Source organism: Flavobacterium sp. PL02 (genome assembly GCF_035013205.1).
Lineage (GTDB): Bacteria > Bacteroidota > Bacteroidia > Flavobacteriales > Flavobacteriaceae > Flavobacterium.
The window spans coordinates 57672-115342 of sequence record NZ_JAYGJP010000012.1; the positions used below are offsets into that span (position 1 = coordinate 57672).

Sequence of the window (57671 nt, forward strand, 5' to 3'; positions counted from 1 at the left end):
GTGGCTTTAATAAGTCGATTTCATCATCAACCCAAAGTATTTTTATCTTATCCATAATTATATAGCTTGTTCAAAATTGTTAAATCTAAGTGGCAATTTACTTCTTTTTAAAACGGCTATTTATTAATATTATGATAATTTTATTATGAAAAAAATAAAAACCACTGAATATAAAAAATATCCAGTGGTTTAAATATGAAAATTAATAAGTAACCTAATTATGAAATCTTATTGCCATCCACCTCCAAGGGCTCTGTATAATTGAATAATGGCATTATATTGTGAAAATTTGTTTTCGATTAAAGTTAATTCTGCATTTAAGGCATCGTCTTTTGCAGTAAGAACTTCTAAATAATTCACTAAACCATATTTTAATAATTCATCTGAATATCCTGTAGCAACTTTTAATGCTTCTACTTGTTTCTCGCGAATTGCAATTTTTTTGGTTTCATTGTTATATTGCGCTAAGGCATCAGAAACTTCTTTTCCTGCAGTAAGCAATGATTGCTCAAATTGTAGGTATGCTTTTTCCTGATTTGCTTTAGCTATTTCAAAATTTGTTTTAATCTGGCGTTGATTAAAAATTGGCTGTGTTAATCCTGTTACAACATTTGCAAAAAATGAATTTGCACTAAACCATTCTTTTAAATCAATACTTTGAAGTCCGCCAGTTGCTGTAATTTTAAGTGTTGGATAAAAATTACTTCTTGCAACATTGGTTCTTTCAAAATTTGAAATCAAATTATATTCTGCAGCAATTACATCTGGTCTGTTTCTTAATAAAGTTGCAGGTACACCAAGCGTAATTTCTGGTTGCATTTTCTGCACTTCAAAACTACTTCTCTCTACTTTAGTAGAAGATTCTCCTAAAAGAATGCTCATTTTGTTTTCATAAAGAATCGTGCTTACTTTTAAATCAGCAATGATAATTTCTGTAGCATATTTTTGAGCTTCTGTTTGCTTAACTCCAACTTCGGTAACGTTTCCTGCATCTTTTAAAGCAATAATCGTTTCTACACTTTCTGTTCTGTTAATCAAAGTCTCTTCAGTTAACTTAATTTGCTCATCTATTGCAATCAATTGATAGTATGTAGAAGCAATATCTGCAATTAATTGAGTTTTTACAGCTTGATTTGCAGCAGTAGTTTGTAAATAAACAGCATTTGTTGCACGTTTATTACTTCTAATTTTACCCCAAATATCAGCTTCCCAACCTAGAGTTCCAGCAAGCTGGTATTGATCGGTACTGCGATTTTGAAGTAATGCTCCAAACTGGCTGTTTTTTGATAACTGCTGGTGTGTCCAATCTGCACCTACAGAAAGAGTAGGGAAGTACCCTGATTTTCCTTGTTTCATTGATGCTTCGGCAGCAGCAATGTTTTGCATTGCAATTCGGATATCCAAGTTGTTTTCTAATCCTTTTTTGATGTAACCTTGCAAAATTGGATCTGTGAAAACTTTGTCCCAAGAAAGATTTGCCATCGAAGTACTGTCTTTAGAAACCACTTCGGTTCTATATAAGTTTTCGGTTTTAATATCCTTTGGTCTTTCGTATTCTTTTGCAACGAAGCAGGATTGCATAACAGTTGCCGTGATGACAACTGTTACTATTTTATTTATATTATTTTTCATTTTCTTCGTCTAAAAGTATAACATCTGATTCTTTCTCTGTAAATGGTTTTCCAGAGATTCTTTCTTGTAAGCTTTGGAAAATAATAAACAAGATTGGAATTACAAATACTCCAAAAATTGTTCCTATCAACATTCCACCTACAGCTCCCATACCGATTGAACGGTTACCTACAGCACCAACTCCTGAAGCTAAAGCCAATGGCATTAAACCAAAGATAAAAGCAAGAGAGGTCATTAAAATAGGACGTAAACGTGCTTTTGCACCTTCTATCGCAGCTTGTGTCAAGTCCATTCCGTGTCGTCGCCTTTGTATGGCAAACTCGACTATCAGAATGGCATTCTTCGCTAGTAGTCCTATAAGCATTATCAGGGCTACCTGGAAATAAATGTTATTTTCTAATCCAGCTAGTTTCACAAATCCAATTGCTCCGGCAATACCTACAGGTAATGAAAGCAATACTGATAACGGAACTAAATAACTTTCGTATTGTGCACTTAATAAGAAATATACAAATATTAAACTCAATAAGAATACACCAGCAGCCTGACTTCCGGCAAGGATTTCCTCACGTGTCATACCAGAGAATTCATAGCTATAAGTTTTTGGCAAATGCTGAGCTGCTACTTCCTGAATTGCTTTAATAGCATCTCCAGAACTATAACCAGGTTTTGCTTTACCATTAACGTTCACGGCTTTTAGCATGTTGAAACGTGCAACTGCTTCTGGTCCATAAATTCTTTTAAAATCAACAAACTGACTTATAGCTACTTGCTGTCCTGCAGCATTTTTAACATAAATCGTATTGATTGATTCAAGAGTTGCTCTGTCTGATGGTTTTGCCTGAATCATTACACGGTATTGTTTACCAAATTTATTAAAATCGGTAGTGTACAATCCTCCGTAGTATCCTTGCATTGTATTAAAAATATCAGAAACAGAAACACCTGCATTTTTAGCTCTTTCTACGTTAATATCCATTTGATATTGTGGGAAAGTTGGATTGAAGTTGGTAATTGCGTACTGAATTTCTGGTCTCTTCATTAATTCAGCCAAGAATTCATTACTTACTTTACTTACTGTTGTCCAATCATCATCTCCTTTATCCTGGATTTTTAATTCGAAACCATCTGCAGAACCAAAACCTTGTACACTTGGAGGTGTAAAGAATAATGCTTTGGCATCTTTAAAATGTGCTGTTCTACCAAATAATTCACCTACAACTGCATCTACAGATTGATTGGCTTCTTTACGGTATTTCCAGTCTTTTAATTTAATTACTGTAAATGCATAAGATCCTCCATTTACACTATTTAATAAACTAAAACCAACAACACTCATTCTTGATTCTACAATATCCATTGAGGCCAAAATAGAATCTAATTCATTAACGGCTAATTGTGTTTTTTCCAAAGTTGTTCCTGGAGGAAGCGTTAAATCTGCCATGATGATTCCTCTATCCTCATTAGGAATAAATCCTGATGGTGTAGTTTGGAATAAAAATATAGTGATTGCCGTGAATACTAATAATCCCGAAATTGCAACCCATTTTTTTCTTGCTAAGAATCCAAGAGACTTAACATATTTATTGTTCATTCTATCAAAACTAGTATTGAAAGCAATGAAGAATCTATCTTTGAAATTCTTATCGTGATGATCTGAAGCTTCATGAGGTTTTAAGAACAAAGCACATAATGCCGGACTTAAAGTCAATGCATTAATTGCCGAAATTAAAATTGCAATTGCCAATGTAATTGCAAACTGTTGGTAGAATACTCCCGATGGTCCACTTAAGAATGACACAGGAATAAATACCGCAGACATTACTAATGTGATAGAAATAATCGCTCCTGTAATCTCGCTCATTGCAGAAATTGTAGCTTCTTTTCCTGATTTTGCTCCTTCATCCAGCTTGGCGTGGACTGCCTCGACGACGACAATTGCATCATCGACCACAATACCAATAGCCAGAATCATTGCAAACAATGTTAACATATTGATAGAGAATCCAAATACTTGTAGGAAGAAAAACGTACCAATAATTGCTACAGGAACTGCTATTGCAGGAATTAACGTAGAACGGAAATCTTGCAAGAACAAGAACACAACAATAAATACTAATATAAAAGCTTCAATTAATGTTGAAATTACTTTTTCTATCGAAGCATCTAGGAAGGTTTTAGTATTATAAGGAATTACATAATCTACTCCTTTTGGGAAATCAGGTTTTGCATCGTCTAAAATGTTTACAACTTCGGTTATAATGTCTTGTGCATTTGAACCAGAAGTTTGGAATACCCCAACGGCAACCCCTTGTTTACCCATTGCAATATTTTTGGTTCCATAATTAAAACCACCTAATTCTACCGTTGCAACATCTTTTAAGTGAACAAAGTTTCCGTTACCAGTAGCTTTGATAACAATATCTTCATAATCTTTAATTTCTGAAAGACGACCTTTATATTTAATTACGTATTCGTAAATACCATCGGCATTTTCTCCAAATTTACCAGGAGCTGCCTCAACGTTTTGCTCTTGTAAAGCTGCCTGAATATCTTTTGGTGCTACATTATAAGCAGCCATTTTTTCTGGATTAATCCAGATTCTCATCGAGTAATCCTTAGCTCCAAAAACGTTTACTTGTCCTACACCTTTAACACGTTGCAATTTTGGTACAAGGTTAATTTTGGCATAATTCTGAATATATGTCTCGTCAAAATCGTCGTTGTTCGAATACAAAGCAAAGAACATCAAAGCACTCGTTTGACTTTTTAGGGTAGTAACCCCTGTTTGCACAACTGCTTGTGGCAATTTACTAGTTGCACGAGAAACTCTGTTCTGAACGTTTACTGCAGCAATATCTGGATCAACTCCAAGTTCAAAATAAACAGATATTTTTGCAGAACCATCATTTGCAGCAGAAGAAGTCATGTATGTCATTCCTTCCACACCATTAATTTCTTCTTCTAGAGGAATAACGACACTATTTAATACTGTTTCAGCATTTGCTCCAGTATATGTTGCACTTACCTGAACGGTTGGTGGTGCAATTTCGGGGTATTGTTCTACCGGTAATGACATCAATCCTAAAATACCAAGTATGGTAATTAAGATGGATATTACCGTCGAGAGAACAGGTCTTTCTATAAACGTTTTTAACATCTTGTATATTATTTTTTAGCTGTAGTATTTGTTGTTTCTGTAGCTTTATTAGCTGCATCTTTGGCTTGTTGTGGCGTGATTTCCATGTCATCTTTTAATTTTGACGCTCCTTCTACAACAACAACATCGCCTGCTTTAAGACCTTCTGTTACAATGAAATCTAAATCTGAAGTACCATTTGTTACTACAATTGTAGATTTTACCTTGTTTCCTTTTTCAACAACATAAATCATTTGTTTCCCTTGCACTTCAAAAACTGCATTTTGAGGAACTAGGATCACATTTTTTTGCTCAATAGGTAAACGGATAATTCCTGTACTACCACTTCTTAAAATACCTTGTGGGTTATTAAAATCTGCTCTAAATTGTGTGTTTCCTGTTGCTGCATTAACTAAACCATTCATTGTAGCGATTTTCCCTTTTTGGTCGTACTCTGTATTATCAACCAATAATAATGAAACTGGCGGTGCAGATTTTAATTTTTCGGCAGTAGTTGCTCCTTTAAATGTTTTATTAAAGAATAATAACTGTTTTTCATTCATAGAGAAATAAGCACGAACAATTTTTGTATCAGATACTGTTGTTAAAGGCACTTCGCTAGTTGCACTAACTAAGCTTCCTTCTCTAAAAGGTAAACCACCAATTACTCCACTTACCGGAGAAATGATTGTTCCGTATCCAATATTGGCAGCAATACTTCCATAAGCACTTTTGGCTTGAGCCAACTTAGCTTTTGCAGTTTCTAATTGAACGATACTGATGATTTTTCTATCAACTAGTGGTTTTAATCTGTCAACTTCTACTTGTGCTGCTTGAACAGAAGCTTTTGCTGCAGATGCATCTTGATTTAATGTTTGAGTTTCAAGTTTAAAAAGCAATTGTCCTTTTTTTACAACCTGACCTTCATCAACATAAATCTTTTGGATATATCCATTTACTTTCGGACGAATTTCAACATTTTGCTGACCTTCAAGATTTGCGCTATACTCTTGATATACTACTGCATCTTGTATTGAAATTGTTTTAACTGGGAACGGAGCTGGGCCTTGCGGCGGGGCTTGTTCTTCCTTTTTTTTACATGACGCAAAAACTAGCATGATAGCTATTAGGGAGAATGAAATATTCTTCATTTGTATTAAATTTGATTTATGATTTATTATTAACTTTTTCGATTTCTATAATCTCAGTAATTGTTTCTATAACTAATTCCTCGACTTTTAGGATGTGGCTTTTATATGCTTTTGCATGTTCCATATTCATTCTTTCTTCAGGGGTATTCATTGTTTTCTCTCTGTAAAAAATCATTTTGTCAATTATTTTATTCTCAAACTCAAGAATTTTTAAATAATTAGTAAATCGTTCACTAAACGGTGGCGGTCTGAAATATTTTTTTCGATCACCATGTAAAGTATAATAATCTATCTTTCCTATTTTTAAAAGAAAATTCAAATTTGTAGATACAGAACTTTTACTAGCACCCATTTTTTCTACTATTTGCTCAAAAGTCAGCCCATCTTTAAAAGCTTCAACGATTAATAGTCCAAGAATTCTTGAGCAAAGCGGGGGCAAGTTATATACTGATTCAAAATGAATACCGAATAACTCTATAAGCTCCTCTCTTTCCTTTTGTATGTTAGTATCCATGATTTTTTGGGCAAAGATAAAATTGGTTCGTAATTTACCGAACTAAACGAACTTAAATTTGTGTTAATTGTTTGTTACCAATAAAAAAGCGTAATATTGCCTTTTCGATGCACTAATTTAGATAATTATGATAACATTACATCATAAAAACTTAATTTGTTTGCTTTTTTGCCCAAAATGTAAAACAAAATAAGTAGTAATTTAGTTATATTTGTTGACCTAAAAAATAACCAAATAGTGAACGTTATAAATAAGCTGAAAATTTTCAATGATCCCATATATGGTTTCATTTCCATTCCAAATGCTTTTATATATGATTTAATAGAGCATCCTTATTTTCAGCGTTTACGCCGAATCTCTCAAATGGGACTGTCTTATTTGGTTTATCCTGGAGCTAATCATACTCGGTTTCATCATGCCTTAGGTTGTATGCATTTAATGCAAAAAGCAATCGAAACATTACGCTTTAAAGATGTTACAATTTCCGTCGAAGAAGAAAACGCATTATATATAGCGATTATACTACATGATATAGGTCATGGACCTTTTTCGCATGCAATGGAGAGAAGTATTGTTGAAGATGTAAATCATGAAGCAATCTCGTTATTGTTTATGAATCAATTAAATATTGAGTTTAACAGAAAGCTAAGTTTAGCAATTCAGATATTTAAAGGAGACTATCACAGAAAGTTTATGTTGCAATTGATTTCGAGCCAATTAGATATGGATCGTATGGATTATCTTAAGCGTGATAGTTTTTATACTGGTGTAGCCGAAGGAAATGTCAATTCTGAGCGTTTAATCCAAATGATGAATGTTGTAGATGATGTTTTGGTTATTGAAGAAAAAGGTATTTACTCTGTCGAAAAGTTTTTACTCTCTCGCAGATTAATGTATTGGCAAGCTTATTTACATAAAACGAGCTTGGTTGCAGAGCTTATTTTGACGAAAGTCTTAAAAAGAGCCAAAGAATTAACTCTAAAAGGAATTCATTTGCCTTGCAGCGAACCTTTGATGTTTTTTATGCAAAACAAAATTACCTTGGAAACTTTTACTCCAGAAACATTGGATTTATTCTCTCAACTGGACGATTTTGATATAATTGGCGCTTTAAAAGCATGGCAAAAACATAATGATTTTATATTATCTACTTTAAGTAAAATGATAATAAACAGGGATTTATTAAAAATTAAACTAAGTAGCGAAAAAATTTCATTAGAAGAATTGCAAAGCCTGAAAGAAAAATTTGCATCTCAGAATAATATCTCTGCAATTGATGCAAGTTACTTTATATATAGAGGGAAAATAAAAAATCAAGCATACAGTAAAGAAGCCGAACCTATACGAATATTAAAAAAAGATAAGACAATTGAGGATGTTGTAGAAGCCTCAGACCAGCTGAATTTGAAATCGTTATCTAAATTGGTAACAAAGTATTACCTCTGTTTTCCAAAACAACTGATCTAAAATTAACATTTAAAACCTATTTTTTTATATTTTTGTCGCAATGAAATTTACAGCAGAACAAATAGCAGAAATTTTAGGAGGAGAGGTAGTTGGGAATCCCAATGCAGAAGTTTCTCGCTTATCTAAAATAGAAGAAGGTACAGAAGGATCTCTTACTTTCTTGGCTAACCCTAAATATATCAATCATATATATTCGACAAAAGCATCAGTAACAATTGTTAATGATACTTTTGTACCCGAAACAGAAATTAGCACAACATTAATTAAAGTTGACGATGCTTATGCGTCATTTTCTAAATTATTAGAGTTTTATAATCAAGTAAAATTGAATAAAAACGGAATTGAACCACAATCTTTCTTGTCTGAAAGTGCAAAATATGGCGAAAACCTATACCTAGGTAGCTTTAGTTATGTGGGACAAAACGTAGTTTTAGGAAACGATGTCAAAATTTATCCAAATTCTTTTATTGGAGATAATGTTGTTATTGGCAATAATGTGCATATTTTTGCAGGCGCTAAAATTTATTCCGAAACAATCATAGGAAATAATTGCACAATTCATTCAGGAACAATTATTGGAGCCGACGGTTTTGGTTTTGTACCAAATGAAGAAGGTATATATAGTAAAGTACCACAAATTGGGAATGTAATTATCGAAGATAATGTTGATATTGGTGCAAATACAACTATAGACAGAGCAACTTTAGGATCTACAATTATCCGAAAAGGAGTGAAGTTAGACAATCAGATCCAGATTGCCCATAATGTAGAGATTGGTGAAAACACTGTTATTGCAGCCCAATCTGGCGTTGCTGGCTCTACAAAAATCGGTAAAAATGCAATGATTGGCGGTCAGGTAGGTATTGCAGGACATTTAACTATTGGAAACAATGTTAGATTGCAAGCACAATCTGGGGTTGCCAGAAATATTAAAGATGACGAAATTTTGCAAGGAACACCTTCACTTGGATATACTGATTTTAATAAATCATATGTTCATTTTAAGAATTTGCCTAAAATCGTTGCTGAATTAGAAGAATTAAAAAAACAAATATTAAACCAAAAAAATGGAAATAATGGTTAAACAGAAGACCATCAAGAAGGAAATTTCACTAACAGGAGTTGGACTACACACTGGGAAAGAAGTAACAATGACTTTTAAACCTGCTCCAATAAATAATGGATTTACTTTTGTGAGAGTTGATTTACAAGGACATCCTATTATTGAGGCAGATGCTAATTATGTAGTAAATACACAAAGAGGTACTAACCTTGAGAAATTAGGTGTTAAAATTCAAACGCCAGAGCACGTTTTAGCTGCATTGGTTGGATGTGATCTTGACAATGTTATAATCGAGTTAAATGCATCAGAGCTTCCTATTATGGATGGTTCATCAAAATATTTTGTTGAAGCAATCGAAAATGCAGAAATAGAAGAGCAAGAAGCACAACGTAATATATATGTTGTAAAAGAAGTTATTTCTTTTACAGACGAAGCTACAGGAAGTGAAATTCTTGTTATGCCAAGTGATGATTACCAAGTAACTACTATGGTCGATTTTGGTACTAAAGTTTTAGGTACTCAAAATGCTACTATGAAAAGTATTGCCGACTTTAAAGCTGAAATTTCTAATTCAAGAACATTTAGTTTTTTACATGAACTAGAATCTCTTTTAGAGCACGGATTAATTAAAGGTGGTGATTTAAACAACGCTATTGTATATGTAGATAAAGAAATATCTGACGCTACAATGGAAAATTTAAAGAAAGCTTTTGGTAAAGACAAGATATCTGTTAAACCAAATGGTATTTTAGATAATCTAACTTTGCATTATCCTAATGAAGCTGCAAGACACAAATTACTTGATGTTATTGGAGATTTAGCTTTAACAGGAATAAGAATTCAAGGAAAAATTATTGCTAATAAACCAGGGCATTTTGTAAATACTCAGTTTGCTAAAAAATTAGCTAAGATTATAAAAATAGAACAAAGAAATCATGTTCCGGTTTATGATTTAAATCAAGAACCATTGATGGATATTAATAAAATTATGGCAGTTTTACCTCATAGACCTCCATTTTTATTAATTGATAGAATTATTGAAATGTCTGACAGCCATGTTGTTGGGATGAAGAATGTTACTATGAACGAAAATTTCTTCGTAGGGCATTTTCCAGAAGCACCAGTTATGCCAGGTGTTTTAATCGTAGAAGCTATGGCACAAACAGGAGGAATCTTAGTATTAAGTACTGTTCCTGATCCAGAAAATTACTTGACTTATTTTATGAAAATAGACAATGTTAAGTTCAAACACAAGGTATTACCTGGAGATACGTTAATATTTAAATGTGAATTAATTTCTCCTATCAGAAGAGGAATTTGTCACATGCAAGCAAATGCCTACGCAAATGGTAAATTAGTTACCGAAGCAGAATTGATGGCGCAAATTGCAAGAAAACAATAAAGAAAATAGTTAATTATTTAGATTTATTGTTTCAAAAAAAGACAATTTTAATTTAAAATATAAAAAATACAGATGAATCAACCTTTAGCTTATGTTCATCCTGGCGCCAAAATCGCTAAAAATGTTGTAATTGAGCCTTTTACAACAATTCACAATAATGTAGTTATTGGTGATGGTACTTGGATTGGTTCAAATGTAACCATAATGGAAGGCGCGCGAATAGGGAAAAATTGTAATATTTTTCCAGGAGCGGTAATTTCTGCCGTACCGCAAGATTTAAAGTTTGGAGGAGAAGATTCTTTGGCTATAATAGGGGATAATTGTACAATTAGAGAGTGTGTTACGATTAATCGTGGTACAGTTGCATCAGGGCAAACAATCCTTGGTAACAATTGCTTAATCATGGCTTATGCGCATATTGCTCACGATTGCGAGATTGGGAACAATGCAATTATTGTAAATGGTGTTGCTTTGGCAGGACACGTAGTTGTAGGAAACCATGCCGTAATTGGTGGTTTAGCTGCAATTCACCAATTTATTCATATTGGGGATCACGCAATGATATCTGGAGGTTCTTTGGTAAGAAAAGATGTTCCTCCTTATACAAAAGCGGCAAAAGAGCCTTTATCATATGTAGGAATCAATTCTGTAGGTTTAAGAAGAAGAGGATTTAGCACAGATAAAATTAGAGAAATTCAAGAAATTTATAGAATTTTATATCAAAAAAATTACAATACAACCCAAGCACTTAGCATAATCGAAGGTGAAATGGAGGCAACTCCAGAAAGAGATGAAATTTTAGATTTTATCAGAAACTCATCACGTGGTATTATGAAAGGATACTCAGGAAATTATTAAATAAAAGTTTAATCGTTTATTTGTTTATTCGTTACATCGAAAACAGATAAACGATTTAACGATTAAACAAAATATTAAATAAAACAAGAACAAAATGGCATCAACATCAGATATTAGAAACGGATTATGTATCAAATTCAATCACGATATTTATAAAATCGTAGAATTTCTTCACGTAAAACCAGGAAAAGGTCCAGCTTTCGTAAGAACGAAATTAAGAAGTTTAACTACAGGAAGAGTATTAGATAATACATTTTCTGCAGGACACAAAATTGAAGATGTACGTGTAGAGACACATAATTACCAGTTTTTATATGCTGAAGGAGATGAATTTCATTTTATGAATACTGAATCTTTTGAGCAAATTTCTTTGAATAAAAATATCCTGGATGCACCTGGATTATTAAAAGAAGGAACAAGTGTAATGGTTCAGGTAAATACTGAAACTGATTTACCTTTATCTGTAGATATGCCATCTTCTGTAATCTTAGAAGTTACTTATGCTGAGCCAGGAGTAAAAGGAAATACAGCAACAAATGCTACTAAATCTGCAACTGTTGAAACTGGAGCTACAGTAAACGTGCCTTTGTTTATTAATGAAGGTGATAAAATTAAAATTGATACTGCTTCTGGTTCTTACATGGAGCGTGTAAAAGAGTAGTTTTTCAATAAGATAATTTGTCAATGAGTCAATTAGAAAATTGATACATTAGCAGAAATTAACTAAAAGCTTTTGTTTTTTCTAATTGACACATTTTCTAATTGACACATTCTCTAATTGACAAATTTTCTAATTATAAATTATGAAATTTCAAAAAGTTCACTCTTTACAAGAAATTGCAAATTTGCTTAATTGCGAATTTGTTGGTGATAAAAACTTCCAAGTCCTAGGTATGAATGAAATTCATGTTGTCGAGCCTGGAGACATTGTTTTTGTTGACCATCCAAAATATTACGACAAAGCCTTAAATTCGGCAGCAACAATTGTGTTAATCAATAAAGTTGTTGATTGTCCCGAAGGTAAAGCACTACTAATTTCTGATGATCCTTTCAGAGATTTTAATACCCTAACTAAACATTTTAGACCTTTTCAGGCAACAAATGTATCTATAGCTCTTTCTGCAACTATTGGAGAAGGAACCGTTATTCAGCCTAATTGTTTTATTGGAAACAATGTTACAATAGGAAAGAACTGTCTGATACATCCTAATGTTACTATTTACGATCATACCGTAATTGGTGACAATGTCATGATTCATGCAGGAACAATATTAGGTGCAGATGCTTTTTATTATAAAAAACGCCCGGATGGTTTCGACCAGTTAATTTCTGGCGGAAGAGTAGTAATAAAAGATAATGTTGGCATTGGTGCATTATGTACTATTGATAAAGGAGTTACTGGCGATACAACTATCGGAGAAGGTACTAAACTAGATAATCAGGTTCATGTTGGGCACGATACCGTTATTGGTAAAAAATGCTTAATTGCTTCACAAACTGGTATTGCTGGTTGTGTAATTATCGAAGATGAAGTAACAATTTGGGGACAAGTTGGTACAACAAGTGGTATTACGATAGGAGAGAAAGCTGTAATAATGGGACAAACAGGAGTTACTAAATCTGTAGAAGGAGGGAAGTCTTATTTTGGTACACCAATCGAAGAATCTAGAGAAAAGCTAAAACAATTAGCTAATATCAAGAAAATTCCTGAAATTCTTAATAAATTAAAATAACTATGACTGCTAAAGAATTTGTTCAGAAATTTTATAAATCGGATGCATTGATTGATAGTGAAACTTTCAAATTATATCTGCATCCTGAGGTAATAGTTGATTGGCATAGTACAAAAGGACCTATCCAGTTGAACTACAATGGTGTATTAGATTTATCTAACGAATTAGGCAGAGCTTACGTACGTTCTAAAGTAAGAATTAGTCATATTATAGAAGAAGATGATTTAGTTTCTGTACGATATTCTCATTATGTAAAAACAATAGAAAATCCTAGAGAAGAAATGCTTTTAGCCCATTTTATGGCTATTTGGCAAATAAAAGACAATAAATTATACAGAGGTTATCAAATGAGTCAATTATTATAAGATATTTTGATAATAAAAAGGTTTAAAATAATTTACAAAACCTTACTTTTGCATCACAATTTTAAAAACTACATAAAATATATATCATGAGTGTTTTAGTTAATAAAGATTCCAAAATAATTGTTCAAGGATTTACAGGAAGCGAAGGAACTTTCCATGCTTCTCAAATGATTGAGTACGGTACTAATGTTGTTGGTGGTGTAACTCCAGGAAAAGGAGGAACTACACATTTAGATCGTCCAGTTTTTAATACAGTACAAGATGCTGTAGAGCAAGCTGGAGCAGATACAACTATCATTTTTGTACCACCTGCATTTGCTGCTGATGCTATCATGGAAGCAGCTGACGCTGGAATTAAAGTTATCATCGCTATTACAGAAGGAATTCCTGTAGCAGATATGATTAAAGCTAATAGCTATGTAAAAGAAAGAAACGCTAGATTAATTGGACCTAACTGTCCTGGTATCATTACTCCAGGTGAAGCTAAAGTTGGAATTATGCCAGGTTTCGTTTTCAAAAAAGGTACTGTAGGTATTGTTTCTAAATCAGGAACTTTAACTTATGAAGCTGCTGACCAAGTTGTAAAACAAGGATTAGGAATTACTACAGCAATTGGTATTGGTGGAGATCCAATTATCGGAACTACTACTAAAGAAGCTGTTGAGTTGTTAATGAACGATCCAGAAACAGAATGTATCGTAATGATTGGTGAAATTGGTGGACAATTAGAAGCTGATGCTGCTAAATGGATTAAAGCTGATGGTAACCGTAAACCAGTAGTAGGTTTCATCGCAGGAGTTACTGCTCCAGCAGGACGTACAATGGGTCACGCAGGTGCTATCGTTGGTGGTACTGATGATACAGCTGAAGCTAAAAAACAAATCATGAGAGACAACGGAATTCACGTAGTTGATTCTCCAGCTGAAATTGGTAAAAAAGTAAAAGAAGTATTAGGATAATCTCTAATATTCAAAATAATAAATTCCAAAAAAAAGTCTCAATATCTGTTGAGACTTTTTTACATTTTTAAAATGTATGGAATATAATTTAAAAACGTAGCAACTTAGATACTCCCTTTCTTAGAAGCTTAAAAAAAGAAATATGTATAAAGAATTAGAAAAGTTTACAGTAAAAGGAAATTTTACTTACACACAAGACGATAGCTTAGAAGAAGTTTGTAATGCTTCTGAATCAGGAAGTGGTGTTTTTGTTGTTTACGCTGTTAATGGTGATGACAAAGAATTAATCATGGTAGCTTCTACAGGAACTGTACAAAACGACGGAACTTTAAAAAGCAAAAATGGTGGATTACACGATAAAATCGTAAACGGTCATCAATTTGCAAAAACTGGAAGAAAATATTCTTGGCCAGCTCAAATGAAACTAGAAGGAATCGAAAGATTAGAAGTTTCTTGGTATGAGACTTTTAATGCAGATGTAAAATTAATCCCAACATACATTGAAGGGAAAATATTGCAAGATTTCTTAGATGAAAATGGTAGATTACCAAGATGGAATGTAGCTTTCTAGTCATACTCCTAATAAAAATATAAAAAAGCTTCACTTCGGTGAGGCTTTTTTGTATTACAAATTTTATAAAACGCCTAAATAATCTATATTTGTATTTCAAAAATAAAAAACGAATACCTTAATATGAAATTACTAGAAGGAAAAGTAGCCATCATTACTGGCGCAAGCCGCGGAATAGGAAAAGGAATTGCTGAAGTTTTTGCAAAACACGGTGCAAACGTAGCTTTTACATACAGTGCATCTGTAGAATCGGCTTTGGCTTTAGAAAAAGAATTAAACGCTCTAGGTATTAAAGCAAAAGGATATCAATCGAATGCAGCAGATTTTACTGAAGCTCAAACTTTTGTAGATGCTGTTTTAGCTGATTTCGGAACTGTAGATATCTTAATAAATAATGCAGGTATTACTAAAGACAACCTTTTAATGCGTATGTCTGAGGCTGATTTTGACCAAGTTATTGATGTTAACTTGAAATCAGTTTTTAATATGACAAAAGCTATTCAAAAAACATTTTTGAAACAACGTTCTGGTTCAATCATCAACATGAGTAGTGTTGTTGGAGTAAAAGGAAATGCTGGACAAACAAACTATGCTGCTTCTAAAGCTGGTGTTAACGGATTTACAAAATCAGTAGCATTAGAGTTAGGTTCTCGTAATATTCGTTGTAATGCAATTGCACCAGGATTTATCGAAACAGAAATGACTGCAAAATTAAGCGAAGATGTAGTAAAAGGTTGGAGAGAAGGAATTCCGTTGAAACGTGGAGGAACTACTGAAGATGTTGCAAACGCTTGTCTTTTCTTAGCTTCAGATATGAGCGCTTACGTTACAGGACAAGTTCTTAATGTTTGTGGAGGAATGCTTACTTAGGAAGGTACTGATCCCGAAGTTTCGGGACTGAGTAACAAAGGTTCAAAGGTTTTAGTTGTAAAGATTTAGGTTACTATTGCTCAATAATTTAAAGATTTGAGTAATAACGACTGATTTTGTTTTTTCAATCATTAAATCTTTCAATCATTAAATCTTTTAATAAAAAATTATGACTACAAACACGATTCTATTATTAGTACTTTCATTAGTAATCGCAGGAGGTTTGTCGTTTTTTCAATATTATTATAAAGCCAAAAGCAAATCAAAACTGAATTTGTTTTTGGCTTTTTTACGTTTTCTATCCATTTTTGGAATATTGGTTTTATTGATAAATCCGATAATTACAAAGAACTCGTTAGAAATCATTAAAACTCCATTACCAATTGTAGTGGATAATTCAAGTTCGATAACAGCTTTAAATTCTAAAGAAAAAGTTCTTGAATTATATAAAAAATTAACGTCGAATAAAGATTTACAAGATAAGTACGAAATTCAATCGTATCAATTTGATGCTGACTTTAAACAATCAGAAGAATTTGATTTTAAAGGAACTCAGACTAATCTAGACGAAATTGCTAAGAATTTAAAAAGCATCAATAAGAATGTGGTTTTTCCAACTGTAGTTATTACCGACGGAAACCAGACTACAGGAAATGATTATGTATATCGATTTGATCCAAACAATAAAGTATATCCTGTAATTGTAGGAGATACAACAACTTTTTTGGATTTAAAGGTTAATCAGCTCAACGTAAACAAATACGCATTCTATAAAAATAAATTCCCAGTTGAAGTATTCTTGCAATATTCGGGAACAAAAAATATAAATTCTGATTTATCGATTTCTCAGGGAGGTACAGTTTTAGCCAAAGAGAGGATTTCTTTTTCGCCATCTAAAAAAACTGCTACTTTAAATATATTATTACCTGCAGATAAAGTAGGCGTACAAATTTTTAAAGCAACTATTTCGTCAAGCGAAAAAGAAAAAAACTCCTATAACAATATTAAGAATTTTGCTGTAGAAATTATAGATCAAAAAACAACTGTGGCGATTGTTTCGGCAATAAATCATCCAGATATTGCGGCTTTAAAACGTTCGATAGAATCTAATGCACAACGTAAAGTGGTTTTGGTTAAGCCAAATGAAATCAAATCATTACAAGATTATAATATTTTAATTTTGTATCAACCAACAGCTGCATTCAAATCTGTTTTTGATACCAATAAAGCGGCAGGAATTAATACCTTTATTATAACAGGAAACAATACCGACTTTAATTTTCTGAATCAGCAACAAACAGCTTTCTCATTTAGAATGAGCAGTCAGAAAGAAGATTATTTGGCCGAATTTAATTCGCAATTTAATCTGTTTGCAGCCGAAGAAATTGGATTTGAGAATTTTCCGCCTTTGCAAAATTCATTCGGAACAATTACTACTAATGGAAATGTTTCGGTATTACTTTCGTCAAAAATCAGAAATGTAGCTACCAATGCTCCATTATTGGCATTTACCGAAAATCAAGGAAAAAGAAATGCTTATTTATTAGGAGAGAATACCTGGAAATGGCGCATGCAAAGTCATATCGATAATCAGTCGTTTGCCAAATATGATATTTTTATTGATAAAATCATACAATATTTAGCATCTAATAATACTAAAAAATCATTAGTTGTAAATCACGAAAGCTTTTATAACTCGGGTGATGCGCTAGAAATCAACGCTCAGTATTTTAATAAAAATTATGAATTTGATGAGAAAGCCAATCTTACCATTTCTGTAACTAATACAGAAACCAAGCAAACTAAAAATTACGATTTATTAAAAGGAAATAATTCTTACTCAGTAAACTTAGATGGACTTCCTGCTGGGAAATATTCTTTCTCTGTTAAAGAATTAAATTCAAAGACCACATATTCAAGTCGTTTTGAGATATTAGATTTTGATATCGAAAAACAATTTGTAAATCCAGATGTTCTGAAATTGCAGCAATTGGCATTGCAAACCAATGGAAAAGCTTTTTTTCAAGACCAATCGGATGCATTAATAAAAACACTTTTAGAAAATCCTGAATACAAAGCAATCCAAAAAAATGTGAGTACCAAAACTCCTTTAATTGACTGGGTTTGGTTGTTGGTTTTAATTGCTGCGGCCTTGGCCTCTGAATGGTTTATCAGAAAATATAACGGAATGTTGTGATGAAATATAATCGAATTCCTTCTAGCTTTTTGTAATCTTATGGTTATGAATTAAAAGTCTAAATTATGAAAGTTAAATTTTTGTTTGTTGTAGCAATTTTGATGGTAATTTTTTGTTTTTTTTCATTTTCGAAGACAAATAATACTATTAAAAGTAATCTTTTGGGAAACACGATTCAGCTGCGTTTTCAACTACCTCAGGGATTTGTACGAGAAGAGGAATCTAAAACTTCGTTTGGATTTTTTTTGCGAAATCTTCCATTAAAGCCTTCAGGTTCAAATGTTTTGTATTTTGATGGAAATGTAAAATCAAATCGAAATGTTTATGAAGCGGTTGTGGATTTGCCCATTGGAAAACAGGATTTGCATCAATGTGCTGATGCCGTGATGCGTTTGCGAGCGGATTATTTTTATAGCCAAAAACAGTACGATAAAATACATTTTAATTTCACAAATGGTTTTCGAGTTGATTTTAGTAAATGGGCTGCAGGTTACAGAATTGCAGTTAAAGGAAACAAAACCAGTTGGGTTAAAACTGCAAAACCATCTGACAGTTATCAAACCTATTGGAAATACTTAGAGACGGTTTTTATGTATGCAGGAACAGCTTCGTTAGAAAAAGAACTGAAATCAATTAATGCTTCAGACATAAAAATTGGAGATGTTTTTATAAAAGGTGGCTTTCCAGGTCACGCTGTTATTGTGGTTGATGTGGCTGTGAATCCTAAAAACAATCAAAAAATTATGCTTTTAGCACAAAGCTATATGCCTGCACAGGAAATTCAAATATTGAAAAATCCAAATAATAGTTCATTGAGTCCTTGGTATGCTGTCGATTTTGGAACCTCTCTGAAAACACCTGAATGGACTTTTAGTTCCTCACAATTAAAACGTTTTTAAATGAAACGATTCCTTTTTTTAGTCCTTATATTCCAAAATGTTTTTTCTCAGGAAATCCCATTGAATGTTCAAAAATTAATTAAAGCATACCCAAATCAAGTTGTTGGTTATAAAGATAATAAAGTTATTTTTAGTGATAAATCATATTTGATTTATGATGATTTTAAAAATAAAACGAATCAAGAATTGTTGGAAAATCCAGATATTGAGGATCAATTTAAGTTTGTTTATAATAAAGCAAATAAGAATTTAATTCCAAAGGATGATGCAGGAAGAATTCGAAATGAAGCTTTTTTTAAGAAAATTTATGGAAACTCAAAATCAGAAGTTGAATCAAAAATGACTGAAGTTATTTGGTGTCCAAAATTAGTCAATCAAAAAATAAAAGTAACAACCGTAAATGGAATCGATAAAATAGTAAAAAAACTTTCGGCAGAATTAGATGATAATCCAGAATTTAAAAAATATATTAATGTTATTGGTGGTACATTTAATTGGAGAAAAATTTCAGGAACAAACCGATTGAGTATGCATAGTTATGGAATGACTATAGATATTAATGTCAAAAATTCCAATTATTGGCAATGGGATTGTAAATGTAAAAATGAAGAAGCTGCTCTTTTGTATAGAAATCAAATTCCTCTGAAGCTAGTTTCGATTTTTGAAAAATACGGCTTTATTTGGGGAGGTAATTGGAAACATTATGACACAATGCATTTTGAGTATCGACCTGAACTTTTTTTATAATTTTTTAAATTATTTTATTACAAATGAATGTAGTCAAATAAATTCCAAAAAGAAGATTTAGCAGACATAATATGAAAATTATAAAATTACTATTAATTTTAAACCTCTTTTTTATAAGTTCAATTACAAAAGCACAACTTGCAATTGTATATGATAAAGATGGTTATGTAAATGTTAGAGAGAAACCTGGTCTTAAATCAAAAATAACTGGAAAAATTATTGAAGGACAAGTTTTTTGTATTAACACATTTGATGATGAAAGGAATAATCCCGAATGGTTAAAAATTTGGTATCCGATAAATCCTGATTCAAAGATTAAAGATTTTACCAAATTCAGAGACATAAAAGAGGATGGATACATTCATAAAAGTAGAGTTTTTTATCTAGAAAATTTAAAAGAGATATCTTTTAAAAATGAGAGTTCTAAAAAAATTAGTGTAAAGAATGATACTTTACAAATTTACATTGAGTCAAAACCATTTGAAAAAGAAAAACATCAGATTATTAAAGACAATGATGGAGGACTTATTATCGATAAAGATGCATTTTATTGGGGATTTCTTGGTCAAATCCCAAGAAACGAATTAAAAGCAATAAAAGTTGTAACAAATAATAGTAGTTATAGTTTTCCTAAAGAGGCAATTTCTGGCTTGTATGAACTAAATTTAGAATTTACAAAATTATATATCGGAAATAAAAACGAAATCTATATTAATCTTTCAGGAGCAGACGGTTCAGATTCTTATGAAGTTGTTTGGTGTTTAAAGAATAATAAAATTTATTCGATGACTATAATGCAAATAATACCTTAAATAAAAATATGGATTTTAGGCTAAAAGTATTTTCTGCTGTTGCAAATAGGTTGAGTTTTACTAAAGCTGCTGCCGAATTGTATATTACACAACCTGCTGTTTCTAAGCATATTCAGGAATTAGAAGAAACTTATAAAACCAAGCTTTTTGAACGAAATGGTTCCAAGATAACTTTGACTAAAGCTGGAAAAATTCTTTTAAAACATACCAAAGACATCTTCGAAATTTATCGGGAAATCGATTTTGATATGAGTACGTTTATCAACGAACGTCAAGGATTATTGCGATTGGGGGCAAGTACAACCATTTCTCAATACATTATTCCGCCTTTATTGGCACGCTTTCATCAGAAATTGCAAGACATAAAAGTCAATTTATTAAACGGAAATACAGAGCAAATTGAGAGCGCTTTAATCAATAAAGAGATAGAAATAGGAATTGTTGAAGGACAATCCAGAAATCAATCTATTAAATATACTGAGTTTCTAAAAGATGAATTGGTTTTGGTTTGTAGCAGTAAAAATCCTTTGGTTAATAAAAAAGAGATTCTATTGGCTGATTTACAAAATTTACGTTTTATAACTCGCGAGAGAGGTTCTGGAACACTTGAAGTTATTGAATATGCGTTAAAACAATTCAATATCAAGTTATTAGAATTACAAATCGAAATGCAATTAGGAAGTACTGAAAGTATTAAATCCTATCTTTTAAATTCTGAATGTGTTGCTTTTATGTCAATACATGCTGTAGATAAAGAATTAAAAAACAATGAATTAGTTGTTTTGGATATAGAAAAACTAACCATCGAAAGATTCTTTTACATTATAACACTTCACGGAAAATCAGATGCTCTTACAGAGTTGTTTATAAAAAACATGTCTAGTTACTATAACTTGAAGTTATAGACGATTGCATTTTACGATTGGTAAATGTTGTAATAAGTGCAGACCTTTGTACTGTAATTATTAAATACATTTACCTTGAAAACAAAACAACAAACAGCGAGTCATTTATTTGAAATTAGTACAATTTCAAAACAAATCATTTTTGTTTTTCTAATTTTACTTTGTCTAACTTCAATTATATCTCCACCAATCGCCTTATTATTAGGTTTATTGGTGGCCAATTTATCTGGGAACCCATTTTTAGATTACAGTCATAAAGCAATTACTATTTTACTACAATTCTCCGTTGTAGGATTAGGATTCGGGATGAATGCAACTAGTGCATTATCAGCCGGAAAAGAAGGATTAGTTCTTACTATTGCATCAATTTTTAGTACAATTATTCTAGGGACTTTTTTAGGAAAATGGTTTGGAATCGATAAGAAAACATCTCACTTAATCTCTTGTGGAACTGCTATTTGTGGCGGGAGTGCTATTGCAGCAATTGCTCCGGTAATAAAATCTGACGAGAAACAAACATCGGTAGCCTTAGGAGTTATTTTTATATTAAACTCTATTGCTTTGTTCTTATTTCCATATATAGGACATGAATTAAACCTGTCACAAAGAGAATTTGGTTTGTGGTGTGCCGTAGCTATTCACGATACAAGCTCGGTAGTAGGAGCAGCCAATAGATTTGGTGCAGAAGCTTTACAAATTGCAACAACAGTAAAACTAGCGCGTGCTTTATGGATTATCCCCATTGCGCTTATTACAACGGTGCTTTTTAAAAATAAACAAACAAGAATTAAAATCCCATACTTTATCGGGTTGTTTATCCTGGCGATGTTACTAAATACTTATGTACCACAAACGGCTATTATAGCCCCTTCAATGGTTGTTCTTGCTAAAATAGGACTAACTGTTACTTTATTCTTAATTGGGGCAGGATTAAACCTAAGCGTACTAAAAACAGTAGGAGTGAAGCCTTTGCTACAAGGAGTTTTACTTTGGGTGTTTATTGCAACAGTTGCACTAATAGCAATTATACATTTTTCTTAATAATGGCAATCAAGAGTTTTGATTCACAATACGAACCTAGTAGTTTTAAAAATCTGTTAAGTTAAATTATTAAACTTCAACATCATTTTGACCTTTTTGATACTATCAAAGAGGTTATTTTTTTTAATTAACATAATCTTTAGCAATATCCTTTTGAATTCTGCTTAAATAAAATACTTTTGCACCCCTAATAAATATAAAAATGAAAAACTTTAAAATGAAACCAAGACTAATTGCATTATTTGCATTAGCAATTGGTTTTTTGACATTATCCTGGGGTATTGTTGGTCACGAGCGTATTAATAAAGCCGCTGTTATGGCTTTGCCAAATCAACTTCAGGTTTTCTTTTACAATCACATCGATTTTATTACACAAGAAGCTTCTGTACCAGATATTCGTAAATATGCCTTGAATTATAAAGATGAAAATCCGAGACACTATTTTGATATGGAAAATTTTGGTTCTGCAGACAGCTTACCAAAAACTTTAGAAGAAGCAAAGAAAAAATATGATGATAAATTCCTGAACGTAAACGGGATTTTACCTTGGTATATCGAAGAAATGATGGTTAAATTAACCAAAGCTTTTAAAGATAAAAATCGTGCTGAAATCTTATTTCTTGCTGCCGATTTAGGTCATTATATTGGTGATGCACACATGCCATTACATACTTCTGCAAATCATGACGGACAATTAACTGACCAAAAAGGAATTCACTCACTTTGGGAAAGCAGATTACCTGAATTATTTGCTAAAAATTACAAGTTAAATGTTCCACAGGCGGTGTATTATGAAGATGTTCATAAAGCAACTTGGGATATGATTAATGATACACATAGTTTAGTTCAGCCGTTATTAGACGTTGATAAAAAACTAAGAACAGCAACTCCAGAAAATCAGGTTTTTAAAATTGATGCTGATGGAAAAGTAGTGAAAAGCAAATACAATTCGGCTGTTTTCTCTGATGATTATGCTAAGAAATTACATAAAGAGTTAAACGGAATGGTTGAAAGTCAGATGAGAAAAGCTATTACTGCAACTGCAAGTTTTTGGTACACTGCGTGGGTAAATGCAGGAAAACCTGATTTAAGTGGTTTAGATGCACCAGCGGTTACACAAAGAAATTATCAAGCTTTAAGAGATGATTTAAAATTGTTTCAACAAGGAGATTTATTCGGAATGAAAAACCAAAATGACTAGTTACTTTTAAGGTTCAAAGGTTCTGAGGTACTAAGATGCAAAGGTTTAAGGTTGCAACGAAATGGCTCCTGAAAATTTAACCGCAAAGTTCGCTAAGTTGAAAACAATAAAAAAGGCTCAAATTCTATAGAATTTGAGCCTTTTGTCTTTCTTATAATCTCAGTAGCTCAGAACCTTAGTTCCTTTTCAAACCTTTGTTCCTTTGAACCTTTCCTAAACCTCTGAACCTTTGCACCTTTTTTTTAAAACTCATATTTCTTATGCTTCAACATATCCGAAGCAGTTTGATAATACGAAATTGTCTCGTTAACCAAATCTGTTTTTTCTTTTGCTAAAGGAATTTCATCGTAGAATATCTGATATTCTGGTGCAACACCTTTCTTCGGAATTAAGTTTAGCTGAAATTGTTTTACTTTTTGCTTTGGCGAAAGTATCGTTAATACATTATCTTTTATCAATCCCATATCCTGATATGTAGCGATAAAGGCTCTAGGTTTATAATCAGGTTTCAATACATCTTCACCATAAAACTTACTTTCGTAGCTAAAATTCAGTAAACCAAATACGGTTGGCATAATATCTATTTGCGACATCAATTTATTATACTTTTGAGCAGGAACAAAACCGGGACTATAAATAAAAGCTGGGATTCTATATTTATCTAGTGGAAGTTCTGTTTTTCCAGCGCTAGACGCACAATGATCGGCTACAATTACAAACACAGTATTCTTAAACCAAGGCTGTTTACTAGCCATCTCAAAGAATCTTTTTAGGGCATAATCAGTATATTTTACACCTCCATCACGGGATTTAATATCACCCGGAATATCAATTTTACCATTAGGATATGTAAACGGACGGTGATTACTTACTGTCATGATATGATTAAAGAAAGGCTTATTTGCTTTTGCTTCAGCATTCATAACCTTTATCGCTTTATTAGACATATCTTCATCGCAAACACCCCAAACATTCGAAAATGTAATTTCTTCGGGTGTAAAACTAGATTTATCTACAATATCATATCCATTTCCTGAATAAAAATCCTGCATATTATCAAAATAAGCATCTCCACCATAAAGATATTTAGTAGTATATCCTTTTTGTTTAAAGACAAATCCTGTCGAGAACTTATTCTTATTGTCTTCTCTTTTTACAACGCTTTCTCCGGCAGTAGGAGGAATACATAATGTAACTGCTTCCAGACCGCGAACAGTTCTATTACCAACTGCATATAAATTAGTAAACTCTAAGCTTTTATTAGCCAGACTATCTAAGAATGGAGTCATATTCTCTTCGTTACCATAACGTTTCATAAACTCGGCACTATAACTTTCGATAGTTATCAAGACTACATTTTTACGATTTTCTGCAGAATCACTTTGTATCTTTCGTAAAGTACTTTCGCCAGATATAGTAGGTAACTGTTGTTTCAGAATTTTATAAGCTTCGGCATTAGGAATGGTTTTATAAAATTTAAAATAATCTAAACTACTGTTTTTGTAGGCTAAATAGAATTTGTACAATCCATTTGATTGAAGTTCATTGGAAAATACATTTTCAGAATTTTCACTAAGTGCTAGACGTGGAATTGCAAATAATGAAAAAACAAAAAGCGTAACGTATAAAGCTGATATTTTTATCTTTTCAAGAAATGAAGGAATAGCATCAATATAAATTCTTGTTTTCTTTACAATAAAATAAGTAACTGTTCCTGCAATTAAAAAAAGAGCAGAAAATAAAGGAATTACAGGATAGGATTGCATTATATTACCAATAACCTCATTAGTGTAAACCAAATAATTTACTGCAATAAAGTTATACTTTACACCAAATTCATTCCAGAAAAAATATTCACTTATTCCGTTTTGCAAGATTAAAAGAACGTACAAAAAGATCACAAAGGCAAATAACCAAAATCTAATTTTATCACGATAGTTAGGAAGAAAAAGTAATAATCCAAATAAAAATGTTTTTATACCAACAAAAATAAGTACTATTTGTGGTAAGGCTCCACCATACTCGTTAAGGATACTTTTTCCGCTTGCTATATAAAGAAAAAGAGCTATAAGTATTCCAAAAATAATGTAACCTGATGGTTTTAAATACTTAGAGTTGGAGATAAAAATAAGATACAACCATAAAAAAACACTTGCTACAACAAACACAAAAACATCAGATACTAATCCTAATCCAAATATTTTGATGGTATCAATAAAACTAAATGAAGTTTCGGTTATAGGATGAAAAAACAAAACTAATCTCAATACAAAACTTACTAGTAAATAAAATAAAGAGAGATAATAAAATGGGGCTAATTTCTTGTATAATGTCATCTAAAAAATTTTATTGCAAATTTAATTCTTTCTATTAGTCGGCTATTAGCCAAACCTTTCGCATGACTTAGCATTGCCTTAAGATTGTCTTAAGATGGTGTTTTTTATCTTTAATTTAAGGAAATATACAGCTTTTTATTTAGAATCTAATTCTTACAAAGAGATGTAAAAATAATTAGGTAGTAATAACGCTTAGTTTTTTAAGTTCAAAAACATTTATCTTTGAAACTAGTAAATAGAATTATTTAGAGAATCTTATCAATTTTAGAATATATAACAAATTAAAAAATGCATATTTTAATAGTCGAAGATGAAGCTGGTATTGTACAATTTCTTCAGCAAGGTTTAGAAGAAGAGGGATACCAAATTACTACAGCATCAGATGGATTGGCTGGTTTTGAATTAATTCAGAAACAAAAATTTGATTTAATTTTACTCGATTGGATGCTTCCCAAAATCACAGGAATAGATTTATGTAAAGCCATTAGAATAAAAGATACTACAACACCAATCATTTTTTTAACAGCAAAAGATACTATTCTTGAAACCGTTGAAGGATTAAAAGCTGGGGCAAATGATTATATAAAAAAGCCATTTAGTTTTGAAGAGTTGGTCGAACGAATTAAAATTCATTTCAGAAACCAGAAAACCCCCGAAATACTCACGCTTGGAGCAATCCAAATTAATTTGGTGCAACACACCGTTATGACAAATAACACAACTGTTTCGCTTACTCAACGTGAGTTTGAATTACTAACTTATTTGGTTAAGAATAAGGGCAAAGTGTGTACACGAAATCAGATTTTGCAGGATGTATGGCAAATAAATTTTGAATACGACACTAGCGTTATTGATGTTTTTATGAATGCTATTAGAAAAAAGCTGAATTTAAAAATCGAGGAAGATTACATAAAAACAATTCGAGGTATTGGTTACATCGCAAACGACTAAAAAATGCTACAATTTTCGTTTAAAAACAGAATCGCTTTTAATTATATAATTATTACCGCATTATTAATTTTTGTGGTCTTTTTTACTATTTATTCTATTGTAAAACAAAGTGTTTACAGCCATATAGATAATGATATCATCGTTGAAATTAAAAATCATTTAGATGAAATTAAAGTCAAAAATGGGATATTGACTTTAATAGATGTAGAAGAATGGAATGAACGCGAACATAATACTGTCGATGTAAATCCGGTTTTTGTTCAGTTCTTAGATGTAAATGGAAAAATTATAGAGAAATCTCCCAATTTAAAACTTGAAACACTAACGTTTCATAGCCAAAAAGAAAATTTTGAATTGTTTAATACCAAGTTACTTGATAATATTATCAGACAAATTCAGGTTCCTATTTATGTAAATCAAAAGAAAATAGGATATTTAATGATCGCCATGTCATTAACAGACTCTACATTGGTACTCGACAACTTATTTTATATACTGGTTGTAGCGTTTCCGCTTATTTTGATATTATTATTTTTTATAGCAAGATTTTTTGCAGGAAGAAGTATAAAACCAATTAATACTATTATCGAAACCTCGAATATTATTACCAAAGACAATTTAAGAACCAGGATTCCGCTACCAGTAAATCGAGATGAATTGCATGTATTATCAAAAACAATAAATAGCTTACTAGACAGACTTGAAAATGCTGTAGAGAGAGAGAAACAGTTTACATCTTATGCGTCTCATGAATTAAGAACACCATTAACTATTATTAAAGGAACACTTGAGGTTTTAATACGTAAACCTCGTAATAACAATGAATATGAAGAGAAAATAAATTTTTGTATTACCGAAGTTGATCGATTAAATATTCTAGTAGATCAATTGTTATTATTGGCACGATTCGAAAATCAAAAGCAAAGTTTACATATCGAAAAAGTATATTTAAATGCTTTAATTTTAGATACAATTTCGCAGTATTCAAGTAATATACAATCTAAAAATATTCATATTGTTACAGAATTTAAAAAAGATTATTGTCTGGATACCGATCGCTATTTGCTTTCGATAATTATGAATAATTTAATTTCAAATGCAATCAAATATTCTCATGAAAATGGTAAAGTCAGTATTATAGTTGCTGAAACTTCTGATGGTGTTGAATGCCAAATAATCGATTCCGGAATAGGAATTACATCGGATGATTTACAAAAAGTATTTGACCAATTTTTCCGTTCACATTCAGAGCTACATCCCGATATTAACGGAATGGGACTAGGTTTGTCTATTGTAAAAAAATTAAGTTTACTATTAGATATTACAATTTCTGTGTCCAGTAAATTAAACGAAGGAACGACATTAAAACTTGGTTTTTATAAAAATGAAATCGATTAAATCAAACTCAAATTTCATTAAATAAATAGCAATATTTCCCTGTATAAACGGGATAGAATTAGGTAATTTAACAATAAAGTCATTTTAAGTTAAATTAAAAATTGCTTTTTAATTAATTAATCTAGTATATTTGCAAACGAAACAAAGAAAAAAAACAATTCTAGTTATGTTATTAATTCAATTACATCATCATCATTTTCATTATTGCCCTCAAGCGATGTGTTAATGGTATGCGTGTAAATCATCATATTTTAAAAACCCGTTTGAGTACATCAAACGGGTTTTTTTATACCCAATTCTTTGTACTCAGACTATTAATTTAAACCAAAAAACTAAAATGAGTACTTTAAAAATTGCAATTCAAAAATCAGGTCGTTTAAACGAAGAAAGCATTCAAATCTTAAAAGATTGCGGAATTTCGATAGATAACGGAAACGACCAATTAAAAGCCGAAGCGACTAATTTCCCGTTAGAAGTTTTATTTCTAAGAAATTCAGATATTCCACAATATTTAATCGATGGAGTTGTAGACGCTGCTATTGTTGGAGATAATTTATTGGTAGAGAAAGGAAAAGGCATTCAGATTGCACAAAAATTAGGATTTTCAAAATGCAAAGTTTCTGTTGCAGTTCCTAAAGCCTTCGAATACAATTCTATAAAAGACCTTAACGGATTGCGTATTGCAACTTCATACCCTAACACCGTTACCGAATATTTTAATTCATTCGGATTATCAGTAGACATTCACCAAATATCAGGATCAGTAGAAATTGCTCCAAACATAGGTCTTGCAGATGCAATTGTAGATATTGTTTCAAGCGGAAGCACCTTGTTTAAAAATAACCTGAAAGAGGTAGAAATAATCTTAAAAAGCGAGGCAGTTCTAGCTGTTTCTCCTAAGATAAGCCCTGAGAATCAAAAACTAATTGATACCCTTAAATTCAGAATAGAATCAGTTCTTAGAGCTAGAAAATCAAGATATATATTGATGAATATTCCGAATGATAAAATCGAAGAAGTAGGTAAAATACTTCCTGTTTTACGAAGCCTTACCGTATTGCCATTAGCGCAGGAAGGATGGAGTAGTGTACACTCCGTAATCGATAAAGACACTTTTTGGGATGTAATAGATAAACTAAAAGATGTTGGCGCCGAAGGAATTTTGGTTTGTCCAATCGAAAAAATGGTTCTTTAGAGCTTCGCTCGCATTAGGCTTTAGGCAATATGCTTTTAGCCCAAAAAAATACAACACAAACTTAATAAAGCTTATGGCTTAGAGCCTAAAGCTTAAAGCATAAAAGAAAATGAACAAGATATATAACCCAACACCCGAGACTTGGTCGGAAATATTAAAAAGACCAACCAAAACCATCGATGATATCGAAACTACGGTTAAAGAAATTTTTAAAGAAGTACAAAAAAAAGGAGACGAAGCAGTTTCTAAATACACTTCGATATTTGATGGAATTGTCTTAGATAACAAAGAAGTTTCGCAAGAAGAAATAAACGAAGCAATTGCTTTGATATCTGATGAACTTAAAGAAGCTATTCAGTTAGCTAAAAGCAATATTTACAAGTTTCACTTGGTACAAAAAACCGAAAGAATCACAATCGAAACTACCGAAGGAGTAAATTGCTGGCAAGAAAAAAGACCAATTCAAAAAATTGGTTTGTACATTCCGGGAGGAACAGCGCCTTTGTTCTCAACCGTTTTAATGCTTGCAGTTCCAGCAGCAATTGCAGGTTGCAATGAAATTGTTTTGTGTTCTCCACCAGATAAAAACGGAAAAATAAATCCAGCTATATTATATGCTGCAAATTTATGCGGAGTAACTAAAATTATAAAAGTAGGAGGAATCCAAGCTATTGCCGGAATGACATTTGGTACAGAAACAATTCCTAAAGTGTATAAAATATTTGGCCCAGGAAATCAGTTTGTAACCGTAGCCAAACAACTGGCAACACAGTTTGGAGTAGCGATAGATATGCCAGCAGGTCCATCAGAATTATTGGTAGTTGCCGATGATAGCGCCGTTCCAGCCTTTGTAGCTTCTGATTTATTATCGCAAGCAGAACACGGAACGGATAGTCAGGTAATCTTAGTTTCGACTTCAAAAAATCTGATTGATGCAGTAGAAAGCGAAATTCAATCGCAAATTGCTGTTTTACCAAGAAAAGCAATAGCCGAAAAAGCAATCGCAAATTCAAAATTAATATTTGTTGAAAATAGTACTATTGCGCTTCAGTTAATTAATGAATATGGTCCAGAACATTTTATTATTTGTACTAATGATGAGGATTTTTATGTGGATGGGATTTATAATGCAGGATCAGTTTTTATAGGTAATTATACGCCAGAAAGTGCTGGAGATTATGCATCTGGAACCAATCATACTTTACCAACAAATGGATATGCCAAGAATTATAGCGGAGTGAATCTGGATAGTTTTATGAAATCGATGACTTTTCAGAAAATAACCGAAAAAGGAATCCAGAATATCGGAAAAGCGATTGAAGTTATGGCTGAAGCCGAAGGGTTACAAGCGCATAAAAATGCAGTGACTTTGCGATTGGCGAAAATAGAGGCAAGAGAATAGAGAATAGAAGCAAGAGAATAGAGTCAAGAGAATAGAGTAAAGACTATACGATAAAAAAAATAGAGTAAAAACTATATAATAGAGAGTAGATGATAGGTTAAAAAAATATAGAGTAAAGACTACATAATGAGTGAGTATAGAGTAAAAGCTATACAATAGAATAAAGAAAATCAATACTATGTTTTTACAGCCAATGGCTATTATCTATTCTCTTGACTCTATTCTCTTGACTCTATTCTCTTGTCTCTTGCCTCTATAAATCGTGACTCTCTTAAAAAAAATAACATGGAAAATTTTGATATAAATAACTTAATACGTGATAACGTAAAACAATTAAAACCTTATTCGTCTGCACGTGATGAATTTGAAGATTTTGATACTGCGGATATGGTTTTTCTGGATGCTAACGAAAATCCTTTTGAAAATGGCGTAAATCGTTATCCAGATCCACAGCAAAATGGCGTTAAACAAGTTTTAGCAAAGCAAAAGGGAATTAATCTAAACCAGATTTTATTAGGAAACGGAAGTGATGAAGTATTAGATTTATTATTTCGTGCATTTTGTGAACCAAAAAAAGACAACATAATTTCGTTACCGCCAACATACGGAATGTATAGTGTTCTGGCTAATATAAACGATGTAGAAAATAAAGAGGTTTTACTTTCGGAAGATTTCCAACCAAAAGTTGACCAAATATTAGAAGCTGTTAATGCCAATACCAAAATACTCTTTTTATGTTCGCCAAATAATCCAACAGGAAATTCATTTTCTGATGAAAGCGTAGTAGCTTTATTGCAGAATTTTAAAGGTTTAGTAGTAATTGACGAAGCATATATTGATTTCTCTAAAAAGGAAAGTTGGATTAATGAATTAGATGAATATCCTAATTTAGTAATCACTCAAACACTCTCTAAAGCTTATGGTTTAGCAGGAATACGTTTAGGAATTTGTTATGCATCGGCAGCAGTAATTTCGGTTTTAAATAAAATAAAACCACCTTATAATGTAAACGAACTAACGCAACAAAGAGCTGGTTTACGATTAAAAGAAACCGCTAAAATAAATACCGAAATAGCTGCTATTATAGCACAAAGAGAGCAATTACTTAAAGTATTACTTAATGTGAAATTTGTAGAGAAAATATATACAACCGAAGCTAATTTTATATTGGTAAAAGTAGATGACGCTAACAAAAGATATGATGAACTTATTGCAAAAGGAATCGTTATAAGAAACAGAACGACTCAGCCATTATGCGAAAATTGTTTGCGATTAACTATTGGAACTGAAGCTGAAAATAAAAAATTAATTGAAGCATTGAAGCTATTAAACTAAAAAACAGGCCACAGATTTTTTAGGACTTTGAGAAAGAGTTGCTAACTTAGATTGTCTATAAAGGGACGCGGATGATACGGATTTACAAAAGTAAAGCCGCGGATTAAAACTGATTTAAAAACAATCAAAAATAAAATCCGTCCCGACGCTTCGGGATCGTGTTTTCGCGATAGCGAATCCGCATAATCCGCGTTCCTTTCGCAAAGAGTTAGATTGAATTTCACAGATTAAACGGATTATTAAAATTTTTCCTCACTAAAAGAAATCTTCTTAATCCTTGAAATCAGTGGCAAAAAAAAATATAAACCATGAAAAAAGTACTTTTTATAGACCGTGACGGAACGATGGTTCTGGAACCAGCAGATTACCAACTGGATAGTTTTGATAAATTAGAGTTCTATCCAAAAGCATTTCAATATTTGGCTAAAATTGCCAATGAGTTGGATTATGAACTTGTTATGGTTACTAATCAAGACGGATTAGGAACTGATTCTCATCCTGAAGATTCATTCTGGCCAATACATAATTTTATTATGAAGGCGTTTGAGAACGAAGGAGTTACTTTTGAAGCTGTTTTTATAGATAAAACTTTCCCGAATGAGAACGCAATAACGCGCAAACCAAGAACGGGAATGCTTATTCAATATCTTGATAATCCAGAATATGATCTAGAAAACTCGTTTGTGTTAGGAGATCGTTTAACAGATGTAGAATTGGCTAAAAACCTGGGTTCTAAAGCTATTTTTATTAATACTGATGAAGGTTTGGGGAGCACAGAAGTAGCTTCAAAAAGAGAAGAATTAGATCCTGTAATTGCGTTACAAACTACCGATTGGAAGACTATTTACGAATTTTTGAAGCTAGAAGCACGCTCGGCTTCGATAACTCGTAAAACCAACGAAACTGATATTTATATCAACTTGAATCTTGACGGAACTGGAAAAAGCAAAATCGAAACTGGGATTGCATTTTTTGACCATATGCTAGATCAAATTGCACGTCACGGACAAATGGATCTTGAAATTCTCGTAAAAGGTGATCTAGAAGTCGATGAGCACCACACAATCGAAGATACTGCAATTGCTCTGGGTGAAGTTTTTGCCAAAGCATTAGGAAACAAATTAGGAATTGAACGTTACGGCTTTTGCTTGCCAATGGATGACTGTTTATCACAAGTTGCCATAGATTTTGGAGGAAGAAACTGGTTGGTTTGGGAAACCGAATTTAAACGTGAAATGGTTGGAAAAATGCCGACTGAAATGTTTTTTCATTTCTTTAAATCATTCTCGGATGGAGCTAAGGCGAATATCAATATAAAAGCCGAAGGAACAAACGAGCATCACAAAATTGAAGCGATTTTTAAAGCTTTCGCGAAAGCAATAAAAGTTGCCGTAAAAAGAGATACCGAGAAAATGATTTTACCATCGACAAAAGGAATGTTGTAGCCCCCCTTACCCCCAAAGGGGGAATTACCAATCTATACAAATATATTATGAATCAAAATATCACACAATCTACAATAACTCCCCCTTCGGGGGCTGGGGGGCTTGTCATTATAAATTACGGTGCAGGAAACATACAAAGTATCATGTTCGCAATCGAAAGATTAGGATTTAAAGCTACTCTGAGTAATAATCCTGACGAAATACAAGCTGCGGATAAAGTTATTTTCCCTGGAGTTGGCGAAGCAAGTTCGGCAATGGAAAAGCTGATTGAAAGCGGTTTAGATACACTAATTCCTAATTTAAAACAACCTGTTTTAGGAATTTGTCTAGGAATGCAGTTAATGTGCAAATCATCTGAAGAAGGAAATACCAAAGGTTTGGGAATATTTGATGTCGATGTAATAAAATTCACCCCTTCGGTAAAAGTACCACAAATGGGTTGGAATAATATTTATAATTTGCAATCGCCTTTGTTTACAGGGGTTAATGAAAACGAGTATATGTATTTAGTGCATAGTTTTTACGCGCCACTTTGTAAAGAAGCAATCGCTACAACAAATTATGAAGTAGAATACGCATCGGCTTTACAGAAAAATAATTTTTACGGAACCCAATTTCACCCTGAAAAAAGCGGTGATATTGGAGAGAAGATTTTGTCTAATTTCTTAAATTTTTAAATCTTTTAATAAAAAACAATGAGAATAATACCAGCCATAGATATCATCGAGGGAAAATGTGTTCGCTTATCCAAAGGCGATTACAATACCAAGATTATTTACAATGAAAATCCGCTAGAAGTAGCCAAATCATTTGAAGCACACGGAATAGAATACCTACATTTAGTAGATTTAGACGGTGCAAAATCGAGCCGAATCGTGAATTATAAGATTCTGGAAGAGATTGCTACAAAAACAAGTTTAAAAATTGATTTTGGAGGAGGATTAAAATCTGATGCGGATTTAAAAATTGCTTTCGAAAGTGGTGCAAACCAAATAACAGGCGGAAGTATCGCAGTAAAAAACAGAGAAATATTCGAAAAATGGATTGCCGAATATGGTTCGGACAAAATTATCCTTGGAGCCGATGCCAATAACGAGAAAGTAGCAGTTTCGGGTTGGCTAGAAGATTCTAACGAAGATTTAATTCCGTTTATTAAAGATTACATAAGCAAAGGAATTGAATATGTGATTTGTACCGATATTGCGAAAGATGGAATGCTCCAAGGTCCAAGTTTTGATTTGTATGAAAAAATATTAGATCAAGGGGCAGTAATTACAGATGATAAAGCGATTATAAGAAAGATAAAGCTAATCGCATCTGGTGGAATTTCAACTTTTGACGAATTACCTAAACTAGCCGAATTAGGTTGCGAAGGAACTATTATAGGTAAAGCAATTTACGAAGGTAGGATTTCATTGAAGCAACTAGAGAACTACATAATTAGCAAATGAGATAATTTGATAATTAGATAATTTCATGCTTTGTGAAATAATTATCTAATTGACAAATTCTCTAATTAACACATTAGATAAATGTTAACAAAAAGAATAATCCCTTGCCTTGATATAAAAAACGGAAGAACTGTAAAAGGTGTTAATTTCGTAGATTTACGTGACGCGGGAGATCCCGTAGAATTAGCCAAAATATATTCAGACGAAGGTGCTGATGAATTGGTTTTCTTAGATATTTCAGCAACCGAGGAAAGACGTAAAACCTTAGTCGATTTAGTTCGAAAAGTGGCTTCAACAATAAATATTCCGTTTACCGTAGGTGGTGGAATCTCATCTGTCGAAGATGTTGAAATTTTGCTGAATAACGGAGCCGATAAAGTTTCTATTAATTCTTCTGCAGTCAAAAATCCGCAGTTAATTAATGACTTAGCACAAAAATTCGGAAGCCAATGTGTGGTTGTCGCTATAGATGCCAAACAAATTAATGGACAGTGGATTGTACATTTAGTAGGCGGAAAAGTCCCAACAGAATTAAATCTCTTCGATTGGGCTGTAGAAGTTGCCCAACGTGGTGCAGGCGAAATTTTGTTTACCTCGATGGATAATGACGGAACTAAAAATGGATTTGCTAACGTAGCTTTGGCTAAACTTTCAGAATTGGTAAATATCCCGATAATAGCATCAGGAGGAGCAGGAAACATCCAGCATTTTGTAGATACTTTTAAAGTCGGGAAAGCAGATGCAGCACTAGCGGCAAGTGTTTTTCATTTTAAAGAAATTGAGATAAAAGCTTTAAAACAAGAACTTAAAAATAATAATATTGAAGTAAGGCTTTAATTTAAATATTTACAATACAAACCAATATATGCAGAACAAAGACAAAATAGAAATCCCAATGAGTAAAGGTAAATTGATAAAACTATTATTTTTTTCAATCTTATTTTTAGTCGCAAGCCTTTGGATATTATTGGATCAACCAGAAGTAGGTAATCCGATTTTTAATAATCTAATTATAAAAAACACAGCCTCTATTTTGGGGACTTTAATGGGATTGTTTGGTATATATTTTTGTACAAAAAAAATATTCGATAAAAAACCGGGAGTTATTATTGATAATATGGGAATAGTCGATAATTCTTCGGGAGTTTCAATAGGAAGAATACCATGGACAGATGTTATGGCTGTTGCCGAACGAGCAGTTATAACTCAAAAATTTGTTACCATTTATCTTAAAAATCCAGAAGATTATATTAACAAAGAAACTAATTCGATTAAAAGAAAAATGCTTAAAATGAACTTTAAAGAATCCGGTTCGCCAGTAAGTATTTCTGCGAATGGACTTAAAATTCCTTTTATCGAACTGAAATATAATATAACACAGAAATTTGAAGAATTTCAAGCTAATGAAATTAAATCATCTTTAAATTCTTAAATTTTTTAATCTTTAAATAAAAAAATGAAAATAGATTTCTTAAAAAATAGCGACAGATTAATTCCGGCAATAATCCAGGATAGCGAAACCAAAAACGTATTGATGCTTGGTTACATGAATGAAGAAGCGTATCAAAAAACAATCGAAACTCAAAAAGTTACATTCTACAGCCGTACCAAAAAACGATTGTGGACAAAAGGCGAGGAGAGCGGTAACTTTTTGCACCTAAAAAGCATTAAAAATGACTGCGATAACGACACACTTTTAATACAGGTACAACCCGAAGGACCAACCTGTCATACAGGTGCAGACACCTGCTGGCAAGAAGAGAACAAAACTAATTACGGATTTATTTCGGATCTTGAGGATACAATTAAATCAAGAAGAGAAAACGCCGATTCTGAGAAAAGCTATGTCGCTTCCTTATTTAAATTAGGCATTAACAAAATAGCTCAAAAAGTAGGCGAAGAAGCCATAGAAGTGGTTATCGAAGCCAAAGACGATAACGATGATTTATTCCTGAGCGAAAGTGCCGATTTACTTTTTCACTATCTAATATTACTACAAGCCAAAGGTTTTCAGATAGATGATGTTGTAGAAGTATTAAAAAAACGTCAGAAGTAGATTATTAGGGAACAGCAACCTTTGTCAAAGTTCAAACTTTGACAAAGGTCTCTAAGACGCACTGCGGTGCGCCTCTACGGAAAACCTTTGTCCCTTTGCGCCTCAGAACCTTAGTACCTTTAGCCTTACTCCACAAACTCAAAAACCTTAAACTGATCAGGTTGATGAAATCCAAATTGTGAGCCGTCATAAGGGGAAATTGCCTGATATTCGGTTTCATTACCATAATCGATTCTAAAAAGATTTCCTTTCCATTTTGTACCAACTACAGGAACTGCAAAACCAGCATCTTTAACAGCAGTTAAGCTAGAAAACGGAATCATGATTTCTGTATCATAACCGTCTTTGTTAATTTTACTGGCGGTTTTTAGCCCAGTAATATCTAATGAAATATCGGTATCCCAGCCACCGCAAGAAGGCGAAATACAATGAATAATCATGTCGTAATTGCTTGAAAAAGCATTAACACCAATCTCAATATAGTTTTCAGAATCTCCATCGGGATCCAGAAATAACTCAACCAAATCATCGGTGTTAAATATTTGAGTATCAGGATTTATAGCTGAGCCAATAATTTTGGAATCTTTACTCTTATATCCTAAATATAAGTTTTCATTATCCCAAGAAAGGGAAACATACGTTTCCTGAGTGGCTTTTACTCCAGAATCATGTATAACAAATGGGCCAATAAAAGGAGTCTTCCAATCGGATAAATCACCATCGATAGTAATAGCATTCGTTATTCGATGAATAGGAATATTTTGAGAATAAGATAAAAATGAAAAAAGAAAAACTACAAAATAAAATAAATGGGAGAGCTTCATAACTAGGTTTATAGCTTTATATCTTGCTAAAATAAGCAAGAAAATTTAGATAACAATAGTTAAATATTTCAATAATTTTAAAAATGAAAACTATCACGAATTTAATTCGATTAGTTACATTTGTTGAAATAAAAATTAATACCAGAAAATTATCTATTATCCAAAAACTGAAATTCATGAAAAAATGTTTTAGCGTTATCTTTTTCGCAGCATTTGTTTTTAATTACGCAAGTGCACAAGGGCTTCTCAATAAGTCCGAAACTGCCTTTACAAGACAAGATACCTTACGCGGTAGTATTACCAAAGAGAGAGCTTGGTGGGATTTAAAATACTACCATTTAGATGTAAAAGTAAATCCAAAAGATAGTACGATTACGGGATCAAACACTATACGATATACCGTTTTGCAGGATTACAACAAAATGCAAATCGATTTGCAAAAACCAATGGATATCTACAAAGTTATCCAAGATGGTAAAGAATTAAAATTTGAAAGAGAAGGAAATGCTTTTTTTGTTCAATTAACGGCAAGCCAAAAAGTTGGTGAAGTAAAAGAAATAAAAGTATTTTTTGGAGGTAAACCAAAAGTTGCGGTAAGACCACCATGGGATGGAGGAATTACTTGGAAAAAAGATAGTAAAGGCAATGATTTTATCGCCTCATCATGCCAAGGATTAGGCGCTAGCGTTTGGTGGCCTTGCAAGGATCATATGTATGATGAAGTCGAAAATATGCTTATTAGTGTAAATGTTCCGGGACATTTAATGGATGTTTCTAATGGTCGTTTGCAAAGCGTAAAAAAATTAAAAGATGGTACAAAAACGTATAACTGGTACGTTGCAAACCCAATTAATAATTACGGAGTAAACATAAATGTTGGAGATTACGTTAATTTCTCAGAAAAATATAAAGGAGAAAAAGGCGATTTAGATTGTAACTATTATGTTTTAAGAGAAAATTTAGAAAAAGCTAAAATACAATTTAAAGACGCACCAAGAATGCTTAAAGCCTTTGAGCACTGGTTTGGTCCTTATCCTTTTTACGAAGACAGTTATAAACTGGTAGAAGCTCCTTATTTAGGAATGGAACACCAAAGTAGTGTAACTTATGGTAATGAATATAAAAATGGTTATTTGGGACGTGATTTAAGCGGAACAGGTTGGGGATTAAAATTTGATTTTATCATTATTCACGAATCAGGACACGAATGGTTTGCTAATAATATTACCTATAAAGACATTGCTGATATGTGGGTTCACGAAAGTTTTACCAACTATTCTGAAAGTCTGTTTGTAGAATATTATTATGGTAAAGACGCTGGTGCAGAATATGTAAGAGGTTGCCGAAAAGTTATTCGTAATGACAAACCAATCATTGGTAATTATGAGGTAAACAATGAAGGTTCTGGCGATATGTACCAAAAAGGAGCCAATATGCTGCATACAATACGTCAGTTAGTAAATAATGATGAAAAGTGGAGAGCTATTTTAAGAGGTTTAAATGCTACATTTTATCACCAAACAGTTACTACACAACAAATAGAAGATTATATGAGTAAAGAAGCCGGAATAAACTTAACTCCAGTATTTAATCAATATTTAAGAACAACGATGATCCCAACATTAGAGTATTACTTTAAAGGAGAGCAATTAACATATCGTTGGTCAAATGCAGTGGCAGGATTTAATATGCCAATAAAAGTTACTCTAAACGGTGTTGAAACTTGGTTAAAACCAGTTGCCGAATGGAGTAATCTAAAAGTAGCATCTGGAAAAACAGATTTAAAATTAGATATCAATTTTTATGTTTCTGAATTCAATATTACAAAATAAGAACTTGCATAAAACCTATAAAAAGGCTTCCAAATTGGAAGCCTTTTTTTATTGAGAATAATTCAAGATTTTTTACTATAAAACTATTATTTGTTATAAAACTTACAAATTAATTATGTTATGTTAATTATTTTTATAATTTAGATTAGCTAAACTTATAACTATTAGCAAATTAAAAAGCGTAATCCGAAAAGCTAAAGAGTAGGAAAAAATTAAATTATTACAATTATGAAAAATTTAAAAAACCTAAAAAACATTGAAATTATTAGTAATAACGCTCAAAAATTAATATTTGGAGGTGTTAAACTTCCATACGTAAATCCTACAATTGGTTTATGCGATAGATTATGTGGAGAAGCTGGAGGAGTACTATCTAATACGCCAGGACAAGGAGATGTTTGTTTACAAGGAACATCAACATGCTGTTATTGCAGATAAAATAGACTCAAAGGTTCTGAGGTTCTAAGTTATAAAGGTTTAAAATCTTTTAAATTTTCTTAGTACCTCAGAACCTTTTCTCTTTATCTATTAATAAGCTTCGCTTTTTCTCTCATGATATCGGCTATTTTTCGATTCTCGATTTTGCTTTCAAGCCACGAAATAATATCCAAGTATAAAAATGCTCTTTTTTCGTAAGTGTTTTTTTCCAACTCGATAAAACGCTCACGCATCTTTATAAATTCCTTTTTAATATCGTTAGGGTAGAAGTTATTTAGGTTCTTTAAGAACTTAATAATTTCTTTTTGTACTTCGTGTAAGTCATTCATTTTTAATAAAAACTTATACGTGTTTTTCAATTGATTTTCTAAGTAATAATCTTTGCCTAACTCATAATGAACGATAAGGCATAATATTCGGGAGAAACACATTAAATCTTCACGCATTGTAAGATTCTTATTGTTTATGATTTTCTCTAAATAAAATATAGATTCATTATACTTTTCGTTACCAAAATAAATACAAGCAATTTTATAGTAAAACAACATCTCGTGATGTTCATCAAGATGCTCACTATGAAGTTTTATTTTATCTAATATTTCTGGAATTAAATATTCGCTTTCAGCAAAAGACGCATCAAGAATATGATAGTTCAGTTTATTGTTATACAAATACAAGAACGATAATGAAGCCACATTATCATTTACAGGAAAACGCGGATCATTAATAGTTTCTTCTAATAAAGAGAGGTATTTCTTAAAATTAGATTTGTATTTCAACATATACAGCGACTCCAGGAAATAATGGTTTCCTTTTAAAAAGAATACAGGATTTAAGAAAATCATATTTGGATTATCGTAAAACAACGTAACCCATTTATAGGCATATTTATAACTTGCCAAGAAATCCTGAACCAAGAAACTACGCCATAAATTGGCATTATAAAACCAATATTTTTCACGGAAACCAAACTTGCTTTCGTCTAATTTGGCAATATGTTTATTAAAATAATCATCGATGTATTTATATTCCTCATCACTCTTTACATAACCTGTTTTTAGCATTATACCATATAGCTGTAGCGAAAGATTAGAAAGTTTACTAGAAATAGTATTACGGTAATTTAATTCTTTGGCCTGAATAACCAATTCGTCGGCACGACCCTGAATACTTCGTGTAATATATTGAGACTCGATTAATTTCTCGAACTCAACAATTTCATACGCCATATACTTTTCGTCATTCTCTAAAGCTTGCTGTTTGGTTTTATCTAAAATTTTCAAACTCTGTTTATACAACCCTTTATTATAAAGAATAGCAGCAAAATCAATTTGTTCACGTAACTGATAACGAATGTTCTGGCTAGGAATATTCAACCGAATACTAACCAAAATTTGCTTGTATAAATACGATTTAAGGTTTGATAATTGTACTTTTTTAATAATACCACTTTTCAAAATGAGTTTCTCATCGTAGACTTCAGATTTGTCTAAAATATTAAAAAGCTCGATAAATTTTGTATTTGAGCTAGTTTCTAATCGACTAGCAAAAATCTTGAATTGTCTTTTTTCGGATTTGGAAAGGGACTTTATTAATACAAATAAAAAATCTTTTTGATGGTTAGCCATTGTAAAATATAATAATGTAATTTATTGATATTTAGATAGTTGATAGGTTTTAATTTGTGTTATGAACAGTATATTTTCACTAAAATGAATTTCATACTAAAGTAATACAATATAAGTTTGTTATCAGGATGTGAAATTACATTAAATATATTAAAATGAATAGAGAGAAAGTTCAAATTTTTGATACCACCTTAAGAGATGGCGAACAAGTCCCAGGATGTAAGTTAGATACAAAACAAAAGTTAGTGATAGCAAAACGCCTGGACGAAATGGGAGTTGATATCATTGAGGCAGGTTTTCCTGTGTCTAGCCCAGGGGATTTTTTATCAGTCTCTGAGATTTGCAAAATTGTAGAGAACGCCACCGTCTGTGGTCTTACAAGAGCTGTAAAAAATGATATTGATGTTGCTGCTGCTGCATTAAAACATGCAAAAAAACCTAGAATCCATACAGGAATCGGAACCTCTGAATCTCACATCCTCCACAAACTCAATACAACCAGAGAAGACATTATAGCAAGAGCAAAATTTGCAGTATCGCACGCCAAATCATACGTAGAAGATGTAGAATTTTATGCAGAAGATGCTGGTAGAACCGATAATGCATTCCTTGCAAAAGTCTGCGAAGAAGTAATAAAATCGGGCGCAACGGTGCTTAATATTCCAGATACAACAGGATATTGTTTACCTGACGAATATGGTGCAAAAATTAAATATTTAAGAGAAAATGTAAAAGGCATCGAGAATGTAATTCTTTCTTGCCATTGTCATAATGATTTAGGAATGGCAACTGCAAACTCAATTGCAGGAGCTATAAACGGAGCAAGACAAATAGAATGTACTATTAATGGTATTGGCGAAAGAGCTGGAAATACAGCCCTTGAAGAAGTAGTAATGATTTTTAAACAACATCCTTACCTAAACTTAGATACCAATATCAATACACGCCAGTTAAACGAAATGAGTCGTTTGGTTTCTGAAAGTATGGGAATGATAGTTCAGCCAAACAAAGCTATTGTAGGAGCAAATGCTTTTGCACACAGTTCAGGAATACATCAGGATGGTGTGATTAAGAACAGAGCTACTTACGAAATCATGGATCCGCTAGATGTTGGAGTAAATGAGTCTTCGATTATTCTTACAGCAAGAAGCGGAAGAGCAGCATTGGCTTACCGAGCCAAGAAAGTAGGTTATGAACTTACCAAAGTACAATTAGATATTGTATATGTTGAGTTTTTAAGATTTGCAGATATTAAAAAAGAAGTTATAGATGAAGATATTCATCAAATTATTGAAGCTTGTAAAATAGAAAGTGAATTAATCAGAAGTTAATTTAAAAAATAAAATAAGATTTAAATACATAAAGAACGAGGCATTATGAATTTGAAAATAGCAGTTTTATCGGGGGACGGAATCGGACCAGAGGTAATTTTACAAGCCAAGAAAGCATTACATGCTATAGGCGAAGTGTACAATCATGAATTTGTTTTTGAAGATGCACTTATGGGAGCAATTGCAATCGATAAAACAGGAAATCCACTTCCTGAACAAACACTGAATCTTTGCTTAAATACCGATGCTGTTTTATTTGGCGCAATCGGAGATCCTAAATATGATAATAATCCAAGTGCAAAAGTTCGTCCGGAGCAAGGATTATTAAAATTGCGTAAAGAACTTGGTTTATTTGCAAACATTCGTCCGATAAAGCCATACAAAGCATTATTAGATGCATCACCTTTAAAAAGACAAATTATTGAAGGTGCTGATTTTACAATTTTCAGAGAACTTACAGGTGGAGCTTATTTTGGTGAGAAAACATTAAACGAAGCAGGAACACATGCTTCAGATTTATGTGAATATTCAGAAGAAGAAATCACAAGAATTGCACATTTAGCTTTTAAAGCAGCACAAAATCGTCGCAAAAAAGTAACAATGGTCGATAAGGCTAATGTACTTGAAACGTCTAGACTGTGGAGAAAAGTTGTAAAAAAAGTAAGTGAGAATTACCCGGATGTAGCCTTAGATTTTCTATTTGTAGATAATGCAGCAATGCAAATTATCCTTAATCCAAGACAGTTTGATGTTATCCTAACAGAAAACTTATTTGGAGATATCCTATCAGATGAAGCTAGTGTAATCACAGGTTCTATCGGATTATTAGCTTCGGCTTCATTAGGAGAAAAAAATGCGCTTTTTGAACCAATTCATGGTTCTTATCCGCAAGCAAAAGGAAAAAACATTGCAAATCCTATTGCATCAATATTATCGGCCGCCATGTTATTAGAGCATTTTGGTCTTTTTACCGAAGCAAATAAAGTATACGAAGCTGTAGAAAAAGCAATAGAATATCAAGTAGTAACAACAGATTTAAAATCTGATTCAAAATTTGGAACTAACGAAGTAGGAGAGTTCGTTTCTAATTTTATTTTAAGCAAAGATGACTTGCTTTATTTCAATAATGATAACGTATATATCGGACAGTCTACGATTGTTTGAGGTAAAATGTTAAAATCGTGAAATTAATCACAAGAAGAAGTTGAAATGTTGAGATTTTATTTTTTTAGTAGTATTAGTTTTTATACTTTTGACACATCTAAAAAGAAAACATGAGAATTTCAATTATTATATCTTCTGTCATTATTGTCAATGTGGTAATCACATATACATAGGGGAATGGTATAAATATAATTGAAAAATAATATTATAAACCTTCCAAATACTGGAAGGTTTTTTTTTGAATAAAAATTAAAATACAAATAACACATAATGGAATTAAATAAGTACAGCAAAGTCATTACTCAAGACCAAACACAACCAGCAGCACAAGCAATGTTGTACGGAATTGGTCTAACTGAAGAAGATTTGAAAAAAGCACAAGTTGGAATTGTAAGCATGGGATATGAAGGTAACACTTGTAACATGCACCTGAACGATTTAGCAAAAGATGTCAAAAAAGGAGTTTCAAATGCAGATTTAGTTGGATTAATTTTCAACACAGTTGGGGTAAGTGATGGAATCTCAAACGGTACTGACGGAATGCGTTTTTCATTAGTTTCTCGTGATGTTATTGCTGACTCTATCGAGACAGTTATGGGAGCACAATGGTACGATAGTTTAATTGCTATTCCAGGTTGTGATAAAAATATGCCAGGAGCTCTAATTGCAATGGGAAGAGTAAATCGCCCTGCACTTATGGTTTATGGAGGATCAATTCATTCAGGAAAATGGAAAGGAGAATCTTTAAATATTGTTTCTGCTTTTGAAGCTTTAGGGAAAAAATTCCAAAATACTATTTCTGATGAAGATTTTAAAGGAGTAATTCAAAATGCATGCCCAGGAGCAGGTGCTTGTGGCGGAATGTACACTGCAAATACGATGTCATCGGCAATCGAAGCATTAGGTATGAGTTTGCCATTTAGCTCATCATATCCAGCTTTGAGCCCAGAAAAAAGACAAGAATGCATTGAAGCAGGAAAAGCAATCAGAGTATTATTAGAAAAAGATATTAAGCCAAGAGATATTATGACTCGTAAGGCTTTTGAAAATGCAATTACACTAGTAGCAGTTTTAGGAGGTTCTACAAATGCAGTTATGCACTTAATTGCAATGGCACATTCTGTAGATGTAGAAATTACATTAGCAGATTTCCAAAGAATCAGTGATAAAACACCAGTACTTGCTGATTTAAAACCAAGTGGTAAATACATGATGGAAGATTTACATGATGTAGGAGGAGTTCCAGCGGTAATGAAATATTTATTAAAAGAAGGATTTATTCACGGAGATTGTTTAACAGTAACAGGAAAAACTGTAGCCGAAAATTTAGCTTCAGTTCCAGATTTAAATGATGGACAAGAAGTGATTTTTGAAATCCAAAAAGCATTAAAACCAACTGGAAATATCCAGATATTATACGGAAACCTGGCTACAGAAGGAGCGGTTGCCAAAATAAGCGGAAAAGAAGGAGAATATTTTGAAGGAACAGCAGTCGTTTTTGAAAGCGAATTTGATGTAATTCCAGGTATTCAGGCCGGAAAAGTAAAACCAGGAGATGTAGTCGTCATCAGGTATTGTGGACCAAAAGGTGGTCCGGGGATGCCAGAAATGCTAAAACCAACATCGGCTATTATAGGAGCTGGTTTAGGAAGCAGCGTTGCTCTTATTACAGATGGTAGATTCTCTGGAGGTTCACATGGATTTGTGGTAGGACACATAACACCAGAAGCTTATGATGGTGGTGGTATAGCCTTAGTACAAGATGGTGATTTAATTACTATCGATGCAATTAAAAATACCATTAACCTGAAAATATCTGACGCAGAATTTGATGAAAGAAAAGCCAATTGGATTCAACCAGCTTTAAAAGCCTCAAAGGGAGTTTTGCTTAAATACGCAAGATCAGTTTCCAGCGCCTCTACAGGTTGCGTTACTGATAAATAGTATTCAATTACAATTTCAAAAGTTTAATTTCAAAATTCAAAAAAATGAAGGAATTATTGAAAGAAGAAAATATAGATCTAATCTCTACTTTATTTGAAGGTAGGAGTGAAGAAAAAGATACCGATATGGAAAAGATAAAAATATCAGGCGCTGAAGCCGTGATAAGATGTTTGTTAGAAGAAGGAGTAGACTTGGTTTATGGATATCCGGGTGGAGCTATAATGCCTGTTTACGACGAGTTATACAAATTTAAAGACCAATTACACCACGTTCTTGTACGCCACGAGCAAGGTGCAACGCATGCAGCTCAGGGATATGCAAGAGCAACAGGAAAAGTAGGTGTTGCAATTGCTACATCTGGTCCCGGAGCAACAAACTTGGTTACAGGAATTGCCGATGCACAAATCGATTCGACTCCAATGGTTTGTATTACAGGACAAGTTGGGAAACATTTACTAGGTTCGGATGCATTTCAGGAAACTGATATCATCGGAATTTCGACTCCTGTAACTAAATGGAATTACCAAGTTACCGAAGCTTCAGAAATTCCTGAGATTATCGCAAGAGCATTTTATATCGCAAGATCAGGTCGTCCAGGTCCGGTTTTAATCGATATAACTAAAAATGCACAATTTGATGAATTTGAATTTAGCTATAAAAAATGTACAGGAATAAGAAGTTATACTCCAGTTCCTAAATTAAAACTTGATAAAGTTGCGGAAGCAGCCGAATTAATCAATAAAGCTAAAAAGCCTTTTATTGTTTTTGGTCAGGGAATTATTCTCGGTCAAGCCGAAGAGCAATTAAAAGCTTTGATTGAGAAATCTGGGATTCCAGCTGGTTGGACAATATTAGGACTTTCAGCTTTACCAACAGACCATCCGTTAAACGTAGGAATGTTAGGAATGCACGGTAATTACGGACCAAACTTACTTACTAACGAATGTGATGTTCTAATTGCATTAGGAATGCGTTTTGATGATCGTGTTACAGGAAATTTAGCAACTTATGCTAAACAAGCCAAAGTGATTCATTTTGATATCGATCCAGCTGAAATTGATAAAAACGTTAAGACAGAAGTTGCTGTTTTAGGAGATGTAAGAGAAGCATTAGATGCATTACTTCCGTTAATCGAAAATAACAAACACGAAGCTTGGCATAATATATTTAAAGAAAAGTATCAAATAGAGTTTGATTCGGTTATAAAAGAAGAATTAAACCCAACAAATAATAAAGGTATTTCAATGGGTGAAGCTATGGAAATGATTAACAAACACTCCAAAGGTGATGCGATAATTGTTTCAGATGTTGGTCAGCACCAAATGTTTGCTTGTCGTTATGCTAAATTTAATACAACCAAAAGTAATGTTACTTCTGGAGGTTTAGGCACAATGGGATTTGCTTTACCAGCTGCAATTGGAGCTAAAATGGGAAGACCAGATCGCGAAGTTGTAGCAATTATTGGAGATGGAGGATTCCAGATGACCATTCAGGAATTAGGAACTATTTTCCAAACAAGAGTACCAGTAAAAATCGTAGTACTTAATAATGAATTCTTAGGAATGGTACGTCAATGGCAAGAATTATTTTTTGACAACAGATACGCTTCTACAGAAATGATTAATCCAAATTTTGTTGCTATTGCCGAAGGATATTATATCAAAGCAAAAAAAGTAACAAAACGAGAAGATTTAGATGCAGCTGTTGCCGAAATGATGGCTTCAGAAGATGCTTATTTCTTAGAAGTTATGGTTGAAAAAGAAAATAATGTATTCCCAATGATTCCAACAGGAGCATGTGTTTCTGATATCAGATTAAGCTAAATAAAAAAGTTTAAGGTTTAAGGTTTAAAGTTGAGCAACTTGGAACTTTAAACAAGAAAACTTTAAACAAATAACTATGGAAAATAGAACATTTACCATTTCGGTATACTCAGAAAACAATGTGGGTTTATTAAATAGAATATCAGGAATATTCTTAAAGCGTCACATTAATATATTAAGTCTAAACGTTTCAGAATCAGAAATAGACAATGTTTCAAGATTTATTATCGTTGTAGAAACAACAGAAAAATGGGTTAAGAATATTGTTGGACAAATCGAAAAACAAATCGAGGTAATAAAAGCTTTTTATCACACAGACGAAGAGACAATTTATTTAGAAAATGCATTGTTTAAGATACATTCAAATTTGTTATTTGATGAAAAACAAATTCAGAATATCATCAAAGAAAGCCAATCTACCATCGTAACTGTTTCTCGTGACTTTTTTGTGATTTCAAAATCAGGAAGACGTTCAGAGATTGAAGAAGTACATGCAAAACTGAAACCATACGGAATCATGCAGTTTGTACGTTCAGGAAGAATTTCGGTTTCTAAAGAAAAAATGGAAGTATCAACATTACTAGAAGAACTAAAACTGTAGTCAGTTTTAGTCTGTAATACCAACTAACTTATACAATTATTAAATTACACATTCATTAAATATTTTTTAAAAAAAATGGCAAATTATTTCAACACATTACCACTAAGATTACAATTAGAACAATTAGGCGTTTGCGAATTTATGGAACAATCAGAATTCGCTGATGGGATTGCTGCTTTAAAAGGAAAAAAAGTAGTTATCGTAGGTTGTGGAGCTCAAGGTTTAAACCAAGGTTTAAACATGAGAGATTCAGGACTTGATATTTCTTACGCTTTACGTCCAGATGCAATTGCAGAAAAAAGAGCTTCTTATAAAAACGCTGCCGAAAATGGTTTTAAAGTAGGTACTTATGAAGAATTAATCCCAACAGCAGATTTAGTATGTAACCTTACTCCAGACAAACAACATACAGCTGTAGTTACAGCGATTATGCCATTAATGAAAAATGGTTCTACACTAGCATATTCTCACGGTTTTAATATTGTAGAAGAAGGAATGCAAATTCGTAAAGACATTACTGTAATTATGTGTGCTCCTAAATGTCCAGGTTCTGAGGTTCGTGAAGAATACAAAAGAGGATTTGGTGTACCAACATTAATTGCTGTTCACCCAGAAAATGACCCAAATAATTTAGGTTTAGATCAAGCCAAAGCTTATGCTGTAGCAACTGGTGGACACAAAGCAGGAGTTTTAAAATCTTCATTTGTTGCCGAAGTAAAATCGGATTTAATGGGAGAGCAAACTATTCTTTGCGGAATGTTACAAACTGGATCTATCTTATGTTTTGACAAAATGGTCGAAAAAGGAATCGAGCCAGGTTATGCTTCAAAATTAATCCAATACGGATGGGAAACTATTACAGAAGCCTTGAAACATGGTGGAATCACTAATATGATGGATCGTCTTTCTAATCCTGCAAAAATTGAAGCTTACGAAATTGCAGATGAATTAAAAGATATTATGCGTCCGTTATTCCAAAAACACCAAGACGATATCATGTCTGGAGAATTCTCTAGAAATATGATGATTGACTGGGCTAATGACGATGTTAATTTATTGACTTGGAGAGCTGCAACAGGAGAAACTAACTTTGAAAAAACGGCTCCAACTGAAGCTGCAATTTCTGAGCAAGAATACTTTGATAATGGAGTATTAATGATTGCAATGGTAAAAGCTGGTGTAGAATTAGCTTTTGAAACTATGACAGAAGCGGGTATTATCGAAGAATCTGCTTATTACGAATCATTACACGAATTACCTCTAATTGCAAATACTGTTGCAAGAAAGAAATTATACGAAATGAATAGAATTATATCGGATACTGCCGAGTATGGTTGTTATTTATTTGATCACGCTTGCAAACCGTTATTAACTGATTTCATGAAAACAGTTGATACAAATGTAATCGGAAAACCATTCTCATCTTCAAATGGAGTTGACAATGCAGTACTTATCGCAGTTAATAAAACTATTCGTCTACACCCTATCGAAGAAGTAGGAGCGTGGTTGAGAGAATCGATGACTGCAATGAAAAAAATTGGATAATTAAATTAGGACTTCAACAAATGTTGGAGTTTGCGCTGTATCTCTGTTTTTATATAATATTTTGAATTAGTAAGCACTTATTAAGATAATATGGATATAGATGCATATTACTTTCACTTAACTACAAACGAGGCGATAGTTAAGTGGAGTAATACCTAATAGAAGACATTTTAACCCCTGTCTTTTAGTATTCTATTAATTAATAATGTTGCTGCTATTTTCAAAATCGAGAAGATATTGTAAGATGCAGAAAAATGAAATTAATGCCTTATTTACACATTAATAAATTAGTGAAAACAATTGATTCGAATTTATCTAAATCGCAATTTTCTGGCATTAAAATTAATTGTTGTTGATCTTGTTAAGACTAAAGGCATGATATTGTTTATCATGCCTTTTTTCATGCAAAGTAAATTTACCTATAATCGCAAATTTTTAAATGAATGCAAATAAATTGCTAAATTTTAAATACATAATGCAATTTTTTGTCATAATTAATAAATTAAATAGTTTTAAGAATAGAAAGAGATTTAATACTTTTATAAAAAAATTGGAAACATGAGTTATTACAAAATTGAAAATTTAGAACAATATTTTAAACACTACAATAAATCTGTTCGTGAACCAAGAAAATTTTGGGGAAAAATAGCAGAGGAAAATTTCACATGGTATCAACAATGGGAAAAAGTTGTTGATTTTAATATGGCAGATGCAGAAGTAAAGTGGTTTTCTGAAGCAAAAGTAAATATTACTAAAAACTGTATTGACAGACATTTAAGTAAAAGAGGAGAAAAAACAGCAATAATATTCGAACCAAACGATCCATCAGAAAGTTCATTACATATTACTTATAATGAGTTATACGAGAGAGTTTCGAAAATGGCAAATGTTCTTCGGGAACAAGGAATAAAAAAAGGAGACAGAGTTTGTATTTATTTACCAATGATTCCAGAATTGGCAGTTTCAGTTTTGGCATGTGCCAGAATTGGAGCAATACATTCAGTTGTATTTGCAGGATTTTCGGCATCGGCAGTAACTGCTAGGATAAATGATAGCGAATGTAAAATGGTTATCACTTCTGATGGAGGTTATAGAGGTAACAAAACGATTGATTTAAAAGCAATTGTTGATGAAGCGTTAGAAACTTGTCCATGCGTAACCAAAGTATTGGTTGCAAAAAGAACAAAAACTGAAGTAAAAATGAAAGAAGGGCGTGACCAATGGTTGCAACCGCTTTTAGATGCAGCATTAGACTATAATGTTGCGGAAATTATGGATGCAGAAGATCCGTTATTTATCTTATATACATCTGGTTCTACAGGAAAACCAAAAGGAATGGTTCATACCACAGCCGGATATATGGTTTACACAGCTTATACATTCAAAAATGTTTTCGCTCACGAAGAAAATGATATTTTCTGGTGTACAGCCGATATTGGTTGGATCACAGGTCACTCATATATATTATACGGCCCATTATTAAATGGAGGAACAACTGTAATTTTTGAAGGAGTTCCGTCATACCCAGATTTCAGTCGTTTTTGGGAAATTATAGAAAAACATAAAGTAACTCAGTTTTACACTGCGCCAACAGCAATTCGTTCTTTGGCAAAAGAAAGCTTAGATTATGTTCAAAAATACCCTTTAAAATCACTTAAAGTAATTGGATCAGTAGGAGAGCCTATCAACGAAGAAGCTTGGCACTGGTACAATGACCACGTAGGAGATAAAAGATGTCCAGTTGTAGATACTTGGTGGCAAACAGAAACTGGAGGAATCATGATTTCGCCAATTGCTTTTGTAACGCCTACAAAACCTACATATGCAACATTACCACTTCCTGGAATTCAACCCGTTTTAATGGACGAAAAACGTAATGAAATAGAAGGAAACCAAGTAGTAGGAAGTTTATGTATTAAGTTTCCATGGCCAGGAATCGCCAGAACTATCTGGGGAGATCACCAACGTTATAAAGACACTTATTTCTCTGCGTTTCCAGGTAAATACTTTACAGGAGATGGTGCATTAAGAGACGAAGTAGGATATTACAGAATCACAGGTAGAGTAGATGATGTTGTAATTGTTTCTGGACACAACCTAGGAACGGCTCCAATAGAAGATGCTATTAATGAGCATCCTGCAGTAGCAGAATCTGCAATTGTTGGATTCCCACATGATATAAAAGGAAATGCTTTATACGGTTTCGTAATCTTAAAAGAAACAGGAGAATACAGAGACAGAGCCAATTTAAGTAAAGAGATTAACCAATACATTTCAGATCACATTGGGCCAATTGCTAAGTTAGATAAAATTCAGTTTGTATCTGGTTTACCAAAAACACGTTCAGGAAAAATCATGCGTAGAATTTTACGTAAGATAGCCGAAGGAGATTACTCTAACTTTGGAGATATCTCGACTTTATTGAATCCAGAAATTGTAGAAGAGATTATGAAAGAAAAAATCTAATATCTTTTTCAAAAAAATAAATTTCTAAGCTGTCTCAAATCGAGGCAGCTTTTTTTGTTTTAAAATGGGTTATTATCAATAAATTAGTTAAATTAGCAATAGCATTAATTCGTTAAAATCTAAAACACCTTGTAAAAATTAGATTAACGAACTCATAACTGTTAAAAACGAATAGTATCTACATATGAAAAAAAATGCTGATGTAGTGATTATTGGTGGCGGACTAGCAGGACTTACTTGCGGGATTCATTTATCTAAAATGAAACTACAAGTGATTTTAATTGAAAAAAATGAATTCCCAAAACATAAAGTTTGTGGCGAATACGTTTCTAATGAAATCATGCCCTATCTGAATTGGCTAGATTTGAAAATTCAAGATTTAAACCCTACAACAATTACAGAGCTAGAATTCTCTGCACCCAACGGCAAATTAATTCATTGTACCTTACCATTAGGAGGATTCGGGATTAGTCGGTATGCATTAGATTATCATTTATACCAAAAAGCAATCGAAAATGGATGCGAAATAATTCATGATACTGTCGAAGATATTGATTTTAAAAATGATGTATTCACAGTTTCAACTTCAGATGCTAGAATATTTATTGCTAAAATTGCTATAGGCGCTTTTGGTAAACGTTCTAATTTTGATCAAAAATTACAACGCAATTTTATTCTGAAAAAAGCACCTTGGCTCGCTGTAAAAGGGCATTATGAAGGAAGTTTTCCTAGTGATCTTGTTGGTTTATACAATTTTGAAGGAGGTTATTGTGGCGTTTCAAAAGTTGAGAATGACATCATAAACATGTGCTATTTAGTGAATTTTGAAACTTTTAAAAAATTCAAAAATATCGATGACTTCCAAGCTAATATTATCTATAAAAACGCACATTTAAAGCAGATTTTTACAAATAGCACCCCATTGTTTGAAAAACCATTAACGATAAGTCAGATTTCATTTGAAGAGAAAACGGCAATAGAAAATCACATACTAATGGTTGGTGATAGCGCAGGACTAATTCAGCCATTATGCGGAAACGGGATGGCAATGGCAATACATAGTGCAAAAATTGCATCTGAATTAATTACAGATTTTTTTACTAATACAATTAAATCAAGAAAAGAACTTGAAGAAAAATATACCAAATCATGGAATTACAATTTCAAAAAGAGATTAAGAACTGGGCGTTTTCTAGCTTCTCTTTTGCAAAATAAAACCAAATCTACATTTGTTATGTGGTTATTAATTCAATTTCCTTTTTTGTTACCTCAAATCATAAAAAGAACACATGGCAAACCTATAACTCTAAATTATTAATGGCAATAAAAACCAAATACAGAACCGATGATCCTGAAATTATGGATGATTTCAATTTAGAAGGTGAAATTTTGCAAAATGCTTTGGATAAAATCGCCAGAATAAACCAACTGCTAGGAGGGAACCAATTAACTTTACAAGGAGTCGAAAAATTATTAAAAGGAATTGATAAAAACCAAGCTATAACTATTATAGATATAGGATGTGGAAATGGTGATATGTTAAGAAAATTAGCCGATTATGCATTAAAACACGATTGGGATTTTCAGCTAAGAGGTATTGATGCTAATGCATTTACAATAAGCTATGCTCGAAAATTATCCAAACATTACCCCAATATCAGCTTCCGTTGTGAAGATGTGTTTAGTGAAGCTTTTAATCAATTAAAATATGATATTGCCTTATGTACATTAACCTTACATCATTTTAAAACGGATGAAATTATTAATTTGGCAGCTATTTTTAATGTTAATGCAAAGTATGGCGTTGTTATTAATGATTTGCAAAGAAGCATAATTTCATATCGTTTATTTCAAGCATTATGCTTTATTACCCGATTAAACGGAATGCCTAAGAAAGATGGATTAACATCTATTTTAAGAGGATTTAAAAAAAGTGAATTGGTTGATTTTTCAAAACAATTAAACTTAAAAAAATATACCATTCAGTGGAAATGGGCTTTCCGATACCAATGGATAATTTCAAAAATATGAGTGTAAAAATAACCACAGTTGTTAAGCAATTACCAAAATATTCCAGGACAACAGAAGAAATTATTCCTTTTTTAGATTCATGGCTTATTGGTCAGGATGATCGTTTTATTCGAAAAGTCAAGAAAATTTTTGAAGGAGCGGCAGTAGATAAACGTTATTCTATTATGGATCCAATCGAAGTTTTTACCAATACTTCCTTTGAAGACCGAAACGATATCTATGTTCGTGAAGTTATTGATTTAGGAGAGAAAGTATTAAACAAAGCACTACATAAAGCAAATTGGAAACCAGAAAGTCTTGATTATATCATTACTGTAAGTTGCACCGGAATAATGATTCCGTCCTTGGATGCTTATCTAATAAACAAGCTCAAACTACGCCAAGATATCGTGCGTCTTCCAGTTACCGAAATGGGCTGTGCGGCAGGAATTTCTGGAATTATTTACGCTAAAAACTTTTTAAAAGCTAACCCTGGAAAACGAGCTGCAGTAATTGCAGTAGAAAGTCCTACGGCAACATTTCAGTTAGATGATTTTTCGATGGCAAATATTGTCTCAGCGGCAATTTTTGGAGATGGAGCGGCTTGTACTCTGTTATCATCCCATAAAGACGATAACGGACCAGAGATTCTGGATGAAGAAATGTATCATTTTTATGATAACATACACATGATGGGTTTTAAACTTGTAAACACAGGATTGCAAATGGTGCTAGATATTGAAGTTCCAGAAACTATAGCTTCCCATTTTCCAGATATTATTCATCCTTTTTTAGCCAAGAACAATTTAAAAATAGAAAATATCGACCATTTGATATTTCATCCGGGAGGGAAAAAAATCATACAAACCGTAGAGGAATTATTCTCGGATCTAGGTAAGAACATTGACGATACAAAAGAAGTGTTGCGATTGTACGGAAATATGTCTAGCGCAACTGTTTTGTATGTTTTAGAACAAGTTATAGATAGTCAACCTAAAAAAGGAACTAAAGGTTTAATGTTAAGTTTTGGACCTGGGTTCTCAGCGCAACGCGTTTTATTACAATTTTAAATTAAAGCAGAAATGACGAATCAGGATATAATAGCTAAGTTGCCTTATACTAAACCCTTTCTGTTTGTAGATGAACTTATTTCTATATCCGAAAATGGAGTAGAGGGGAATTATTATTTTGATGAAAATTTAGATTTTTATAAAGGACATTTTATCTCAAATCCCGTTACGCCGGGTGTAATCTTAACGGAAGTTATGGCGCAAATTGGGCTTGTGTGTTTAGGAATATTTTTGTTAAACAAAGAGTTTATAGAAACTACCTCAATTGCTTTAACATCAGTTGAAATTGATTTTTTAAAACCTGTTTATCCAAAAGAAAAAGTTACTGTTATTTCAGAAAAAATATATTTCAGATTTGGAAAATTAAAATGCAAAGTAAGCATGAAAAATGAACAAGGAACAGAAGTTTGTTCCGGGACGATTGCAGGAATGATTGTTTAGCCTGTAGAAAGCTTTGTCTTAAAATGGAACGCTGATGATACGGATTCGCTATAGCGAAAAACACAGATTAAAACGCATTTCCTTTCGTCCCGAAATGTCGGGATCGTCATTATTAAAAAAATCCGTTTTTATCCGCGTCTTTACTTTTTGTAAATCTGTATCATCCGCGTTCCTTTACGGGCATCGGTGTTACTAACAATTAGATTATAAACTTAAAAGTAAGTAAAATGCAAAATAGAGTTGTTATTACAGGTCTTGGAGTTGTTGCCCCAAATGGGGTAGGGCTTGATGCCTTTACAAATGCATTAAAAAAAGGTTTATCAGGAATTAAACATGATTCAGAATTAGAACGATTACAATTTTCTTGTCAGATTTCAGGAAAACCGGAATTATCTCCTGAATTAATTGCGGAGTATTTTACCGAGCTCGAATTACGAAATTTTAATGCCTCAGGGATTTTATATGGTCTAATTGCTGGATTAGACGCTTGGAAAGATGCAGGATTATCAATTGAAGAAAATGAAGAACCTGATTGGGATAGCGGAACAATATTTGGTTCGGGAACATCAGGAATAGAAAAATTTAGAGAAAGCATTTATAAAATTGATGATTTCCAAACCAGAAGATTAGGAAGCACTGTTGTAGCGCAAACAATGAATAGTGGTGTAAGTGCTTATTTAGGTGGTAAACTTGGACTTGGTAATCAAGTAACAACCAACTCATCGGCATGCACAACAGGTACAGAAAGTGTTTTAATGGCGTATGAACGTATAAAGCTAGGTCAGGCAAAACGTATTCTGGCTGGGAGTACTAGCGATTCTGGGCCATATATTTGGGGCGGGTTTGATGCAATGAAGGTATGTACATTCAAACACAATGATTCTCCCGAAAATGGTTCAAGACCAATGAGTGCAAGTGCTTCAGGTTTTGTTCCCGGAAGCGGTGCAGGAGCTTTGGTACTAGAAGATCTGGAAACTGCTTTAAGTAGGGGAGCCCGAATTTATGCGGAAGTTTTAGGCGGAAATGTAAATTCTGGCGGACAACGTGGTAGCGGGAGTATGACTGCGCCAAACTCAGTTGCTGTGCAAAAATGTATTAGTAATGCATTAGAAAACGCTAAAATTTCGGCTTCGGAAATTGATTTAATCAACGGACATTTAACGGCAACTTCTAAAGACGCTTTAGAAATTGAGAATTGGAGTATTGCATTAAACCGAAAAGGAAAAGATTTTCCGTATGTAAATGCATTAAAATCAATTATCGGGCATTGTTTGTCAGCGGCAGGAAGTATAGAACTTGTAGCAGCGGTTTTACAACTACATCAAGGTTTTATTTCTCCAAATACTAATTGCGAGGATTTAAATCCTGAAATCACATCTATTATTGATAAGTTAAGAATCCCAACTCAATTAATTAACTCAGATCTTAATATTATTGCTAAGGCAAGTTTTGGTTTTGG

Annotated in this window: 50 protein-coding genes (2 of these 50 cut by a window edge); 42 read left to right on the top strand and 8 right to left on the bottom strand. The window is 32.5% G+C overall.

The window, feature by feature from the left end; translation table 11 throughout:
- The 5 genes from SHI72_RS22195 to SHI72_RS22215 all read right to left on the bottom strand — a co-directional run.
- A protein-coding gene (locus SHI72_RS22195) for a bifunctional response regulator/alkaline phosphatase family protein (protein ID WP_039111993.1) crosses the window boundary here: on the bottom strand, nt 1-55 show its 5' end (the start). 1499 nt of this gene lie to the left of the window's left edge; 55 of the gene's 1554 nt are visible here — the first part of the coding sequence; it begins with the start codon at nt 53-55; its stop codon lies off the left edge, out of view.
- A 173-nt stretch (nt 56-228) separates the two neighbouring features.
- Nucleotides 229-1632, bottom strand: a complete 1404-nt coding sequence (locus SHI72_RS22200; protein ID WP_039111994.1) for an efflux transporter outer membrane subunit — start codon at nt 1630-1632, stop codon at nt 229-231.
- Nucleotides 1622-4792 (bottom strand): efflux RND transporter permease subunit, encoded by a 3171-nt coding sequence (locus tag SHI72_RS22205; RefSeq protein ID WP_039111995.1) that lies wholly within the window; start codon nt 4790-4792, stop codon nt 1622-1624. Before SHI72_RS22205 ends, SHI72_RS22200 begins: the two co-directional genes overlap by 11 nt.
- Before the next feature lie 8 nt (nt 4793-4800).
- A complete protein-coding gene (locus tag SHI72_RS22210) occupies nt 4801-5922 on the bottom strand; it encodes an efflux RND transporter periplasmic adaptor subunit (RefSeq protein WP_039111996.1) in 1122 nt (373 codons plus the stop codon).
- Nucleotides 5923-5938: 16 nt separating this feature from the next.
- Nucleotides 5939-6436 carry a GbsR/MarR family transcriptional regulator gene (locus SHI72_RS22215; RefSeq protein WP_039111997.1) on the bottom strand — a complete coding sequence of 166 codons (498 nt, stop codon included), beginning with the start codon at nt 6434-6436 and terminating at the stop codon, nt 5939-5941.
- A 237-nt stretch (nt 6437-6673) separates the two neighbouring features.
- Here SHI72_RS22215 and SHI72_RS22220 point away from each other — a divergent pair, with 237 nt between their 5' ends.
- The 17 genes from SHI72_RS22220 (at nt 6674) to SHI72_RS22300 (ending at nt 23526) form a co-directional block, all read left to right on the top strand.
- Complete coding sequence (locus tag SHI72_RS22220) at nt 6674-7903, top strand: HD domain-containing protein (protein ID WP_323491429.1); 1230 nt, start codon at nt 6674-6676, stop codon at nt 7901-7903.
- A gap of 40 nt (nt 7904-7943) precedes the next feature.
- Nucleotides 7944-8987, top strand: coding sequence for a UDP-3-O-(3-hydroxymyristoyl)glucosamine N-acyltransferase (lpxD, locus tag SHI72_RS22225; RefSeq protein ID WP_039111999.1), 1044 nt, complete (start codon nt 7944-7946; stop codon nt 8985-8987).
- Nucleotides 8980-10368: a bifunctional UDP-3-O-[3-hydroxymyristoyl] N-acetylglucosamine deacetylase/3-hydroxyacyl-ACP dehydratase gene (locus SHI72_RS22230; RefSeq protein ID WP_039112154.1), complete on the top strand. Its 1389-nt coding sequence runs from the start codon at nt 8980-8982 to the stop codon at nt 10366-10368. The genes lpxD and SHI72_RS22230 overlap by 8 nt, the downstream gene beginning before the upstream one ends.
- 72 nt (nt 10369-10440) lie before the next feature.
- Nucleotides 10441-11226 carry an acyl-ACP--UDP-N-acetylglucosamine O-acyltransferase gene (lpxA, locus tag SHI72_RS22235; RefSeq protein WP_035624097.1) on the top strand — a complete coding sequence of 262 codons (786 nt, stop codon included), beginning with the start codon at nt 10441-10443 and terminating at the stop codon, nt 11224-11226.
- A 94-nt stretch (nt 11227-11320) separates the two neighbouring features.
- Nucleotides 11321-11887 carry an elongation factor P gene (gene efp, locus SHI72_RS22240; RefSeq protein WP_039112000.1) on the top strand — a complete coding sequence of 189 codons (567 nt, stop codon included), beginning with the start codon at nt 11321-11323 and terminating at the stop codon, nt 11885-11887.
- Between the two features lie 142 nt (nt 11888-12029).
- Nucleotides 12030-12959, top strand: coding sequence for a UDP-3-O-(3-hydroxymyristoyl)glucosamine N-acyltransferase (locus tag SHI72_RS22245; RefSeq protein WP_039119187.1), 930 nt, complete (start codon nt 12030-12032; stop codon nt 12957-12959).
- 2 nt (nt 12960-12961) lie between these two features.
- Nucleotides 12962-13324, top strand: coding sequence for a nuclear transport factor 2 family protein (locus SHI72_RS22250; RefSeq protein ID WP_039112002.1), 363 nt, complete (start codon nt 12962-12964; stop codon nt 13322-13324).
- 86 nt (nt 13325-13410) lie between these two features.
- Nucleotides 13411-14283, top strand: coding sequence for a succinate--CoA ligase subunit alpha (gene sucD / locus SHI72_RS22255; protein ID WP_035624087.1), 873 nt, complete (start codon nt 13411-13413; stop codon nt 14281-14283).
- Nucleotides 14284-14425: 142 nt separating this feature from the next.
- Entirely contained in the window at nt 14426-14854 is a 429-nt protein-coding gene (locus SHI72_RS22260; protein WP_039112003.1) for a hypothetical protein, read from the top strand.
- A 123-nt stretch (nt 14855-14977) separates the two neighbouring features.
- Nucleotides 14978-15724, top strand: a complete 747-nt coding sequence (gene fabG / locus SHI72_RS22265; protein ID WP_039119185.1) for a 3-oxoacyl-[acyl-carrier-protein] reductase — start codon at nt 14978-14980, stop codon at nt 15722-15724.
- Nucleotides 15725-15893: 169 nt separating this feature from the next.
- Nucleotides 15894-17921, top strand: a complete 2028-nt coding sequence (locus SHI72_RS22270) for a hypothetical protein (RefSeq protein WP_323491430.1) — start codon at nt 15894-15896, stop codon at nt 17919-17921.
- 65 nt (nt 17922-17986) lie between these two features.
- Complete coding sequence (locus tag SHI72_RS22275) at nt 17987-18820, top strand: DUF4846 domain-containing protein (protein ID WP_323491431.1); 834 nt, start codon at nt 17987-17989, stop codon at nt 18818-18820.
- A complete protein-coding gene (locus tag SHI72_RS22280; protein WP_323491432.1) occupies nt 18821-19567 on the top strand; it encodes a M15 family metallopeptidase in 747 nt (248 codons plus the stop codon).
- A gap of 71 nt (nt 19568-19638) precedes the next feature.
- Complete coding sequence (locus SHI72_RS22285) at nt 19639-20379, top strand: SH3 domain-containing protein (protein WP_323491433.1); 741 nt, start codon at nt 19639-19641, stop codon at nt 20377-20379.
- 8 nt (nt 20380-20387) lie between these two features.
- Complete coding sequence (locus SHI72_RS22290; RefSeq protein ID WP_323491434.1) at nt 20388-21284, top strand: LysR family transcriptional regulator; 897 nt, start codon at nt 20388-20390, stop codon at nt 21282-21284.
- A 75-nt stretch (nt 21285-21359) separates the two neighbouring features.
- On the top strand, nt 21360-22325 hold the full coding sequence (locus SHI72_RS22295; protein ID WP_323491435.1) for a YeiH family protein: 966 nt from the start codon (nt 21360-21362) through the stop codon (nt 22323-22325).
- A gap of 202 nt (nt 22326-22527) precedes the next feature.
- A complete protein-coding gene (locus SHI72_RS22300; RefSeq protein WP_323491436.1) occupies nt 22528-23526 on the top strand; it encodes a zinc dependent phospholipase C family protein in 999 nt (332 codons plus the stop codon).
- 242 nt (nt 23527-23768) lie between these two features.
- Here the strand turns inward: SHI72_RS22300 and SHI72_RS22305 are convergent, their stop codons facing one another.
- On the bottom strand, nt 23769-25862 hold the full coding sequence (locus SHI72_RS22305; RefSeq protein WP_323491437.1) for an LTA synthase family protein: 2094 nt from the start codon (nt 25860-25862) through the stop codon (nt 23769-23771).
- A 288-nt stretch (nt 25863-26150) separates the two neighbouring features.
- Here SHI72_RS22305 and SHI72_RS22310 point away from each other — a divergent pair, with 288 nt between their 5' ends.
- The 11 genes from SHI72_RS22310 (at nt 26151) to hisIE (ending at nt 37095) form a co-directional block, all read left to right on the top strand.
- The gene (locus SHI72_RS22310) at nt 26151-26813 is read left to right on the top strand and encodes a response regulator transcription factor (protein ID WP_323491438.1); all 663 of its coding nucleotides are present in this window, start codon (nt 26151-26153) and stop codon (nt 26811-26813) included.
- A gap of 3 nt (nt 26814-26816) precedes the next feature.
- On the top strand, nt 26817-28211 hold the full coding sequence (locus SHI72_RS22315) for a HAMP domain-containing sensor histidine kinase (protein ID WP_323491439.1): 1395 nt from the start codon (nt 26817-26819) through the stop codon (nt 28209-28211).
- A gap of 337 nt (nt 28212-28548) precedes the next feature.
- The gene (gene hisG, locus SHI72_RS22320; RefSeq protein WP_323491440.1) at nt 28549-29406 is read left to right on the top strand and encodes an ATP phosphoribosyltransferase; all 858 of its coding nucleotides are present in this window, start codon (nt 28549-28551) and stop codon (nt 29404-29406) included.
- Between the two features lie 109 nt (nt 29407-29515).
- Nucleotides 29516-30808 carry a histidinol dehydrogenase gene (hisD, locus tag SHI72_RS22325; protein WP_323491441.1) on the top strand — a complete coding sequence of 431 codons (1293 nt, stop codon included), beginning with the start codon at nt 29516-29518 and terminating at the stop codon, nt 30806-30808.
- A gap of 285 nt (nt 30809-31093) precedes the next feature.
- The gene (gene hisC, locus SHI72_RS22330; protein ID WP_323491442.1) at nt 31094-32143 is read left to right on the top strand and encodes a histidinol-phosphate transaminase; all 1050 of its coding nucleotides are present in this window, start codon (nt 31094-31096) and stop codon (nt 32141-32143) included.
- Nucleotides 32144-32451: 308 nt separating this feature from the next.
- Entirely contained in the window at nt 32452-33588 is a 1137-nt protein-coding gene (gene hisB / locus SHI72_RS22335; RefSeq protein ID WP_323491443.1) for a bifunctional histidinol-phosphatase/imidazoleglycerol-phosphate dehydratase HisB, read from the top strand.
- A 47-nt stretch (nt 33589-33635) separates the two neighbouring features.
- The gene (hisH, locus tag SHI72_RS22340) at nt 33636-34265 is read left to right on the top strand and encodes an imidazole glycerol phosphate synthase subunit HisH (RefSeq protein WP_323491444.1); all 630 of its coding nucleotides are present in this window, start codon (nt 33636-33638) and stop codon (nt 34263-34265) included.
- 18 nt (nt 34266-34283) lie between these two features.
- Nucleotides 34284-35039, top strand: coding sequence for a 1-(5-phosphoribosyl)-5-[(5-phosphoribosylamino)methylideneamino]imidazole-4-carboxamide isomerase (hisA, locus tag SHI72_RS22345; RefSeq protein WP_039119166.1), 756 nt, complete (start codon nt 34284-34286; stop codon nt 35037-35039).
- Nucleotides 35040-35120: 81 nt separating this feature from the next.
- The gene (hisF, locus tag SHI72_RS22350) at nt 35121-35876 is read left to right on the top strand and encodes an imidazole glycerol phosphate synthase subunit HisF (protein WP_323491445.1); all 756 of its coding nucleotides are present in this window, start codon (nt 35121-35123) and stop codon (nt 35874-35876) included.
- 28 nt (nt 35877-35904) lie between these two features.
- Nucleotides 35905-36471 (top strand): STM3941 family protein, encoded by a 567-nt coding sequence (locus SHI72_RS22355; protein WP_323491446.1) that lies wholly within the window; start codon nt 35905-35907, stop codon nt 36469-36471.
- Between the two features lie 24 nt (nt 36472-36495).
- Nucleotides 36496-37095 carry a bifunctional phosphoribosyl-AMP cyclohydrolase/phosphoribosyl-ATP diphosphatase HisIE gene (hisIE, locus tag SHI72_RS22360; RefSeq protein WP_323491447.1) on the top strand — a complete coding sequence of 200 codons (600 nt, stop codon included), beginning with the start codon at nt 36496-36498 and terminating at the stop codon, nt 37093-37095.
- Between the two features lie 125 nt (nt 37096-37220).
- Here the strand turns inward: hisIE and SHI72_RS22365 are convergent, their stop codons facing one another.
- Entirely contained in the window at nt 37221-37919 is a 699-nt protein-coding gene (locus tag SHI72_RS22365; protein ID WP_323491448.1) for a carbohydrate-binding family 9-like protein, read from the bottom strand.
- 176 nt (nt 37920-38095) lie between these two features.
- On the opposite strand from SHI72_RS22365, the gene SHI72_RS22370 reads away from it, so the two are divergent.
- The gene (locus SHI72_RS22370; RefSeq protein WP_323491460.1) at nt 38096-39751 is read left to right on the top strand and encodes a M1 family metallopeptidase; all 1656 of its coding nucleotides are present in this window, start codon (nt 38096-38098) and stop codon (nt 39749-39751) included.
- A 228-nt stretch (nt 39752-39979) separates the two neighbouring features.
- The gene (locus SHI72_RS22375; RefSeq protein WP_323491449.1) at nt 39980-40189 is read left to right on the top strand and encodes a hypothetical protein; all 210 of its coding nucleotides are present in this window, start codon (nt 39980-39982) and stop codon (nt 40187-40189) included.
- Between the two features lie 83 nt (nt 40190-40272).
- Here the strand turns inward: SHI72_RS22375 and SHI72_RS22380 are convergent, their stop codons facing one another.
- Nucleotides 40273-41817 carry a hypothetical protein gene (locus SHI72_RS22380; RefSeq protein ID WP_323491450.1) on the bottom strand — a complete coding sequence of 515 codons (1545 nt, stop codon included), beginning with the start codon at nt 41815-41817 and terminating at the stop codon, nt 40273-40275.
- A 155-nt stretch (nt 41818-41972) separates the two neighbouring features.
- Here SHI72_RS22380 and SHI72_RS22385 point away from each other — a divergent pair, with 155 nt between their 5' ends.
- The 12 genes from SHI72_RS22385 to SHI72_RS22440 all read left to right on the top strand — a co-directional run.
- On the top strand, nt 41973-43148 hold the full coding sequence (locus tag SHI72_RS22385; RefSeq protein ID WP_039119225.1) for a 2-isopropylmalate synthase: 1176 nt from the start codon (nt 41973-41975) through the stop codon (nt 43146-43148).
- 45 nt (nt 43149-43193) lie between these two features.
- Nucleotides 43194-44312 carry a 3-isopropylmalate dehydrogenase gene (gene leuB, locus SHI72_RS22390; RefSeq protein WP_323491451.1) on the top strand — a complete coding sequence of 373 codons (1119 nt, stop codon included), beginning with the start codon at nt 43194-43196 and terminating at the stop codon, nt 44310-44312.
- A gap of 270 nt (nt 44313-44582) precedes the next feature.
- Nucleotides 44583-46256: a dihydroxy-acid dehydratase gene (ilvD, locus tag SHI72_RS22395; protein WP_039119159.1), complete on the top strand. Its 1674-nt coding sequence runs from the start codon at nt 44583-44585 to the stop codon at nt 46254-46256.
- A 125-nt stretch (nt 46257-46381) separates the two neighbouring features.
- The gene (gene ilvB, locus SHI72_RS22400) at nt 46382-48079 is read left to right on the top strand and encodes a biosynthetic-type acetolactate synthase large subunit (protein ID WP_039112157.1); all 1698 of its coding nucleotides are present in this window, start codon (nt 46382-46384) and stop codon (nt 48077-48079) included.
- 76 nt (nt 48080-48155) lie between these two features.
- Nucleotides 48156-48680, top strand: a complete 525-nt coding sequence (ilvN, locus tag SHI72_RS22405) for an acetolactate synthase small subunit (RefSeq protein ID WP_039119158.1) — start codon at nt 48156-48158, stop codon at nt 48678-48680.
- Nucleotides 48681-48755: 75 nt separating this feature from the next.
- Nucleotides 48756-50225, top strand: coding sequence for a ketol-acid reductoisomerase (gene ilvC / locus SHI72_RS22410; protein ID WP_039112030.1), 1470 nt, complete (start codon nt 48756-48758; stop codon nt 50223-50225).
- 558 nt (nt 50226-50783) lie between these two features.
- Nucleotides 50784-52691, top strand: coding sequence for an acetate--CoA ligase (gene acs / locus SHI72_RS22415; protein ID WP_039112031.1), 1908 nt, complete (start codon nt 50784-50786; stop codon nt 52689-52691).
- Nucleotides 52692-52875: 184 nt separating this feature from the next.
- A complete protein-coding gene (locus SHI72_RS22420; RefSeq protein ID WP_323491452.1) occupies nt 52876-54009 on the top strand; it encodes an NAD(P)/FAD-dependent oxidoreductase in 1134 nt (377 codons plus the stop codon).
- Complete coding sequence (locus tag SHI72_RS22425; RefSeq protein ID WP_323491453.1) at nt 54009-54722, top strand: methyltransferase domain-containing protein; 714 nt, start codon at nt 54009-54011, stop codon at nt 54720-54722. Before SHI72_RS22420 ends, SHI72_RS22425 begins: the two co-directional genes overlap by 1 nt.
- Complete coding sequence (locus tag SHI72_RS22430) at nt 54719-55771, top strand: type III polyketide synthase (protein ID WP_323491454.1); 1053 nt, start codon at nt 54719-54721, stop codon at nt 55769-55771. Before SHI72_RS22425 ends, SHI72_RS22430 begins: the two co-directional genes overlap by 4 nt.
- Before the next feature lie 12 nt (nt 55772-55783).
- Nucleotides 55784-56212 carry a 3-hydroxyacyl-ACP dehydratase FabZ family protein gene (locus SHI72_RS22435; RefSeq protein WP_039119154.1) on the top strand — a complete coding sequence of 143 codons (429 nt, stop codon included), beginning with the start codon at nt 55784-55786 and terminating at the stop codon, nt 56210-56212.
- Between the two features lie 227 nt (nt 56213-56439).
- A protein-coding gene (locus SHI72_RS22440) for a beta-ketoacyl-[acyl-carrier-protein] synthase family protein (protein WP_323491455.1) crosses the window boundary here: on the top strand, nt 56440-57671 show its 5' portion. Its footprint extends 52 nt past the window's final position; 1232 of the gene's 1284 nt are visible here — the first part of the coding sequence; it begins with the start codon at nt 56440-56442; its stop codon lies off the right edge, out of view.

Bases quoted from the DNA above. Each gene is read 5' to 3' on its own strand.
- SHI72_RS22200 (WP_039111994.1), bottom strand. From the start codon at position 1,632: ATGAAAAATAATATAAATAAAATAGTAACAGTTGTCATCACGGCAACT.
- SHI72_RS22205 (WP_039111995.1), bottom strand. From the start codon at position 4,792: ATGTTAAAAACGTTTATAGAAAGACCTGTTCTCTCGACGGTAATATCC.
- SHI72_RS22210 (WP_039111996.1), bottom strand. From the start codon at position 5,922: ATGAAGAATATTTCATTCTCCCTAATAGCTATCATGCTAGTTTTTGCG.
- SHI72_RS22215 (WP_039111997.1), bottom strand. From the start codon at position 6,436: ATGGATACTAACATACAAAAGGAAAGAGAGGAGCTTATAGAGTTATTC.
- lpxD (WP_039111999.1), top strand. From the start codon at position 7,944: ATGAAATTTACAGCAGAACAAATAGCAGAAATTTTAGGAGGAGAGGTA.
- SHI72_RS22230 (WP_039112154.1), top strand. From the start codon at position 8,980: ATGGTTAAACAGAAGACCATCAAGAAGGAAATTTCACTAACAGGAGTT.
- lpxA (WP_035624097.1), top strand. From the start codon at position 10,441: ATGAATCAACCTTTAGCTTATGTTCATCCTGGCGCCAAAATCGCTAAA.
- efp (WP_039112000.1), top strand. From the start codon at position 11,321: ATGGCATCAACATCAGATATTAGAAACGGATTATGTATCAAATTCAAT.
- SHI72_RS22245 (WP_039119187.1), top strand. From the start codon at position 12,030: ATGAAATTTCAAAAAGTTCACTCTTTACAAGAAATTGCAAATTTGCTT.
- SHI72_RS22250 (WP_039112002.1), top strand. From the start codon at position 12,962: ATGACTGCTAAAGAATTTGTTCAGAAATTTTATAAATCGGATGCATTG.
- sucD (WP_035624087.1), top strand. From the start codon at position 13,411: ATGAGTGTTTTAGTTAATAAAGATTCCAAAATAATTGTTCAAGGATTT.
- SHI72_RS22260 (WP_039112003.1), top strand. From the start codon at position 14,426: ATGTATAAAGAATTAGAAAAGTTTACAGTAAAAGGAAATTTTACTTAC.
- fabG (WP_039119185.1), top strand. From the start codon at position 14,978: ATGAAATTACTAGAAGGAAAAGTAGCCATCATTACTGGCGCAAGCCGC.
- SHI72_RS22270 (WP_323491430.1), top strand. From the start codon at position 15,894: ATGACTACAAACACGATTCTATTATTAGTACTTTCATTAGTAATCGCA.
- SHI72_RS22275 (WP_323491431.1), top strand. From the start codon at position 17,987: ATGAAAGTTAAATTTTTGTTTGTTGTAGCAATTTTGATGGTAATTTTT.
- SHI72_RS22280 (WP_323491432.1), top strand. From the start codon at position 18,821: ATGAAACGATTCCTTTTTTTAGTCCTTATATTCCAAAATGTTTTTTCT.
- SHI72_RS22285 (WP_323491433.1), top strand. From the start codon at position 19,639: ATGAAAATTATAAAATTACTATTAATTTTAAACCTCTTTTTTATAAGT.
- SHI72_RS22290 (WP_323491434.1), top strand. From the start codon at position 20,388: ATGGATTTTAGGCTAAAAGTATTTTCTGCTGTTGCAAATAGGTTGAGT.
- SHI72_RS22300 (WP_323491436.1), top strand. From the start codon at position 22,528: ATGAAAAACTTTAAAATGAAACCAAGACTAATTGCATTATTTGCATTA.
- SHI72_RS22305 (WP_323491437.1), bottom strand. From the start codon at position 25,862: ATGACATTATACAAGAAATTAGCCCCATTTTATTATCTCTCTTTATTT.
- SHI72_RS22310 (WP_323491438.1), top strand. From the start codon at position 26,151: ATGCATATTTTAATAGTCGAAGATGAAGCTGGTATTGTACAATTTCTT.
- SHI72_RS22315 (WP_323491439.1), top strand. From the start codon at position 26,817: ATGCTACAATTTTCGTTTAAAAACAGAATCGCTTTTAATTATATAATT.
- hisG (WP_323491440.1), top strand. From the start codon at position 28,549: ATGAGTACTTTAAAAATTGCAATTCAAAAATCAGGTCGTTTAAACGAA.
- hisD (WP_323491441.1), top strand. From the start codon at position 29,516: ATGAACAAGATATATAACCCAACACCCGAGACTTGGTCGGAAATATTA.
- hisC (WP_323491442.1), top strand. From the start codon at position 31,094: ATGGAAAATTTTGATATAAATAACTTAATACGTGATAACGTAAAACAA.
- hisB (WP_323491443.1), top strand. From the start codon at position 32,452: ATGAAAAAAGTACTTTTTATAGACCGTGACGGAACGATGGTTCTGGAA.
- hisH (WP_323491444.1), top strand. From the start codon at position 33,636: ATGAATCAAAATATCACACAATCTACAATAACTCCCCCTTCGGGGGCT.
- hisA (WP_039119166.1), top strand. From the start codon at position 34,284: ATGAGAATAATACCAGCCATAGATATCATCGAGGGAAAATGTGTTCGC.
- hisF (WP_323491445.1), top strand. From the start codon at position 35,121: ATGTTAACAAAAAGAATAATCCCTTGCCTTGATATAAAAAACGGAAGA.
- SHI72_RS22355 (WP_323491446.1), top strand. From the start codon at position 35,905: ATGCAGAACAAAGACAAAATAGAAATCCCAATGAGTAAAGGTAAATTG.
- hisIE (WP_323491447.1), top strand. From the start codon at position 36,496: ATGAAAATAGATTTCTTAAAAAATAGCGACAGATTAATTCCGGCAATA.
- SHI72_RS22365 (WP_323491448.1), bottom strand. From the start codon at position 37,919: ATGAAGCTCTCCCATTTATTTTATTTTGTAGTTTTTCTTTTTTCATTT.
- SHI72_RS22370 (WP_323491460.1), top strand. From the start codon at position 38,096: ATGAAAAAATGTTTTAGCGTTATCTTTTTCGCAGCATTTGTTTTTAAT.
- SHI72_RS22375 (WP_323491449.1), top strand. From the start codon at position 39,980: ATGAAAAATTTAAAAAACCTAAAAAACATTGAAATTATTAGTAATAAC.
- SHI72_RS22380 (WP_323491450.1), bottom strand. From the start codon at position 41,817: ATGGCTAACCATCAAAAAGATTTTTTATTTGTATTAATAAAGTCCCTT.
- SHI72_RS22385 (WP_039119225.1), top strand. From the start codon at position 41,973: ATGAATAGAGAGAAAGTTCAAATTTTTGATACCACCTTAAGAGATGGC.
- leuB (WP_323491451.1), top strand. From the start codon at position 43,194: ATGAATTTGAAAATAGCAGTTTTATCGGGGGACGGAATCGGACCAGAG.
- ilvD (WP_039119159.1), top strand. From the start codon at position 44,583: ATGGAATTAAATAAGTACAGCAAAGTCATTACTCAAGACCAAACACAA.
- ilvB (WP_039112157.1), top strand. From the start codon at position 46,382: ATGGAAAAGATAAAAATATCAGGCGCTGAAGCCGTGATAAGATGTTTG.
- ilvN (WP_039119158.1), top strand. From the start codon at position 48,156: ATGGAAAATAGAACATTTACCATTTCGGTATACTCAGAAAACAATGTG.
- ilvC (WP_039112030.1), top strand. From the start codon at position 48,756: ATGGCAAATTATTTCAACACATTACCACTAAGATTACAATTAGAACAA.
- acs (WP_039112031.1), top strand. From the start codon at position 50,784: ATGAGTTATTACAAAATTGAAAATTTAGAACAATATTTTAAACACTAC.
- SHI72_RS22420 (WP_323491452.1), top strand. From the start codon at position 52,876: ATGAAAAAAAATGCTGATGTAGTGATTATTGGTGGCGGACTAGCAGGA.
- SHI72_RS22425 (WP_323491453.1), top strand. From the start codon at position 54,009: ATGGCAATAAAAACCAAATACAGAACCGATGATCCTGAAATTATGGAT.
- SHI72_RS22430 (WP_323491454.1), top strand. From the start codon at position 54,719: ATGAGTGTAAAAATAACCACAGTTGTTAAGCAATTACCAAAATATTCC.
- SHI72_RS22435 (WP_039119154.1), top strand. From the start codon at position 55,784: ATGACGAATCAGGATATAATAGCTAAGTTGCCTTATACTAAACCCTTT.